Source organism: Massilia alkalitolerans DSM 17462 (genome assembly GCF_000427785.1).
In the GTDB taxonomy this organism is placed as follows: Bacteria; Pseudomonadota; Gammaproteobacteria; order Burkholderiales; family Burkholderiaceae_D; genus Telluria; species Telluria alkalitolerans.
Window position 1 is genome coordinate 57,672 of record NZ_ATYR01000023.1, and the last position, 41,310, is coordinate 98,981.

At 66.1% G+C, this 41,310-nt stretch carries 46 protein-coding genes and 1 pseudogene (1 of these 47 cut by a window edge); 13 read left to right on the forward strand and 34 right to left on the reverse strand.

The features are described from left to right. The 5 genes from infB to YWC_RS0119650 form a co-directional block, all read left to right on the forward strand. Positions 1-1,193, forward strand: the 3' end of a protein-coding gene (gene infB / locus YWC_RS0119630) for a translation initiation factor IF-2 (protein WP_027866919.1). The gene continues 1,663 nt to the left of window position 1, outside the view; the window shows 1,193 of its 2,856 coding nt (coding positions 1,664-2,856); its start codon lies beyond the left edge, outside the window; the stop codon is at positions 1,191-1,193. Between the two features lie 108 nt (positions 1,194-1,301). Further along, positions 1,302-1,709, forward strand: coding sequence for a 30S ribosome-binding factor RbfA (gene rbfA / locus YWC_RS0119635; RefSeq protein WP_027866920.1), 408 nt, complete (start codon positions 1,302-1,304; stop codon positions 1,707-1,709). Next, on the forward strand, positions 1,706-2,623 hold the full coding sequence (gene truB, locus YWC_RS0119640) for a tRNA pseudouridine(55) synthase TruB (protein WP_027866921.1): 918 nt from the start codon (positions 1,706-1,708) through the stop codon (positions 2,621-2,623). Before rbfA ends, truB begins: the two co-directional genes overlap by 4 nt. A 221-nt stretch (positions 2,624-2,844) precedes the next feature. Further along, positions 2,845-4,683 (forward strand): translational GTPase TypA, encoded by a 1,839-nt coding sequence (gene typA, locus YWC_RS0119645; protein ID WP_027866922.1) that lies wholly within the window; start codon positions 2,845-2,847, stop codon positions 4,681-4,683. Positions 4,684-4,964: 281 nt separating this feature from the next. Then, on the forward strand, positions 4,965-5,492 hold the full coding sequence (locus YWC_RS0119650) for a porin family protein (RefSeq protein ID WP_027866923.1): 528 nt from the start codon (positions 4,965-4,967) through the stop codon (positions 5,490-5,492). A 77-nt stretch (positions 5,493-5,569) separates the two neighbouring features. On the opposite strand, the gene YWC_RS0119655 is transcribed toward YWC_RS0119650, so the two are convergent. From YWC_RS0119655 to flgB, 12 genes are all read right to left on the reverse strand, one after another. Continuing rightward, a complete protein-coding gene (locus YWC_RS0119655) occupies positions 5,570-6,583 on the reverse strand; it encodes a hypothetical protein (RefSeq protein ID WP_027866924.1) in 1,014 nt (337 codons plus the stop codon). A gap of 14 nt (positions 6,584-6,597) precedes the next feature. Beyond that, positions 6,598-7,509: a flagellar hook-associated protein FlgL gene (gene flgL / locus YWC_RS0119660; RefSeq protein ID WP_027866925.1), complete on the reverse strand. Its 912-nt coding sequence runs from the start codon at positions 7,507-7,509 to the stop codon at positions 6,598-6,600. Between the two features lie 10 nt (positions 7,510-7,519). After that, positions 7,520-8,917: a flagellar hook-associated protein FlgK gene (gene flgK, locus YWC_RS0119665; RefSeq protein ID WP_027866926.1), complete on the reverse strand. Its 1,398-nt coding sequence runs from the start codon at positions 8,915-8,917 to the stop codon at positions 7,520-7,522. Positions 8,918-9,005: 88 nt separating this feature from the next. After that, positions 9,006-9,347, reverse strand: coding sequence for a rod-binding protein (locus YWC_RS0119670; RefSeq protein WP_027866927.1), 342 nt, complete (start codon positions 9,345-9,347; stop codon positions 9,006-9,008). Next, positions 9,347-10,438 (reverse strand): flagellar basal body P-ring protein FlgI, encoded by a 1,092-nt coding sequence (locus tag YWC_RS0119675; RefSeq protein WP_036215108.1) that lies wholly within the window; start codon positions 10,436-10,438, stop codon positions 9,347-9,349. Before YWC_RS0119675 ends, YWC_RS0119670 begins: the two co-directional genes overlap by 1 nt. 46 nt (positions 10,439-10,484) lie before the next feature. Beyond that, positions 10,485-11,150: a flagellar basal body L-ring protein FlgH gene (gene flgH, locus YWC_RS0119680; RefSeq protein ID WP_027866929.1), complete on the reverse strand. Its 666-nt coding sequence runs from the start codon at positions 11,148-11,150 to the stop codon at positions 10,485-10,487. A gap of 3 nt (positions 11,151-11,153) precedes the next feature. Next, positions 11,154-11,939 carry a flagellar basal-body rod protein FlgG gene (flgG, locus tag YWC_RS0119685; protein WP_027866930.1) on the reverse strand — a complete coding sequence of 262 codons (786 nt, stop codon included), beginning with the start codon at positions 11,937-11,939 and terminating at the stop codon, positions 11,154-11,156. 30 nt (positions 11,940-11,969) lie between these two features. Then, positions 11,970-12,698: a flagellar basal body rod protein FlgF gene (locus YWC_RS0119690; protein WP_027866931.1), complete on the reverse strand. Its 729-nt coding sequence runs from the start codon at positions 12,696-12,698 to the stop codon at positions 11,970-11,972. 3 nt (positions 12,699-12,701) lie between these two features. Then, on the reverse strand, positions 12,702-13,892 hold the full coding sequence (locus YWC_RS0119695) for a flagellar hook protein FlgE (protein ID WP_027866932.1): 1,191 nt from the start codon (positions 13,890-13,892) through the stop codon (positions 12,702-12,704). Between the two features lie 11 nt (positions 13,893-13,903). Next, entirely contained in the window at positions 13,904-14,599 is a 696-nt protein-coding gene (locus YWC_RS0119700) for a flagellar hook capping FlgD N-terminal domain-containing protein (RefSeq protein ID WP_027866933.1), read from the reverse strand. A gap of 5 nt (positions 14,600-14,604) precedes the next feature. Then, positions 14,605-15,009: a flagellar basal body rod protein FlgC gene (gene flgC / locus YWC_RS0119705; RefSeq protein WP_027866934.1), complete on the reverse strand. Its 405-nt coding sequence runs from the start codon at positions 15,007-15,009 to the stop codon at positions 14,605-14,607. A 13-nt stretch (positions 15,010-15,022) separates the two neighbouring features. Further along, on the reverse strand, positions 15,023-15,382 hold the full coding sequence (gene flgB / locus YWC_RS0119710; protein ID WP_027866935.1) for a flagellar basal body rod protein FlgB: 360 nt from the start codon (positions 15,380-15,382) through the stop codon (positions 15,023-15,025). Between the two features lie 207 nt (positions 15,383-15,589). On the opposite strand from flgB, the gene flgA reads away from it, so the two are divergent. Then, complete coding sequence (gene flgA / locus YWC_RS0119715) at positions 15,590-16,171, forward strand: flagellar basal body P-ring formation chaperone FlgA (protein ID WP_229413145.1); 582 nt, start codon at positions 15,590-15,592, stop codon at positions 16,169-16,171. A gap of 14 nt (positions 16,172-16,185) precedes the next feature. Here the strand turns inward: flgA and YWC_RS0119720 are convergent, their stop codons facing one another. Genes YWC_RS0119720 through fliE form a run of 17 tightly spaced genes read right to left on the reverse strand, consistent with a single transcriptional unit; the run spans position 16,186 to position 29,678 of the window. Further along, the gene (locus YWC_RS0119720) at positions 16,186-16,944 is read right to left on the reverse strand and encodes a glycoside hydrolase family 73 protein (RefSeq protein WP_027866937.1); all 759 of its coding nucleotides are present in this window, start codon (positions 16,942-16,944) and stop codon (positions 16,186-16,188) included. Continuing rightward, positions 16,931-17,359, reverse strand: a complete 429-nt coding sequence (flgN, locus tag YWC_RS0119725) for a flagellar export chaperone FlgN (RefSeq protein WP_027866938.1) — start codon at positions 17,357-17,359, stop codon at positions 16,931-16,933. The genes YWC_RS0119720 and flgN overlap by 14 nt, the downstream gene beginning before the upstream one ends. Continuing rightward, positions 17,356-17,643, reverse strand: coding sequence for a flagellar biosynthesis anti-sigma factor FlgM (gene flgM, locus YWC_RS0119730; protein WP_036215116.1), 288 nt, complete (start codon positions 17,641-17,643; stop codon positions 17,356-17,358). Before flgM ends, flgN begins: the two co-directional genes overlap by 4 nt. 43 nt (positions 17,644-17,686) lie before the next feature. Next, positions 17,687-18,634, reverse strand: a complete 948-nt coding sequence (locus tag YWC_RS0119735) for a flagellar motor protein MotB (RefSeq protein ID WP_027866940.1) — start codon at positions 18,632-18,634, stop codon at positions 17,687-17,689. A 2-nt stretch (positions 18,635-18,636) separates the two neighbouring features. Further along, on the reverse strand, positions 18,637-19,548 hold the full coding sequence (motA, locus tag YWC_RS0119740) for a flagellar motor stator protein MotA (protein ID WP_027866941.1): 912 nt from the start codon (positions 19,546-19,548) through the stop codon (positions 18,637-18,639). Between the two features lie 37 nt (positions 19,549-19,585). Further along, on the reverse strand, positions 19,586-20,326 hold the full coding sequence (locus tag YWC_RS0119745; RefSeq protein WP_027866942.1) for a FliA/WhiG family RNA polymerase sigma factor: 741 nt from the start codon (positions 20,324-20,326) through the stop codon (positions 19,586-19,588). A gap of 21 nt (positions 20,327-20,347) precedes the next feature. Then, positions 20,348-20,818, reverse strand: a complete 471-nt coding sequence (locus YWC_RS0119750; RefSeq protein ID WP_027866943.1) for a flagellar basal body-associated FliL family protein — start codon at positions 20,816-20,818, stop codon at positions 20,348-20,350. A 24-nt stretch (positions 20,819-20,842) separates the two neighbouring features. After that, entirely contained in the window at positions 20,843-22,003 is a 1,161-nt protein-coding gene (locus tag YWC_RS31715; RefSeq protein ID WP_051306591.1) for a flagellar hook-length control protein FliK, read from the reverse strand. An 8-nt stretch (positions 22,004-22,011) separates the two neighbouring features. Continuing rightward, entirely contained in the window at positions 22,012-22,329 is a 318-nt protein-coding gene (locus YWC_RS0119760; protein WP_027866944.1) for a hypothetical protein, read from the reverse strand. Next, positions 22,322-22,711: a flagellar export chaperone FliS gene (gene fliS, locus YWC_RS0119765; RefSeq protein ID WP_027866945.1), complete on the reverse strand. Its 390-nt coding sequence runs from the start codon at positions 22,709-22,711 to the stop codon at positions 22,322-22,324. Before fliS ends, YWC_RS0119760 begins: the two co-directional genes overlap by 8 nt. A 14-nt stretch (positions 22,712-22,725) precedes the next feature. Beyond that, entirely contained in the window at positions 22,726-24,087 is a 1,362-nt protein-coding gene (gene fliD, locus YWC_RS0119770; protein WP_027866946.1) for a flagellar filament capping protein FliD, read from the reverse strand. Positions 24,088-24,102: 15 nt separating this feature from the next. After that, positions 24,103-24,549, reverse strand: a complete 447-nt coding sequence (locus tag YWC_RS0119775; RefSeq protein WP_027866947.1) for a flagellar FliJ family protein — start codon at positions 24,547-24,549, stop codon at positions 24,103-24,105. Next, complete coding sequence (gene fliI, locus YWC_RS0119780; RefSeq protein ID WP_027866948.1) at positions 24,546-25,862, reverse strand: flagellar protein export ATPase FliI; 1,317 nt, start codon at positions 25,860-25,862, stop codon at positions 24,546-24,548. Before fliI ends, YWC_RS0119775 begins: the two co-directional genes overlap by 4 nt. Beyond that, the gene (gene fliH, locus YWC_RS30085; protein ID WP_036215119.1) at positions 25,859-26,542 is read right to left on the reverse strand and encodes a flagellar assembly protein FliH; all 684 of its coding nucleotides are present in this window, start codon (positions 26,540-26,542) and stop codon (positions 25,859-25,861) included. Before fliH ends, fliI begins: the two co-directional genes overlap by 4 nt. After that, a complete protein-coding gene (locus YWC_RS0119790; RefSeq protein WP_027866949.1) occupies positions 26,539-27,561 on the reverse strand; it encodes a FliG C-terminal domain-containing protein in 1,023 nt (340 codons plus the stop codon). The genes fliH and YWC_RS0119790 overlap by 4 nt, the downstream gene beginning before the upstream one ends. Then, positions 27,545-29,305 carry a flagellar basal-body MS-ring/collar protein FliF gene (gene fliF / locus YWC_RS0119795; protein ID WP_027866950.1) on the reverse strand — a complete coding sequence of 587 codons (1,761 nt, stop codon included), beginning with the start codon at positions 29,303-29,305 and terminating at the stop codon, positions 27,545-27,547. Before fliF ends, YWC_RS0119790 begins: the two co-directional genes overlap by 17 nt. A 25-nt stretch (positions 29,306-29,330) precedes the next feature. Beyond that, positions 29,331-29,678: a flagellar hook-basal body complex protein FliE gene (gene fliE, locus YWC_RS0119800; RefSeq protein ID WP_027866951.1), complete on the reverse strand. Its 348-nt coding sequence runs from the start codon at positions 29,676-29,678 to the stop codon at positions 29,331-29,333. A 339-nt stretch (positions 29,679-30,017) separates the two neighbouring features. Here fliE and YWC_RS0119805 point away from each other — a divergent pair, with 339 nt between their 5' ends. From YWC_RS0119805 to YWC_RS0119835, 7 genes are read left to right on the forward strand one after another with little or no spacing between them, the layout of a single operon-like run. Then, positions 30,018-30,917, forward strand: coding sequence for a FliM/FliN family flagellar motor switch protein (locus YWC_RS0119805; RefSeq protein ID WP_229413146.1), 900 nt, complete (start codon positions 30,018-30,020; stop codon positions 30,915-30,917). Beyond that, positions 30,918-31,274, forward strand: a complete 357-nt coding sequence (locus YWC_RS0119810) for a FliM/FliN family flagellar motor switch protein (RefSeq protein ID WP_027866953.1) — start codon at positions 30,918-30,920, stop codon at positions 31,272-31,274. Next, complete coding sequence (gene fliP / locus YWC_RS0119815) at positions 31,271-32,056, forward strand: flagellar type III secretion system pore protein FliP (RefSeq protein WP_027866954.1); 786 nt, start codon at positions 31,271-31,273, stop codon at positions 32,054-32,056. The genes YWC_RS0119810 and fliP overlap by 4 nt, the downstream gene beginning before the upstream one ends. A 31-nt stretch (positions 32,057-32,087) precedes the next feature. Then, on the forward strand, positions 32,088-32,357 hold the full coding sequence (gene fliQ, locus YWC_RS0119820; RefSeq protein ID WP_027866955.1) for a flagellar biosynthesis protein FliQ: 270 nt from the start codon (positions 32,088-32,090) through the stop codon (positions 32,355-32,357). Between the two features lie 18 nt (positions 32,358-32,375). Beyond that, complete coding sequence (gene fliR / locus YWC_RS0119825; RefSeq protein ID WP_027866956.1) at positions 32,376-33,161, forward strand: flagellar biosynthetic protein FliR; 786 nt, start codon at positions 32,376-32,378, stop codon at positions 33,159-33,161. Further along, on the forward strand, positions 33,151-34,290 hold the full coding sequence (gene flhB / locus YWC_RS0119830) for a flagellar type III secretion system protein FlhB (RefSeq protein WP_027866957.1): 1,140 nt from the start codon (positions 33,151-33,153) through the stop codon (positions 34,288-34,290). The genes fliR and flhB overlap by 11 nt, the downstream gene beginning before the upstream one ends. Further along, entirely contained in the window at positions 34,287-36,380 is a 2,094-nt protein-coding gene (locus YWC_RS0119835; protein ID WP_027866958.1) for a flagellar biosynthesis protein FlhA, read from the forward strand. The genes flhB and YWC_RS0119835 overlap by 4 nt, the downstream gene beginning before the upstream one ends. 58 nt (positions 36,381-36,438) lie before the next feature. On the opposite strand, the gene YWC_RS0119840 is transcribed toward YWC_RS0119835, so the two are convergent. The 5 genes and pseudogenes from YWC_RS0119840 to YWC_RS34200 all read right to left on the reverse strand — a co-directional run. Beyond that, entirely contained in the window at positions 36,439-37,296 is an 858-nt protein-coding gene (locus YWC_RS0119840; protein WP_027866959.1) for a hypothetical protein, read from the reverse strand. Positions 37,297-37,377: 81 nt separating this feature from the next. Next, on the reverse strand, positions 37,378-38,337 hold the full coding sequence (locus YWC_RS0119845) for a flagellin N-terminal helical domain-containing protein (protein ID WP_027866960.1): 960 nt from the start codon (positions 38,335-38,337) through the stop codon (positions 37,378-37,380). Positions 38,338-38,540: 203 nt separating this feature from the next. Beyond that, positions 38,541-39,416 (reverse strand): flagellin N-terminal helical domain-containing protein, encoded by an 876-nt coding sequence (locus YWC_RS0119850; RefSeq protein ID WP_027866961.1) that lies wholly within the window; start codon positions 39,414-39,416, stop codon positions 38,541-38,543. A gap of 198 nt (positions 39,417-39,614) precedes the next feature. Next, complete coding sequence (locus YWC_RS34195; protein ID WP_371846438.1) at positions 39,615-40,010, reverse strand: flagellin; 396 nt, start codon at positions 40,008-40,010, stop codon at positions 39,615-39,617. A gap of 333 nt (positions 40,011-40,343) precedes the next feature. Beyond that, positions 40,344-40,760, reverse strand: a pseudogene (locus YWC_RS34200) (flagellin N-terminal helical domain-containing protein); the annotation flags it as partial. Positions 40,761-41,310 lie beyond the last annotated feature (550 nt).

Below are 41,310 nucleotides of genomic sequence, written 5' to 3' on the forward strand. Positions count from 1 at the left end.
TGGTGGTGGCGATCAACAAGATCGACAAGCCGGGCGCGAATACCGACCGCGTCACCCAGGAACTGGTGGCCGAAGGCGTGGTGCCGGAAGAATACGGCGGCGATTCGCCGTTCGTCCCGGTGTCCGCAAAGGTCGGTACCGGTATCGACGACCTGCTGGAGCAAGTCCTGCTGCAGGCCGAAGTGCTGGAACTGAAGGCGCCGACCGAAGCACCGGCGCGTGGCCTGGTGGTGGAAGCCCGTCTCGACAAGGGCCGCGGCCCGGTGGCGACCATCCTGGTGCAGTCGGGTACCCTGAAGCGCGGCGACGTCGTGCTGGCGGGTTCCTCGTTCGGCCGCGTCCGTGCGATGCTCGACGAGAATGGCAAGCCGGTGGCAACCGCCGGCCCGTCGATCCCGGTCGAGATCCAGGGCCTGACCGAAGTGCCGAGCGCCGGTGAAGAAGTGATGGTGATGGCCGACGAGCGCAAGGCGCGTGAAATCGCCCTGTTCCGTCAAGGCAAGTTCCGCGACGTCAAACTGGCGAAGCAGCAGGCCGCCAAGCTGGAGAACATGTTCGACCAGATGGCCGAAGGCGAAGTCAAGAACCTGCCGCTCATCGTCAAGACCGACGTGCAGGGTTCGCAGGAAGCGCTGGTCGGTTCGCTGCAGAAGCTGTCGACCTCGGAAGTGCGCGTGCAGATCGTCCATGCGGCGGTCGGCGGCATCACCGAATCCGACGTCAACCTGGCGGTGGCCTCGAAGGCAGTCATCATCGGCTTCAACGCCCGTGCCGACGCCTCCGCACGCAAGCTGGCCGAAGCCAACGGCGTCGACATCCGTTACTACAGCATCATTTACGATGCGATCGACGAGATCAAGACGGCACTGTCGGGCATGCTGGCGCCGGAGAAGCGCGAGACCATCACCGGCCAGGTGGAAATCCGCCAGGTCATCCTGGTGTCGAAGGTCGGCGCGATCGCGGGTTGCCTGGTCACCGATGGCGTGGTCAAGCGTACCTCCTCGGTCCGCCTGCTGCGCAACAACATCGTCGTGTGGACCGGCGAGATCGACTCGCTCAAGCGCTTCAAGGACGACGCGAAGGAAGTCCGTGCCGGTCTCGAGTGCGGCCTGTCGCTGAAGAACATGAACGAAATCCAGGTCGGCGACGTGCTGGAGGTGTTCGAAGTCACGGAAGTGGCGCGTACGCTGTAATTTCGACATTGGGCGTACCATGAGGGCCAGGACGCTTCGCGGCGAATGCCGCGAGGGCCTGGCCCTTGTTTTTTGGCCCGACATTCACAAGAACAAGATAGCAACATCATGGCAAAACACAGCAAAAGCATCCCCCAGCGCGGCCTGCGGGTCGCCGACCAGATCCAGAAAGACCTGTCGGAACTGATCGCCTTCGAACTCAAGGACCCGCGCGTCGGCATGGTCACCATCAGCGAAGTCAAGCTGACTCCCGACTACGCCCACGCCAAGGTCTACTTCACCCTGCTGAAGGACAGCCCGGAAGAGGTGAAGCAGACCCTGGAAGGCTTGTCGAAGGCCGCCGGCTACCTGCGCAACATGCTCGGAAAGCGCCTGCACATCCACACGCTGCCGCAGCTGCACTTCGTGCACGACACCTCGACCACGCGCGGCCTGGCCATGTCGGCCCTGATCGACCAGGCCAACGCGACCCGCGCCGCCGATTTCGGCCAGGACGAAGATTCGGACAGCGAGTGAGCCGCCCGCCGAAAAAGCCGCGCGACCTTGTCGACGGCGTCCTCCTGCTCGACAAGCCGGTCGGCCTGTCCTCGAACGACGCCCTGATGAAGGCCAAGCGCGTCTTCAATGCCAAGAAGGCCGGCCATACCGGCACCCTGGACCCGTTCGCCACCGGACTGCTGCCGCTGTGCTTCGGCGAAGCGACCAAGTTCTCGCAAGACCTGCTGGAAGCGGACAAGACCTATGAGGCGACGGTCCACCTCGGCATCATGACCACCACCGGCGACACCGAAGGGGAGCTCATCGAGCAGCGCGAGGTGGATGTCACGCGCGAGCAGGTCGAAGCCGCGCTGGCGCGCTTTCGCGGTCCCATCTTCCAGGTCCCGCCCATGTATTCCGCGCTCAAGCGCGACGGAAAGGCGCTGTACGAGTACGCGCGCGAGGGCATCACGCTCGAGCGCGAAGCGCGCCCTGTGACCATCCACGCCTTGTCCCTGGTCGAGTATACGGCGCCGCTGCTGAAGATCCTGGTCACTTGCAGCAAGGGCACTTATGTGCGCGTGCTGGGCGAGGACATCGGCGCCGCGCTCGGCTGCGGCGCGCACCTGAACGCGCTGCGCCGGGTGCAGGTGGGCGCGCTCTCGACCGAGCGCATGATCTCGCTGGAAGACCTGCAGGCCCACACCGATCCGCTTTCGCTGCTGGCCCCGGTCGATGCGCTGCTGTCGAGCTTCCCGTCAGTCGAGCTCACGGCGGAGCTGGCGAAGCGCTTCCTGAACGGCCAGCGCCTGGCGCTGGGCAAGGAATCCGTGGTTGTCCCGAGCGAGCTGGGACGGGTGCGGGTGTACCATGAGGGCAAGCTGCTCGGTACCGCGCACCTGCAGGAATATGCGATCCTGGCGCCCGAGCGCCTGATCGCGGCGCAGCAGTAAGCGCCCGCTTACCGTTGCTGGCGCGCTACGGCGCGCCGGCGGCGCCCAAGCGTCATTCTCCTGCAATGGATTGGCGCTAGTATCGACGGTAGTTTTCGTCGAAATTCCCGGTCGCTGCAGCGCAGCAAGCCGTATAGCGTGCTATAGTAGCGGGCTACGGTAAACGGTAATGATCATCGCCGCCTCCGACCATCACGCAACATTCACTGTTGAAAACACACATGTCAGACACCAAACGCGCGATTCGTAATATCGCAATCATCGCCCACGTTGACCACGGCAAGACCACCCTGGTGGACCAGCTGCTGCGCCAATCCGGCACTTTCCGTGAAAACCAGGCGGTGGACACCCGCGTGATGGACTCCGGCGACATCGAAAAAGAACGCGGTATCACGATTCTCTCGAAGAACTGCGCGGTCGAGTACGAAGGCACCCACATCAACATTGTCGACACCCCGGGCCACGCCGACTTCGGCGGCGAGGTCGAGCGCGTGCTGTCGATGGTCGACTCGGTGCTGCTGCTGGTCGATGCCCAGGAAGGCCCGATGCCGCAGACCCGCTTCGTGACCCGCAAGGCGCTGGCCCTGGGCCTCAAGCCGATCGTCGTGGTCAACAAGGTCGACCGTCCGGGCGCACGTCCGGACTGGGCGATCAACCAGACCTTCGAACTGTTCGACAAGCTGGGCGCCACCGACGAGCAGCTGGACTTCCCGATCGTCTACGCCTCGGGCCTGAACGGCTACGCCGGCCTGGACGAGAGCGTGCGCGACGGTGACATGAAGCCGCTGTTCGATGCCATCCTGAAATACGTGCCGGTGCGTGACGACAATCCGGACGGCCCGCTGCAGATGCAGATCACCTCGCTCGACTACTCCTCGTACGTCGGCAAGATCGGCATCGGCCGCATCAACCGCGGCCGCGTCAAGCCGGGCATGGACGTGCTGGTGCTGAACGGCCAGGACGACAAGAACCCGGTCAAGGGCCGCATCAACCAGGTGCTGAACTTCAAGGGCCTGGAGCGCGTGCAGGTGGAAGAAGCTGTCGCCGGCGACATCGTGCTGATCAACGGTATCGAAGACATCGGCATCGGTGTGACCGTGACCGCCGTCGATACCCCGGAAGCGCTGCCGATGCTGACCGTCGACGAGCCGACCCTGACCATGAACTTCATGGTCAACACCTCGCCGCTGGCCGGCCGCGAAGGCAAGTTCGTCACCAGCCGCCAGCTCCGCGACCGTCTCGAGCGCGAGCTGAAGGCGAACGTGGCCCTGCGCGTGCTGCCGACCGACGACGACACCATCTTCGAAGTCTCGGGCCGTGGCGAACTGCACCTGACCATTCTGCTGGAAAATATGCGTCGTGAAGGCTTCGAGCTGGCCGTGTCGCGTCCGCGCGTGGTCTTCAAGGAGATCGACGGCGTCAAGTGCGAGCCGTTCGAGAACCTGACCGTCGACGTGGAAGAAGTGAACCAGGGCGGCGTGATGGAAGAGCTGGGCCGCCGCCGTGGCGACCTGCAGAACATGGAATCGGACGGCAAGGGCCGTGTCCGTCTGGAATACCTGATCCCGGCCCGTGGCCTGATCGGCTTCCAGGGCGAATTCATGACCCTGACCCGCGGTACCGGCCTGATGAGCCACGTGTTCCACGAATACGCACCGGTCGACACCAGCAAGGGCGACCTCGCGGGCCGCCGTAACGGCGTGCTGATCTCGCAGGACGACGGCGCTGCCGTCGCCTACGCGATCTGGAAACTGCAGGACCGCGGCCGCATGTTCGTCGAGCACAACACCCCGGTGTACGAAGGCATGATCATCGGCATCCACTCGCGCGACAACGACCTGGTCGTCAACCCGATCAAGGGCAAGCAGCTGACCAACGTGCGTTCGTCGGGTACCGATGAAGCCGTGCGCCTGGTGCCGCCGATCCAGATGTCGCTGGAATACGCCGTCGAGTTCATCGAAGACGACGAACTGGTCGAGATCACCCCGAAGTCGATCCGCCTGCGCAAGCGCTTCCTGAAGGAACACGAGCGCAAGAAGGCGAGCCGCGAAGGCGCGTAATCGGCCTCCAGGCTGCTCCAAAAAACCCGCTGCTTGCAGCGGGTTTTTTTATTCCTCAGCGGCGGTTCGGTCCGTATTTGCCGTATACGGCCGCGCCTGGCTGACTTGGCAGCATCGTCCGTCATCTGGCGCACATAAGTGCGGATCTGGTCTCAATTTTGCATCTTGTTACAGTTCTTACCAGGTTTGCACTGGGCTCAGCCGGCAGGGTTTGCTATTGTGTCTACAACGCGATTCATTGTGAATTGCGAGCCAGATGAAGATTATTGAAGGGAGTTCGCATGAAGAAGCTGATGATTGCACTGATCGCCACCGCCGCTGTTGCCGGTACCGCCCAGGCCCAAACCAATGCCGGGCGCGGCTATGTCGGTGCCAGCGCCGTGACCGCCAAGAACAGCACCGTCGACGCGAATAAAGCCGACGCCAAGCTGTTCGCCGGTTACCAGTTCGACGAGCGCATGGGTGTCGAGGCCGGCTGGACCAACCACCACAAGACCGACTTCGCCAACGGCGGCGTGCGCGGCAACACCGAAGGCTACGGCACCTATGTCGCCGCCAAATACACCATGCCGGTGAACGAACAGGTGTCCGCCTACGGCAAGCTGGGGATCTCGCACAACGAGCGCAAGCTGAACACCAATGTGGGCAACTTCAAGCAGGACGACACCAGCGGCTACGCCGGCGTTGGCGTGGAGTACAAGCTGAACCAGACCACGGCACTGGTGGCGGAATATGAGCGCTACGGCAAGAGCAAGGACTTTGGCGCCCGTGCCAACGTGTGGAGCGCGGGCCTGAAGTACGGCTTCTAAACGCCTCAACAGCACGCAAGTCGTAAAAAAGCCCTCCGGCGCCTGGCGCCGGAGGGCTTTTTCATGAGCGGGACCGATCAGCGCAGTCCGAGCAGCGCCTGCACCCGTTCGCGGCTCACGCCGACCAGGGCCGAGGTAATCGCCAGCAGCGACTGGTAATCATGGCTGGCCGCGGTGGCCGCGAAATCGCCGCTGATGGCCGCCAGCTCCGCTTCCGGGGTGGCCGGCTGTTCGACACGCGCCATGGCCGCGCTCAATGCGGCGCTGGCCGCTTCCTGCGAACGGCGCACCCGGGCCAGGGCCTGCACCACTTCGCGCAGGCTCTGGCGCAGCGCGTCCGGGTTGCCGACATTCCACTGTTCCGGCGCGAGGCCGGCCGGGTCTTCGGCCACGTCGACACGGCCGCGGCCCGAGATCGCGATCGCATCCTTGATGCCGGCCCACTCGGATTCCGGCGCGCTGAACACCAGCTGCTGCTGCTTGTCCAGCGACACGCGGACTTTTACCGGCGACAGGGTGCGGTCGAGGCGGGCGGCGATCTCTTCCGGCGTCATGCCGGGTTCGATGGTGGCACTCAGCTGCGGGCCGCCGGCGCTGCCCACCGAGAAGGCATAGGTCTGCTGGCCGGCCGACTGCAGCGAGGCGAGGTCGAAGCCGCGGATCCGGAAGCGCGTCATGGCGGGCTGGCCGTCGCTGAAGTCCAGCTGGGCGTCGACGCCGCCGCCGGCCTGCTTGCGGCGTGATTCCAGCGCGGTGGCGAGCTGCTGGGACCTGGCTTCGATCTGGCGCGCCGGGTCGCCGCGGCCGGAGATCTTGGCGCTCAGGTCAGCCTTCAGGGCTTCGAGCTGGGAGGCGACGCGCGCCAGGTAGTCGAGTGCCTGCTGGGCCCGGGCAACGTCGCCCTGCGTGCGCGTATCCCACCTGAGGCCGCGCTGGAGCGGCGCAGCGGCAGGCGGCGGGGTAACGACACGGCTGTCCGGGTCGGCAGGCTTGATCGCGTTGGCGCGTGCCGCCGCGGCGGTCGAGGCCGCGGCGACGGAATTGTTGATCGGCGAGTTGGCCGGGTTGGCCGGACGGAGGGCAGCTTCCATGCTGGGTTATCGTATTACAACATCGAGAACAGGGACAGGGTGCCGATGCGGCTGTAGGCCTTGTAGGTGGCCTGCAGGGCAGTCGAATAGGCGTTGAGCGAGGTAGCCGCTTCGCCGACGTCGAGCGTGCCGATGTCGGTGATCGCCATCTTGTTCGACAGGCTGATGTTGGCGTGGTTGGCGTCCAGCGTCTTCATGATGTTTTGCGCACCGCCCAGGGTAGCCACCTTGCTGCTCAGCAGGTTGAGGGCGCCGTCGAAGCCGTCCAGGGTGCTGCTCAGCGTCGCACGCAGCGCCGGGTCGTTGGCCGACGCGGTCGGCGCCTTCAGGCCGACGATCGCCTGGTCGAGGCGGTTCAGCAGCTGTTCGATGCCTTCCAGGTTCTGGTTGGCCGGCTGGGTGATGCCGTTGCCGACCACGACCTGCTGCGAATTCGTGTTGCCGACGTAGGTGTAGCGCGAACCGAGCGGCGCCGCCGGATCGTAGGCGATCGGCGCGGTCCTGGTCAGGGTGCCCGAAAAATTGTAGTTGCCTTCCTGGTCGATCGAGTTGGCGCCATAGAACAGGCTTTCGCGCAGCGATTCGAGCGGGGACACCATGGCGTTCAGGTCTTGCGGCGCATTGCTGCCGTCGGAAGCCCAGACAAGCAGATCGCGTCCCGGAATGAGCTCGTCCGCCATGTTCTGCAGGATGCCCTCGGTCTTGGTCATGCGAATCTTGATCGAGGCAATATTGTCGCGGTACTGCTGCACCGTCGCTTCTTCGCGCGCCAGGCGTGCCAGGCGTACGCTGTCGACCGGGTCGTCCGACGGCACCATGATGCGCTTGTTGGATGCCAGCTGCTGCGTCAGGTGGGTGATGCGCTCCTGGTTGTTCTGGAGCGACTGGTTCATCGTCGATTGGTACTGGGAAGTAGCGATACGCATGGTGGTTCCTTTAGCCCATCATCGCCAGCGTGGCGTCGAAGAGCTGGTTGGCGATGGCAATGACTTTCATGTTCGCCTGATACATGTTCTGGTATTCGACGAGGTTGACCGCTTCCTCATCCTGGTTCACGCCGCTGGTCGACTGCCAGTCGTCCACCGACTGGGTGCGCACGGTCTGGGTGGTCTTCAGCGCAGCCTTGTTGAGCTGGCTGTCGACGCCGAGCTTGCCGACCAGCTGGGCGTCGGCATCGCTCAGCAGCACGGTGCCGATGCTCGTCACCGAGATCGACTGGCCCTTGATGGCGACCAGTTTCTGCAGGTTGCCGGTATCGCCCGGATTGCCGTCCGCGGAGAAAGCGAGGTCGGCCGCCTCGACGGTGCCGACCACCTTCAGCATGTCGGCGCCGCCGCCCGGAGTGAACACGAACAGGGCTTCGCCCGGTGTGGCCGTCAGCGGCGGGCCGGCGACGCCGTCGGCCTTGTAGCCGAGCACGAGCTGGGCATTGAGCTTGCTGGCGATCTGGTTCGCCATGTCGCCGATGCCGGTTTGCAGCGGCACCAGCTTTTCGGTTTCGTATTTCGCCAGGCCGCCCAGCTGGCCGCCGAGCTTGCCGGCGTCGAGCACATAGGTGGTGCCGGCGAAGCTCAGCGAGAATTCCTGTGGCGAGGTGGCGGTCGGCGCCGCCTTCAGGCTGCCGTGCATGCTGCCCAGCACCAGGGCCTGGCCGGTTTTCAGCGAGATGTCGCGGGTGCCGTCGCCGTTGTCCGAGATTTCCAGCGCCATCTTGCTGGCCAGCTCGTCGATGGCCTGGTCGCGCGCGTCGATCAGGCTGGAAGAGCTCAGGCCGCCGGCCTGCGCTTCGCTGATCTGCTGGTTCAGGCGCGCGATGGTGGCGATCTGGGCGTTGGCCGAATCGACGATCGCGCTGCGCTGGTTGCGCACCGACTGCAGCTGGGCGTTGAAGACGTTGTTCAGGCCATTGAAACGTTCCGCCATCAGGGCGGCCGAGGTCAGCACCTGCTGGCGCAGCGGGGTCGAACCGGGGTCGCCGGCCACCGCGTTGAGCGCGCCGAAGAACTGGTCGATGCCGGCCGACAGGCTGGCGGTCTCGTCGCCCATCACGTTTTCGAGCTGGCTCAGGTAGGGCTGGGTTTGCGAATAGGCGCCGAGGTCGGCGGCGGCGCGCCACATGGCCTGGCTTTTGTAGTTGTCCGAGAAGCGCAGCAGGGAAGACACCTGCACGCCATTGCCCGGCGAGCGCGGGTTGGCGTCCGGGCCGACCGCGCCGAGCAGGGCGGCCTGGCGGGTATAGCCCTTGGTCTGCAGGTTGGCGATATTGTGGCTGCTGGTGGTCAGCGCGACCTGGGCGGCAAGCGCGCCGGACAGGGCATTGTTGATGATGGCCATGGTACGGATTCTTCCTCGAGCGGGGTACACCTGATCAAGGCGACCGTTTATTGCATCTTATTAAGTCCTGCGCGTAAAGCTTTGCGCGTCAGGCCTTGTTGCCGGGTTTGGCGCCGGGGACGAGCTGGCGCAGGATGGCGTCGGCGATGCCGAAGGCGCGGTTGCCGGCCATGTTCCCGGCCAGCAGGTCGTCGGCCATGTCCTGCATGTCCTGGTTGACGCGGTTGTTGAACACGCTGTCCTCGGCGGCCATGGCGCGGGTCGAGGAACGCATTTCCTTCAGCATGTGCGAGATGAAGAAGCGCTCGAACTCGACGGCGGCCTTGGTGGCCTTGGCGACGTACACGGGGTCGGGCTGATCGGATGCTGGAACGACCGGGGCCTCGGCGCCGGTCGACAGCGGAATCGGCTGGTTCTGTTCGATCTTCATCAGATCACCACCAGTTCGCCTTCGATCGCGCCAGCCTGGTCAAGGGCCTGCAGGATCGCCATGATGTCGTCGGGCGAGGCGCCCAGGCTGTTGACCACGTCGATGATGCTCTGCAGCCTGGCGCCGGCCGGCCAGCGGAACATCTGGCCCGAGCCCTGGTCCACCGACAGCTTCGATTCCGGCGTCACCGCGGTCTGGCCGCGCGAGAACGGACCCGGCTGCGAGACGCGCGAGCTTTCCGAAATGATCACCTTGAGCGAACCGTGGGTGACGGCGGCCGCCTTCACGCGCAGGCCGTCGGCGATGACCACGGTGCCGGTGCGCGAGTTGAACACCACCTTCGGGATCTCGACGCCGGCTTCCACCGGCAGGTTGTTCAGCCTGGCCATGAAGGCCACGCGCTCGGTCGGATTGGTGGGCGCGACCACTTCGACGCTGGTACCGTCGGCGGTGGTGGCGATCGGGCCGTATTTGGCGTTGATCGCGTTGACCACGTTGGTGGCGGTCTCGAAGTGCGGCTGGCGCAGGCGCAGCATCACTTGCGGGCGGGTGGCGAAATCGGTGGCGATCTCGCGCTCGATCATGGCGCCGTTCGGGATGCGGCCGGTGGTCGGGGTATTCACCGTTACCGAGGAACCGCTTTTTCCGGTCGCGTTCAAGCCGCCGACCACCAGGTTGCCCTGGGCCAGCGCATAGACTTCGTTGTCGGCCGCGCGCAGCTGGGTGAGCAGCAGGGTGCCGCCGCGCAGGCTCTTGGCGTCGCCCAGCGAGGACACCGTGATGTCGATCGCCTGGCCGCGGCGGTAGCCGGGCGGGAACACGGCCGACACCATGACGGCGGCGACGTTCTTGTTCCTGGCGTCTTCGCCTTCCGGCAGGCGCACGCCGAACTGCTTGAGCATGTTGACCACCGACTGGCTGGCGTACTTGACCTGGGTCGAGTCGCCGCTGCCGTTCAGGCCGACCACCAGGCCGTAGCCGACCAGCGGGTTTTCACGCACGCCTTCGACGCTGACCAGGTTGCGCAGCGCCTGCGCGGCATTGGCGGCGCCGGGCAGGGCGGCGGCGCCGAGTACGGCGGCGCACAACATGATTCGAAAACCACGGGAAGCACTAAAATTTTGAATCATGTCGTCCTCAGAACGGCATCAGGGGGCTGTTGAAGAAACGGGTCAGCCAGCCCGGCTGGTTGGCATCGGCCAGCGCGCCCTTGCCCGAATAGGCGATGCGGGCGTTGGCCACGCGCAGCGAGGACACCTGGTTGTCGTTGTCGATGTCCTGGGCGCGGATGAAGCCTTTCAGGCGCACGAATTCCTCGCCCTGGTTCAGGGTCAGGTTCTTTTCGCCGGCCACGCGCAAGAGGCCGTTCGGCAGCACTTCCTGCACGATCACGGTCAGCGCGCCGGACAGGGCGTTCTGCTGGGTGCTGGTGGCGTTGCCCTGGAATTCACGCTCGGCCGACAGGTCGATCGCGGTCTTGCCGAAGGTCTTGCCCAGCGCCGCGATCGGCGACACGCCGGCCGAGGATTCCTTCGAGAAGCTGGTGCCGGCGCGCTTGCTGGCCTGGGTGGTTTCTTGCAGGATCACCGTGACCGCGTCGCCCACGCGGTAGGCGCGGCTGTCCGAGGTCAGCGACACGGCTTCCCCCGTGAACACGCCGCCCGAGACGCCGCGCGACGCCGTGCGTGCCATCGGCACGAAATCGTCGTCGTCGTTCATGGCCTGGCGCGGCGGCGCGGAGGCGCAGCCGGTCAGCAGACTTGTCAACAGCGTGGCGCACAGCGCCGCGGTAAGGAATTTCATTATTTAGCGTGCAGCCTGTGCCAGGTACTGGAGCATGTTGTCGGCGGCCGACAGCACCTTGGTGTTCATCTCGTAGGTGCGCTGGGCGGCGATCATGTCGACCATCTCTTCGACCACCTGCACGTTCGAGCCTTCCAGCGCGCCCTGTTTCAGCTTGCCGAAAGCGCCGTCGCCCGGACGGCCTTCGTTGGCGGTGCCCGAGGCGCCGGTTTCCTGGAACAGGTTCTCGCCCAGGGCCAGCAGGCCGGCCGGGTTGACGAAGCTGGTCAGGGTCAGCTGGCCCAGTTCCTGCGGGGTAGTGGAGCCGGCCACGGTGGCCGAGACCATGCCGTTCTCGCCGATGGTGATGGCGGTGGCGTTCTGCGGCACGGTGATCTGCGGCACCAGCGGCAGGCCCTGGGCATTGGTCAGCGTGCCGTTGGCATCGACCTGCAGCTGGCCGGCGCGGGTGAAGGCCGGTTCGCCGTTCGGGCGGCGCACCTGCAGGAAGCCGGCGCCGTTGATGGCGACGTCGAGCGGCTGGCTGGTGGTCTGCATGCTGCCGTTGGTGAAGACCTTCTGGGTGCCGACGATGCGGGTGCCGTTACCGAGCTGGACGCCGTTGGAGACGGTGTTGTCCGCGCTCTGGGCGCCCGGCTGGGCGTCGACCTGGTAGAACAGGTCTTCGAACACGACGCGGTCGCGCTTGAAGCCGACAGTGTTGACGTTGGCCAGGTTGTTGGCGATCGCCTGCAGCTTGGCATCCTGTGCCTGCACGCCGGTCTTGCTGATCCACATTGCTGGATTCATGTTTGCTCCTTAAATATGGTGATGGCGTGCTTAAGCGCCAATGAGGCGGTTGCCCACTTCGTTCATGCTGTCGCTGGCCTTGAACAGCTTCATCTGCATCTCGAAGCTGCGGTTCAGGCTCATCACGGCGACCATCTCTTCCACGGCCGACACGTTGCTGCCTTCGAGGGCGCGGCCGCGCACGGTGACGTTCGGGTCCGCTTCGAGCGGTTCGCCCTGGCGCGAGACGATCAGGCCCGCTTCGTTCTTGGTCAGTTCCGCGCCTTCGGCATTCACCAGGCGCAGCTTGTCGACCGCCTGCATCAGGGTGGCGCCCTCGGTCAGCACCGAGATGGTGCCGTCGGTGCCGATCTCGACCGCCTGGTGCGGCGGCAGCACGATCGGGCCGCCTTCGCCCATCAGCGGGTGGCCGTTGACCGACAGGTTGCCCTCGGCGTCGATGTCGATCGCGCCTGCACGGGTGTAGGCTTCGCCCTCGCCGTACTGGACCGCCAGGTAACCGTTGCCGTTGATGGCGACGTCGAGCGGGCGGCCGGTTTCGCGCACCGCGCCGGCGCGGGTCGAGATGGTGTCGGCATCGACCTTCGACAGGTGCATGCTGTCGTAGCCGTAGCCCTGCTGCATCGCCTGGGTCGCGGCCACTTCGAGATTGGCGCGGAAGCCCGCGGTCTCGATGTTGGCCAGGTTGTTGGCGCGCACCTGCTGCGCACGCAGGGTGCGCTCGGCGCCGCTGACGGCAGTGAAGATCAGCTTGTCCATGGATTAGAGTGCCTGCATCAGGGCCTGCATCATCTGGTTCTCGGCGGTGATCACCTTCGAGTTGGCCTGGTAGTTGCGCTGCGAGGTCATCAGGCCGACCAGTTCCGAGGTGATGTCCACGTTCGAGCCTTCCAGGGTGCCCTTGGACAGCTTGCCGGCCAGGCCGATGCCCGGGGTGCTGTACAGCGGCGCGCCGGAGCCGTTGTTGGCGGCCCAGCTGGTGTCGCTGGTCTGGACCAGGCTGCCTTCGTCCGGGAAGGTGGCGATCGCCAGGGTGCCGACGACCTGCTGCTGTTCGTTGCTGTACTTGGCCACGATCGAACCGTCTTCGGCCAGTTCCACGCCCACGAAGGCGCCCGAGGCATAGCCGTCGCTGCGGTTGGTGGTGGTGGTGGCTTCGCCGGCGAACTGGGTGGTGCCGGTGTAGTCGACGGTGAAGCTCAGGGTGCTGGCGCCCGGCGCCGGCACGGTCAGGGGCACGCTCCTGGTGGCCGGCGGCAGGTTGCCCTTGGTATCGAAGGTAAGGGTGGTGAACTCCGTGACCGGCGCGGCGCCGTCGAAGGCGTAGCGGACGGTGACGGTGTTCTCCGGGGCTGCGGCCTTGACGAAATACTGCGATACGGTGTGCTGGTTGCCGAGCGAATCGAACAGCACAGATTGCTTGACCATGTTGTAGCTGGTCGCGTCGGCCGGGTCGAAGGTGGTGGTGGTCGGCACTTTCCAGTCCGACGACAGGTTGCCCACGTAGGCGACGCCGGTGCTGGCCTTGGCCGCGATCTGGCCGGTCGGGATCTTGATGTCGCCCATCATGCCGAGCACGCCGCCCACGCTCGGGCCATAGCCCTGCACGTTGCGGCCGGCGGCGTCGACCAGGTAGCCGTCCTTGTTGGCGTTGAAGATGCCGACGCGGGTGTACTGCATCACGCCCTGGGCGTCGCGGCTGGTGAAGAAGCCGCGGCCCTGGATCGCGGCGTCGAGGCCGCGGCCGGTGGTCTGCAGGCTGCCGTTCTGGCTGATGTTCTGGGTCAGCGAACCGATCTCGACGCCATTCGCCTGCTCGCCGGCGTACACCGACGCGAAGTTGGCGCGGCTGCTCTTGAAGCCGTAGGTGCCGGCGTTGGCGATGTTGTTCGAAACGGCTTCCAGCTGCTCGTTGATGGCCTGGATGCCGGACAGTGCGATGTTGAAGCTCATGGAGTTTCCTTTCAGTGTTCGGTAGAGGCGAGGGCAGCAGTAGCCTTGCCGTTGAAGCCAGTGACGGCCGATGGGTCGATTTCGCCGATGCCGGCGACCTGCAGCAGGATGCCGCCGGTGGCCGACATGCGCACGCTGTCGAGGCGGCCGGTGACTTCGACCGCGGGTTTGGTGCCGTCCGATGCTTCGGCGCTGATGCTGTAGTTACCCGGCGCCAGGCCGAGCTTGGCCGGGTCGATCGAGAAGGGCAGGCTGCCGGCGCCATGCGCGGGCAGGCTGACGCGGGTCTGCTTGCCGTCGACGGCGGTCAGGACCAGGTTGGTCACGCTGCTGGCCCCGCCCAGCTGGACGCTGCCCGAGACCTTGTCGCCGTCCAGGCGCACGCGGCTGGTCTCGACCGAGACTTCGCTGCCGACCTGGGCGCCCATGGCCAGCACCTGCAGGCTTTGCAGCACGCTGGCGCTGGCGCTGGTGGTCTGGGCCAGCTGCTGCAGTGCTTCGGTCTGCGACAGCTGCGAGAGCTGGTTCACGAACTGGCTCGGGTCCGAAGGCGCGAGCGGGTCCTGGTTGCGGATCTGGGCGACCAGCAGCTTGGTGAACATGTCCTTGTTCTCGCTGGTGGTCACGCCGGTTGCGATCTTGTCGCTGGCCGGCGTGGTCGATGCCGGGAAGCCGAAGGAATTGTTGGTGCCGGTGGTGGTGGTCATCCCGCTCAGCCTTCGCCCATCTTCAGCAGGGAAGCCTGCATGCTCTTGATGCGGCCCATCACCTCGACATTGGTCTCGAAGGCGCGCGATGCGGCCATCATGTCGGCCATCTCGGCGACTTCGTTGACGTTGGCGTAGTAGACCATGCCGTCGGCGTCGGCCACCGGATTGTCCGGTTCGTACATCTTGCGCAGCGGCTCGGCCGACTGGACCACGTCCAGCACCTGCACCTGGGCGGCGCCGTCCTCGCCCATGATGGAGGCGAACACCGGCTTGCGCGCGCGATAGCCTTCGGTTTCCGAGCCCGACACGGCATTGGCGTTGGCCAGGTTGCTGGCAATCGTGTTCATGCGCACGGTCTGGGCCGCCATGGCCGAACCGGCGATATTGGAGATGTCCTTGAAACCCATGTTCGGTGTCCTCTTACTGGCCGTTGATGGCTTTGGCCAGGCCCTTCAGCTTCATGTTGATGAAGGTGAGGCTGGTCTGGAAATCGGAAGCGTTCTGCGAGAACGCGGCCTGCTCGACGCCGATCTCGACGGTGTTGCCGTCGGCGCTCGGGTGGTAGGGCACGCGGTACAGCGGACCGTCGGAGGACAGGGTCGGCTCGCCCGCCTCGGCATCGATCTGCTCCTGCAGGGCGGACGCAAAGTCGATGTCGCGCGCGGTGTAACCCGGCGTGCTCTCGTTGGCGATATTGGCCGCGAGCACGCGGGTGCGCTCGGCGCGCACCTGCAGCGCGTCGGCGTGCACGCCGAGGGCTTCCTTGAAATTAATCGTCATGGCGATCCTCTGTCGGTTTTATTTCCGCTTGTTTCGGTAAAATGAAATTTTTACGGCCTCTATTTAACAATGATTGCTTTCCGTACGGCAACCATCGGCATTGTAACCTGTCTTTTGTGCGCCACAATCGACGCCGCGCAACCTATTTCTTTAGCAGTAGAGCAAGAGGCGCGTGGACAAATTGACAAACAACTGCTAAGCAGCGGCTTGTCAGAACCACAAGTCGAGCTCAATGTCGTCAGTGCCCGTCCAGCCCCGCCCTGCAGTGCCCCGGTCGAAATCGAGGCCACCGATACCCGCCAGTACAGCCGCATGCGCTTCGTGGTGCGCTGCCCGGATCCGAAAGGCTGGCGCCACGATTTCATCGTGCGCGCCCGCGTCAGCGCCCAGGTTGCCGTCACCGCCATGCCGCTCAGGGCCGGTGAAGTGCTGGGCATTGACCACGTCACGCTCGAGCGCCGCGACGTCACCCTGATCGGCGACGCCATCGGCGCCCCGGAAGCTGCCATCGGCCAGACCAGCCGCCGCAGCCTGCGCGCCGGCGAAGTGCTGCGCGCCAACCAGCTGGTGGCGCCCCAGGTGGTCAAGCGCGGCGACCAGGTCTTGATGGTGGCGCGCCACGAAGGCATCGAGGTGAGCATGGCGGGCGAGGCGCTGGACGCCGGCGCGCAGGGCGCCGTGGTCCGGGTGCGCAACACGGCCAGCGGCCAGGTGGTGCGCATGCGCGTGGCCGGCGCCGGCACCGTCGAACCGGTCGACATGCCTGCCGGCGTCAGCCGTCGGCCTTAGAGCGCCTAAGGCTCTTAACCGCCGCTCCCTTGCAGTTTGGTGGCCAGGCGTTCCAGCTTGGCCGCATAGGCCGGATCGGTCGCATAGCCGCCGCGCGCCAGGCCCTGGGCAAAGGCGCGCGCGTCGCCGCCGACGCCCAGCGCCCCCTTGTAGCGCGGATTATCGACCAGCATCTGGGCATAGTCGCGGAAGGCCGCGCCCGCATCCGGGTAGGAGCGGAAGCGCTCGCGCGTCCTGATCGCTGCGCCGCCCACGTATTCGGTGGTGGCCGATTCGTTCACGGCGCCCTGCCAGCCGCCGCCGGCCTTGATGCCGAACAGGTTGTGGGTCGACTCGCCCTTGCTGTTCCTTAGCGGACGCTGGCCCCAGCCCGATTCCAGCGCGGCATGGGCCGACACCAGTTCCGGCGCCACGCCCAACTGCTGCGCGGCCTGCTGGGCCCAGGGCGCGATACTTTCCAGGAAGGCCCGCTGTTCCGGCGTGCCGGCGGCATTCGCACCAATCACGCCGTCGGGGCCGTCGACCGCGTCCTCGCCACCCATCAGGCCGGCCGCACGGGCGCGCCAGATGGCGCCTTCGGCATTCAGGCTGGCCGCGCCGACCGCTTCGCCGGCGTCGCCATGCTGGATATAGGCGGCGACTTCTCCCTGTACTTCACTGAACATGCGGCCGAAGCCGGCGCCGCTGCCGCCATCCATGCCCGCGGTCGGTCGGGTGGCGGCGGTCGCCGCGGTCGGCTGCATCGACGGCATCGAGAAATCAGCGTGGCGCATAGGTGTCATCCTCGCCGTGCAGCACGCGCTGCATCACGCTGTACTGTTCCGCCAGCAGGCCGCCGTTGCGGGCGGTGGCCGCCTTGCAGGCCTGTACGGTGCTTTCCAGGTTGGCCCAGGCCGCGGCCAGGGCGCCTTGCGCGGGTTGCGCCAGGCCGGCGATGAAGTCCGCCATGCTCGCGCCTTCGCCCAGCAGGGCGCGCACCAGCGACACGCGCTGCTGGCGCCGCGCTTCCATGGCGTCGAGCAGGGGCGTGAGCTGTTCGGCGAGGAGATTGAGCTCGCTGCTGCGGTGGCGCAGCGCGGCCTCGAACTGGCGTTCCAGCAGGGCCAGCACTTCGGCGCTGTCGCGCACGTCGGCCTGCACGCCGTCGGCAAGCAGCAGGTTGGCCTGCTGGCGAGTCATTCTGCTCATCCGCGGCCTCCGCCGTGGAAGCGCTGGATCAGGCCGGCCAGGCGGCCCGGATCGAAGGGCAGCTCGCCCTTGGCCAGGGCGTCGCGCAGCTCGGCCACGCGGGCGGCGTCGAAATCGGGCATCGCGCGCAGTGCCTCTGCGGCCGGCTGCAGCACCTCGGATTGGAGGGCAGGGGCGGCGGCGCGTGCGCTCGCCGCCGTGGCCGGCGCCTCGGCAGGCGCCGCGACCGTGATGGGCTGGGCGCCGATGTTCACGGTGGAGGTGATCGTGCCGGAGATTTTCATGCGGGGTCCTCGGGTTTTCGATTGTATGCTCATGTGCTGGCCCTCATTTCGGCAACTGGCCGCGCAGCTTTTCCAGGGCTGCCGCGTCGGGCATCTCGATCGACGCTTCCTTCCCCAGCGGGATGGTGGCGCCGGGCTTGCCGAACATGCTGGACACCAGGCGCGATTGCGTGCTGGTCAGGATCAGCAGTTCGATGCGGCGGTTCACGCTCGCCAGCGGCTTCTCGGCGTCGATCGGGCCGCGGTCGGCCATGCCGACCACCTGCAGCACGCTCGCGCTGCGCATGCCGCCGCCAAGCAGCTCGGCCCTGGCCGACAGCGCGCGGTCGGTCGACAGCGCCCAGTTCGAGTAGCCGCCCTTGTCGGGGCCGGCGAAACGCGAGGAGTCGGTGTGGCCGACGATCAGCATCTGGTTTTCCATCTGCGCGAACAGCGGGCCCATCTTGCGCAGGAGCTTGACGAAGCGGCCGGTGGGCAGGGCGCTGCCGCGCATGAACATGCCCTGGTTGTCGGTATCGTGCAGCATCACGCGCAGGCCGTAGGGCGTCACCACGGCGTCGAGGTTGGCGGCGAGGCCGGCTTCCCGGCTCATCTCGCCCAGCGCCTTCGACAGGGCCGCCAGTTCGGACGGCGACTCGTAGGCCACGCGCGGCTGGCTCGGCGCGCCCGGGTCATTGCTGCCCTTGCCGCCGGCGGTCGGCAGCTGGAAGCGCTCGATCATGCTGCCGCTCGGCTCGGCCGCGATGGCCGGCTTGTGGCCCATGCCCTCGAGCATACCGCTGTCGGTGGCGTCGCGCACGATTTTCTTGAGGTTCTGTTGTTCCCGCGAGGCAATCAGCCACAAGACGAGAAAGAGTGCCATCAAGGCCAGGCAGAAGTCGGCAAAGGCGACCTTCCAGGCGCCGCCGTGCTCGTCGTGGGCATGCTTGCCGCCACCGCGCTTGACGATGGTGGCTTCGTGCTTGTCGTTTTTGGAAGAAGGACCGGCCACGATCAACCCGCCATGCGATCGGTGCCGCGGCGCCGCTTGTTCTGCGACTCATCCTCGCCGCCCATGGCATTGATCCACTGTTCGAGCTGGGCAAAGCTGGGCTTGGTGTTCAACTGGATCAGGCGGCGCCCGGCGTCGATTGCCAGCAGGGCCGGCTTGCCGGCCACGTGGGTGCACAGCACCACCTTCACGGTCTCCATGGTCGAGGCTTCCGAATTAACCGACTGCTTCATCAGGTTGGCCATCGGCTCGAGCAGGCCGTAGCAGGCGAAGATGCCGATGAAGGTGCCGACCATGGCCGCGCCGATCTTCTCGGCGATCTCGCCCGAATCGGCGCCGCCCGACACCGAGAACATCGCCATCACGATGCCCAGCACCGCGGCCAGGATGCCGAAGCCCGGCATCGCTTCCGCAATCTTCTGGAGCGACTTGGCCGGTTGGGTCAGTTCTTCATGGATGGCTTCCAGTTCCTGTTCCAGCACGCCTTCCAGTTCGTGGGCGTTGATCTTGCCCATGGCCATCAGGCGGAAGTTGTCGACGATGAAAGCCAGCAGCTTCGGCTCTTCCAGGATGCGCGGATAGCGCTGGAACAGCGGGCTCTCGCTGGGGGCCTCGACGTGGGCGTCGAGCGCCTTCAGGCCGCCGGCGGCGGTCTGTAGCAGTTCGTACATCAGCAGCAGCAGCTGGCGCTGGAATTCCGAATCGTGCTTCTTGCGCGCCGCAACCTTCTTGAGCTGGTGCGCCATCTCGCCCAGCACGTGCTTCGGATTGCCGAGCACCAGCGCGCCGAACGCGGCGCCGCCGATGATCAGGAGTTCGATCGGATGGAAGATCGAAGCGAAGGTGCCGCCCATCAGGGTGAATCCCCCGAACACCGCGCCGAGCACGATTGCTAAACCGAGTAGTTGCTGCATGGCTTGCTGCCTTTCTTGTTACTTAGTGTTTGGTTGGTCAGGCGCGCTGCAGCGCGGCCTTCATCTTGGCCAGGGCGCTCTTGTTGAGCTGGCAGACGCGCGCGTCCGACAGGTCGAGCACGGCGGCGATTTCCTTGTAGCTCAGTTCGAACTCGTAGATCATCTGGATCACGCGCTGTTCTTTTTCGTTCAGGCTGCCCAGCACCTGTTCCAGGCTGCGGCGCACCAGGTAGGCTTCTTCCGGGCTGGGCGCGCTGTGCGCATGGTCGGTCGCTTCCTGCAGCACTTCGTCGAAGCTGAGCATCTCTTCGGCGCAGTCGTCCAGCACGTGCTGGCGGAATTCTTCCAGCGTCACGCCCAGGGAGGCCGCGGCTTCCTTCCCGGTCGGCTCGCGGCCGAGCTTGCGGGTGAGGGCGCGCAGTTCGTCGCGCACGCGGTGGCTGTCCTGGCGCACCGCGCGCGGACGCCAGTCCTGGCGGCGCAGCTCGTCGAGGATGGCGCCGCGCACGCGCAGGCTGGCGTAGCTGCCGAAGCCCCCATCCGGGGTGCCGTAGCGGCGCAGCGCTTCCAGCAGGCCCATCAGGCCGATCTGCTCCATGTCCTCGCGCGAGACCGTGCCCGACACCTGCGAATTGAGCTGGCGTACGATGCGCTTGACCAGCGGCGCGTAGGCCAGCAGGTGGCGCTGCTCCTCGCCAGGCGTCATCCCGGCGTTGGCGGGCGCCTCGCCATACAGCGAAGCGCCATTGGTATCGGCATAGTCGGCTAGATAGGCCACGATGTCCCCGCTGGTCGTGTTTTATTCAATGATCAGCTTGCCGATCATGACTTCGGAAAACGGCTTTTCATGGTTTTCCTTTTCATAATTGGCGTTGAAGGTCTGGTTCAGCAGGGCGGCGTACTGGTCCACTGTCATGGCGTTGGCCTCGGCCAGCGTGTGGGTGGACAGCGAGGACACCACGATGCTGCGCAGCAGCGGCAGGTGTTCCTTGGCCTCCTTCTCCTGCTCGGTGGTGGTGGCCAGCACCAGGTCGACCGACAGGTAGTGGGCCGCCGCCTCGTTCGGGGCGCGGCGCAGCATCACGATCACCTTGTCGAGGGTGACGTATTTGGTCGGCTTCTTTTCCAGTGCTTTCTTCGGGGCTTCGGCCGCGGCGCCCGCTTTGCCGGACTGGGCAGGGGCCAGGTACCACATCGCACCGCCGGCGGCGCCGGCGGCGAGGATGGCGACACCGAAGAAGGCGGCGATCAGTTTGGCTTTGCTGTTCATGGCTCAGTGGGTAATAGGAGATACTTAAGCGCGTCCGGCGAGGGAGAACGCGGTGGTGGATTGGTTGGCTTCGGCCAGGGCCGCGCCGGGGGCGCGCTCGTCCTGGTCCTGGCCCTGCTGGCGGCCGCGGCCCTGCGCATCCGCGCCGAAGCCCGCACCCGGTTGCGCCGCGGCCTGTGCGCGCGGCGCCTGGCTCACGTTGACCGAGACGTCCGTGTACTGGCGCCCGGCCAGGTCGTTGCGCAGGTTGTCGCTCACGGTGTTCAGCTGGCGCAGCACCTCGCTGTGGGTGGCGGTGATGTTCACTTCCAGGCTGCCGCCGGCGTGGCGGATCGAGATCTCGACCCGGCCCAGCATGGGCGGATCGAGGCGGATCACGGCCTGCTCGGCGTTCTTGCCGAGCTGGAGGTTCAGGCGATCGCCCAGCGCTTCCTGCAGGCTCTGGCGCCATGCGGTCGGCGGACCGGACAGGGTCAAGCTGCCGCCCTCGCGCGGCGCGGCGGCCGGGGCGCCCGATGCGGCGACGCCGAAGCCGGTGATGCCGCCGGCGCTGCCGCCGCTTACGGCCTGGCCGTCGGCGCCGGCGGCGTCAATTGCCGGTGCGGCGGCCGCTGGGGCGGCCGCTGGGGCGGTCGGCGCCGCCACAGCCGGCTGGGCCGGCTGCGGCGCGGCGCCGGCGCGCGCCATGACGGCTTCGTGCGCCTGGACCGGCTGCGGGCTGGCGGGCGCCGCGACTGCGAGCGGCAGCGCGGCCACGCCGGCGTTCGCGGCTGCGGCAGCAGGGGCCGGGGCGGCGTCCAGCGGGCGCTCCTGACGCTCCGGCGCGCCGGCCATCAGGCGCATGGCGGCCGGCAGGGCCGCCGGCATCGCCATCATCGACGGCATCAGCGGCGTGCTCATGGCAGCCAGCAGCGGCTGGCCGTCGGCCTCGGTGGCTTCTTCCTGCGCTTCAGGGGCGGGAACGGCCTCGCCCGGCACGGCGGCGGCCAGTTCCGGCTGCGCCATGGCCTCGGGTGCAGCCGGCGCCTCCACCTGCATGAACTGCAGGAAAGCGAGCGGCGCCTGTGCGCCGGACTGCGCGGCGGCCAGCGCCGGGTCGAGCGGCAGGGCGTCGGCCGGGGCCGCGCCGTTGACGGCGGCGCTGTTGGCGGTGTCGGCGGAGACCGGCAGGGAAGCGCTATTCATGGTGATTTTCATCGTTGGGTGCTACCGGTGTCGTTGTCGTCTGCGAGGGCATAGGCCATCCAGCCTTCCTTGTTGGCGAGCATCTCGTCCATGCGTGCCTGCAGCTGGGCGCTGGCGGCGGCGACCGCCAGGGCCGCCGTCGCGTGGGCGCTGCGCAGCTGCTCGAGGGCTGCGCGCTCGGCATCGGTCCAGGGACGGCCGGCAGCCAGCGCCCGCAGCCGCGGGGCGAGCTCGCCGACGGCGCGGCCCAGCAGCGCCCAGTCGGCGCGTGCGCCGGCGTCGAGCAGCACCCGGGCCAGGCCGTCGATGGCGCGCGTCCTATCCATTGCGTTCCTGGACGCCTTTCCAGCCCTGGCGGATCGTGGTCAGGACGCGCACCACTTCATCGACCATGGCCGGGTCCATCTTGATCCCGGCGCCGTGCAGGCGGGTGGCGCAGAATTCGTAGATGTTGGCCAGGTTGGCGACAGTCTCGCCGCCCTGTTCGAAGTCGAGGGAGCTGGACAAGCCGTTGATGATCTCGACGCACTTGTCGATGCTGGCGGCCTTCTGCTCATAGCGCTTGGCCGCGATGTGGGCGCGGGCGCGCGCAAGTTCGTCGAGCAGGCCGTCGGTGAGCAGCAGGACCAGTTCGATCGGCGAGGCGCGCGAGGTCTGGGCATCAAGGTTGACGGCGTGGTAATCGCCGTAGGCTTCTTGGTAGGACATGGAAATGGTCTCGTCTAGTCTTTGTCGCTGCTGAACATGGCGTCGAACATCGAGCTGTTGCTCGACATCTGGCCCTGCAGAGCCTGTAGTTGGGTGAATTGGATCAGGTAGCGCTTGTATGCATCGTCGTACTGCTTGTCGAGCATCGCTTGGCGCAAGACCGTATCTGCCTGTACTTTCGAGACGGCTTCCTGGCGCGTCTTGATCTGGCCCTTGACGGAGCTGGTCCAGCTCGTGAGGTAGGCATCGAGCTTCCCGGCCAGTCCGGTCGGCGTGGTCCCGGTTGCGCTGCCGATCAGGGTATCCAGGCCGGTCGGGTTCGCCGCCAGGGCCTTGCCCAGCCGGGTGGTGTCGACCGACAACGTGCCCTGGCGATTCGCGGTGATGCCGTACGAGGCGAGACTGGCGCTGCCGGTCGGACGCACCAGGCTCACCAGGCGGTCGCGCAGGGCGGCGACGCCGCTGTCGCCGGAAAAGGCGCCGCCGGCCACGCCCTTCGACGGGTCGCCAGGCGCCACCAGCGTGTCGATGGTGCTCTTGAGCTTGTTGTAGGCATCGACGAAAGCCTGCACGTTGGCATTGGTCGCGCTGGTATCGGCGCCGACGGTCAGGGTGACCGGAGCGGTCGTGGTCTTCGCGAACGTCACGCTCACGCCGTCGATGCCGTTGAAGGTATTGGTCGGCTGCGTCACCAGCGTGCCGGTCGCCGAGCCGATACGGATCATGGCATCCTGCGCGGGCACCAGCGACTTGGCCTTGCTGCTGTGGAAGGGCGAGTTCGTGTCGGTGCCGGCGCCGTGCGTGACCGAGATGGCACTGTCGCTGCCCGTGTTCTTTGCCGTCAGCACGAGTTCATATTTGCCGGCGGCGGTGCTGATCACGGAGGCCGTCACCAGCGACTTGTTGTCGGCCGAGGCATTGATGGCCGCGGCGATCTCGCGCGGGCTCAGGGCGCCGCCATCGGTGTTCGCGGCCGTCGTATCGATGTTGATCGAAGTGGCGCCCACCTTCACGACCAGGGAGCCGGACACGCCGCTGGCCTCGTCCAGCGAATACGAGACCTGGTGCGCGGTCGCGAGCTTCTCGACGTAGAACGAATAGGTGCCGGCCGCTGCCGTCGACTTGGCCGTGGCGCTGCCCACGCCCGTGTCGCTGAAGGCCGCGGATTGAGCGAACATGGTCTTGTTCGTGCCGGTCAGGCTGGCCAGCGCGGTCTGGAAGCTGCCGAGCGCCGACCTCAGGCTGCTCAAGCCCTTTTCGGTGGCGCTGGCGCGTCCGGACTTGGCCGTCAGGGCCTGCTGCTGGCTGAAGACGTATTTCTCCGCCAGCGCGGCGGCCGTGCTGGCCGGATCATAGGTTGGGCTGGTGATTGCCATGTTGTTCTCCTTTGTTTAAACGGCCGAGGCCGTCCGGCCCGCCATCCACGACTGGGTGGCGATATCGTCTTCACGCTTGCGCACGACACGTTCCTGCTCGCGCGCATGCAGCACTTGTTCCTGTTCCAGCACCTTGCCCAGCAGTTCGCGCCTGGTCCAGGCATCGGCCAGCTTGCGCTGGGATACCGCCATGTTCGCTTCGTGCAGGGCCAGGTCGGTGCGGTGCAGGTCGGCCATCGCCATCACGTTCTGCTTGTAGGCGCCGCAGTTCAATGCCAGCGCCAGGGGAAGTGCGCCCGTCGCGCCGCTGCCTTCGGTGAGCGCAGCCAGGCGCGCCAGGTTGTTCTGGTAGCGCGTGCGGGTGGCTTCCTGGCTGGCCAGGTCGGCCTGCAGGCGGTCCACGTCGAGCGAGCGCAGTTCCACCAGGGTGCCGAGGCTGGCGATCGTATGGGTGCGCTTCATGCCATCATCGCTTTCAGTTGTTCGACGCATCCACCCATCGGCGCCTCTTCACGCGTGCCCTGGCACAGGAAGGCTTCGATGTGCGGGTGCAGCCGCACCGCCTTGTCGGTCTCCGGATCGGCGCCCGGCACGTAGGCGCCGAGCGGGATCAGGTCGCGCACCCGGGCGTGTTTCGCCAGCGAGGCCTTGAGCTTGCGGGCGGCCAGCTGGTGCTCCTGGCCGACGACCTGCGCCATGCAGCGCGAGATCGACTGGGCGACGTCGATCGCCGGGTAGTGGCCGCGTTCGGCCAGTTCGCGCGTCAGCACGATGTGGCCGTCCAGGATCGCGCGCGCCGAATCGACCACCGGGTCCTGCTGGTCGTCGCCTTCGGCCAGCACGGTGTAGATCGCGCTCATGCTGCCTTTCGGGTTCTCGCCGTTGCCGGCCGATTCGACCAGCTGCGGCAGGTTCGAGAACACCGAGGGCGGATAGCCGCGCGTGGCCGGCGGCTCGCCCAGCGACAGCGCGACTTCGCGCAGCGCCATCGCGTAGCGGGTCAGCGAATCGCACAGCAGCAGCACGTTCTGGCCGCGGTCGCGGAAGTGGGCCGCGATCGAGTGGCACAGTTCGGTGGCCATCACGCGCATCAGCGGCGACTCGTCGGCCGGAGCGACGACCAGGACCGCGCGCTTCAGGCCGTCCGGACCCAGCGACTTCTCGACGAATTCGCGCACCTCGCGGTTACGCTCGCCGATCAGGCCGACCACGATCACGTCGGCCACGGTCTGGCGCGTGATCAGGCCGAGCAGCACCGATTTGCCGACGCCGGAACCGGCCATCAGGCCGACGCGCTGGCCCTTGCCGATGGTGAGCATCGCATTGATCGCACGCACGCCGACGTCCAGCGGTTCGTCCACCGGGGTCTTGCGCAAGGGGTTGACCTTGGGCGGGGTCGTGGACAAGGGCTGGTCGCCGCCGAGTTTACCCAGGCCGTCGATCGGCTCGCCCATGCCATTGACCATGCGGCCCATCCAGGATGGGCCGATCATCAGTTCGCTTTTCTCCTGCACCGGCAGCACGCGCGCGCCGGTCGCCAGGCCGGATGCCTTCTTGAAGGGCATCAGGTAGCTGATCTTTTCCTTGAAGCCGACCACCTGCGCGTCCATCCAGCCGCCGTCGACGGTCTCGATGCGGCAGCGCTGGCCGGTGTGCAGCGGGCAGCCCACCGATTCCAGCAGCAGGCCCTGGGCGCCCACCAGGCGGCCGGTCGGGGTGGCGACCGGCACCGCCCCGAGTTCGACCGCGCGCAGGCGCGCCGCGAGCGCCGTCATCCGGCGTCCTCCTCGTCCAGCAGCTGCTCGCGCACCTGGTCCATCACGGCCGTCAGGCGGCCCTGGCAGCCGGCGTCGACTTCATTGTCGCCGGAGCGCACCCGGCATTCGCCCGGCTCGAGGGCCGGGTCGGGCAGCAGGGTCCACTTCTTGGCGCGCTTCGGGTCGAGCTCGAGCACGCGGCGCAGTTCTTCCGGATTCAGGAACACCTCGACCGCATCGCGCGAAGGCGGCATCACGCTCAGGGCTTCTTCCACCAGGGCGAGCAGCTGCACCGGCTGCAGCGCCAGCTCGGCGCGGATCACCTGGCGCGCGATCTTGCCGACCAGGTCCACGACTTCCTTGCGCTGGGCGGCGCGCATGTCGGTCTTGAGCTTTTTCAGGCCCTTGAGCATGGCGTCGATCGGCTTGGACAGCTCATCGAACTGGGCCAGCGCCATGGCGCGGCCTTCCTCGACGCCGCGCTGCAGGCCTTCGCTTTGTCCGACCGGGAAGCCGTCGGCGCGGCCCTGGTCCAGGCCGGCCTCGTAGCCTTCGCGCTGGCCCTGGCGGTAGCCGTCGGAGAGCGCGGCCTGCCATTCCTCGGCCGAGCCGATGCCGTCGCCCGCAGCCGTGCCCTTGGGCAGGGCGCTGGTCAGCTGGTACAGGGGCGGGAAGTGATAGGGCCGGAATTGCTTCATTCGGCTGTCGCCTCGGCAAACAGTGCGATGTCGATCTCGCCGGCGTCGGCCAGGTCCTTGACGGTGGCCATGATCTCGCGGCGGGTCTGTTCGATGCGCGACATCGGCACCGGGCCGGAACGGCGCATCAGGTCTTCGAAGCTCTGGGCCTGGCGCTTCGGCATCGCGCCCAGGATCGCATCGCGCAGTTGCGGCTCGGCGCCCTTGAGCGCGATCGCCCACTGCTCGAGCGGCACTTCGTCGAGCAGGCGGGTGATGACCTGTTCGGTCTGGCGCGACAGGATGAAGAAGTCGTACATCGACATCTCGATCTGCGACACGACCTCCGGATCGTGGGCGCGCAGCAGCTCCACCATGCCGGCGCGGTTGTCCTGCAGGCGATTGAGGATCTCGGCGACCTGGCGCACGCCTTCCACGCTGGCGCTTTGCGTATCCAGCGCGGCGAGGCAGCGGTTCACCAGTTCTTCCAGTTCGTGCAGCACGTCGCGCTCGATCTCATCCAGGCGGGCCATGTTCAGCAGCACCATCTCGCGCCCGTCGGCCGGCAGCGCTTCCAGGATCTGGGAAGCCAGCGCGGGGGGCAGGAAGGCCAGGAACACGGCCTGCATCTGCACGTGCTCGGTCGAGATGAACTCGGCCAGCCACTTCGGCGAGGCGTACTGCAGGCGCGCCATCATCGGGCGGATCTCGTCGCCGTAGATGGTGTTCAGGACGCTGTTGGCGATGTCGCTGCCGAGCGCCAGGTCGAGCGAGCGCTTCAGGTAGCTGCGCGAGGCGGCGTGCAGGCCGCTCTGCTCGCGGTAGTCGTCGAAGAAGTTCTGGACCGCGGTCTTGACCGAGTCGACCTTGATGCCGCTCATGCGCGACATCACCTGGGTCAGCTCCAGCAGTTCTTCGCGCTCGAGGCAGCGCAGCACCGCGGCGGCGCCTTCTTCGCCGATCGAGAGCAGCACGATGGCGGCCTGCTCGACCGGGGTCAGGACGGCTTCGCCGGCATCAAGGTTATTCAGTTCGGCCATGTTTTTTCTGTACCCATTGTTTGACGACTTCGGCAACGCGCTCAGGCTCCTTGCCGGCGAGGACCTTCAGATGGTCGACCATCACGTCGACGGCCGAGCCGGCCGGCGGGAGGTCGTAGTTTTCGAGCAGCGGGACCACCGGCATCTTGCCCGGGGTGGTGGCGTCGGCGAGGGCGGCCGCACCGGCCAGGGCCGGGGTGCCCAGGGCGGCAGGCGAGCCTGCCGGCAGGGCGGCGATGGCGCCGTCGGCGGTCGCCGCAGCGCCACCCGGCGCACCCGGCAGGGCCGGCGCGGCAGGCATCAGCGGCGGCTGCGGCGCCAGGCGCGCGGTCGCGGCGCGCAGCAGCGGGCGGGCCAGCAGGAGGTAGGCGAGCAGTGCGCCCAGCGCATACAGGCCGTAATTGGTCATGTCGACCACGTTGTCGCGTTCCTGCCACCATTCCTGGGCGACTGGCGCGGCCGGGAAAGTCAGGCTGGAGACGGTCAGCACGTCGCCGCGCGCCGCGTCGATGCCGAGGCCGCCCTTCAGGATCTTCTCGATGTTCGCCAGCTCGGCCGGGGTATAGCCGACTTTCGGGTTGGCGGCGCTGGCATTGTTCAGCACCACCGCGACCGACAGTTTCTTCAGGCGGCCGCGCGAGCGCTTGATCTGGGTGATCGCGCGGTCATAGGCGTACTGGCGGGTGGTGGCGTTCTTGCGCGCGCTGCCGTCGTCCGGCTTGGCCACAGTGGCGTCCGGTGCCTGGCCATCGGCCGCAGCGGCCGGGTCGGCCACCGGCGGACGGTTCGACAGGGTGCCCGGCACGCCCAGCGCCATGCGGTTGCGCTCCATCTCTTCGCGCATCGCTTCGCTGGTGACCTTCGGGGCTTCGCCGTACTTTTCCTGGGTCTCTTCGATCTTGTCGTTGTCGACGTCGGCGGTGACGCTCATCTTGAAGTTGTTCGCGCCCAGCACCGGCGCCAGCAGTTCGTTGACGTTGCTGCGCACCTCGTCGGTGTAGCGCTTGGCCGCGCTGTTCTCGCCCTGGCCCTGGGCCTGGCCGTCGTAGCCGTCGGTCAGGTCGACGCGCGAGGACAGGTAGTTGCCGGCCTGGTCGACCAGCGACACGCGCGCCGGGTTCAGGTTGGCGACGCTGCTCGACACCATGTTGACGATGGCGGCGATCTGCTCGTTCGACAGCGAGCGGCCCGGCTTGACCGCGACCACGACCGAGGCCGAGGATTGGTCGCCGGCGCCGGCCACGAAGGAGCTCGACTTGGCGATCGCCAGGTGCACGCGCGCCGAGGCGATCGCGTCCATGGTCAGGATGCTCTGCGCCAGTTCGCCCTCGAGGCCGCGGCGGAAGCGCACGTCCTGCACGAACTGCGACACGCCGAGCGGGTCGTTGCGGTCCATCAGCTCGAGGCCGGCCGGCAGCTGGGCGGTCACGCCCTTGGCGGCCAGCAGCATGCGCACCTTGCCCAGTTCGCCGGACGGCACCATCACCTGGCCGCTCTCCGGGTGGATGCGGTAGGGGATGGCTTCGGCTTCGAGCACGCTCATCATGTCGCTCGCGGCGACCTTTTCGCGTGCGCCGAACACCGGCTTGTAGTTGGACTGGTCCTGCCACAGGAACAGCATGACCGCGGCCGTGATGGCCACGGCCAGGCCGAGCAGCAGGCTGAGGTTGTTGCGCAGCGCCGGCGGCATGTCGGGCAGCGTCGGCTTCTTGCCGCCAAAGGCGGCCTTGAGGGTCGAAATCACGAGAGTCTCTGGAATAGGGGAGAGGTCAGACCGGCAGCTTGATCAGTTCGTCCACGGCGCCCATGACTTTGTTGCGAACTTGCATGAGCATCGAGAAAGACAGGCTGGCCTGCTGGCTGGCCAGCATGGCGCCGACCAGGTCGTCGCTCTTGCCGGCGTCGACGGCGGCCATGCGTTCGCCGGCGGCGCGGTCTTCCGCGTCCACGCTGGCGATTGCATCCTTCATGGATTGCGTAAAGGAAAATGCGCCTTGCGAATTGTTAAATGTGGTGCCGGTTGACATGTCGGCGGCCGGAACGACGGCCAGACGCTTGGCTTCGTTTGTCAGGGCGGCAAGGTCAGCTTTGATCAGACCGACAAGTTCAGTTCCCATTCTCAATCCAGTACGAAAAAAGAGGTGTTGCGCGTGTTGTGCGAAGGCGACAAAGTGTGTCTTGTTTTGTCGTCAGAAAACCCGTCGAAGGGCATGTTTTGTTAAATCAGTGTCTACGAACGGCCGTTTTATTCTTGACCCTTTTGTTGGGGCTTTCCTCTGTCAATGCAGGGAAAGAGGCCGTTTGTTGCAATGCGATGGGAGAGATATTACCGTAGGGCAAGTGGGAAATCAAAGGCGAATGTCAAAGTCTTTGGCGTACATCTCCATGTATAATAGTTTCCCTGCGGAATGAAAAAAAGATATTCGCCGTTTCCTAGTGACCAATAAACAATGCCGATGAATCCACTCGACCGATCGCGCAAGGACGGGGCCGACCGTTCCGGAAAGTACCAGGGTAGTTACCAGGTACTCGATCCCAGCCTGCTGGGACGCCCGGTGCACCTGCTGCCGAAGTTCGCGCGCCGTTTCGCCGACGCCCTGGCCACGACGATGGCCGGACCCGGCGGGCGCCGCTACTGGGGCAGCTGGCGGCTGGCGAACCTGGCCTTCGAGCGTGCTCCCGACCAGGACGGCCTGCGCTGGCTGGCGGTGGCCGGTCCCCTGGGAACCGCCGCGGTCGCCTTCGAGCGCAGCTTGCTGCTGGATTTGCTGGAAGGCCGCTACGGCCGCAAGAACGCGGCGCCGAGCGCGCCGCGCGACCCCAGCCTGGAGCGCGTGACCGCGACCGAGGAGCGCCTGGCAGCGACCCTCACCGCGCAGCTGGCCGAACAGCTGCATGCGCGCGTGGCCGAAGGCCTGGCGGCGGTCGGCGTGGACGTGCCGGGCGCCGATGCCGCGGTGGTGGAAGTGCCGAGCCCCGCGAGCGCGCCGGGCAAGGCCGGCTGGGTCATCCGCGTCACCCTGGCGCAGGGCGAGCAGCAGAGCCACTGCTGGATCGGCCTGGACCAGGAACTGATGGCCCATGTGCTGCAGGGCCTGAAGGAAGAGCGCAGCAGCGTGCGCACCGCGCGCGCCGGCAACGACGGCCTGTCCTCCGGCCTGTTCGTGAAGCTCGAAGGGCGCCTGGTCAGCAAGGAAACCACATTGGGCGCGCTGTTCGAACTGAAGGTGGGCGACGTCATTCCGGTGTCGGTCGGACGCGCCGACGTGCTGCTGGACGAATCGCGCCTGTTCACGGCCGCCGTGGCCGAGCACAAAGGAAAACTCTGTTTAACCTCTTTTGAAGATGCCGAGTAAATGGACATGAACCTGAACGATCAACTCACTGGTGACGTGATCATCGACGACCTGGAGGGCGTCGAAGCCGCCACCGCCGTCGCGGGCAAGAACGCGGCGCGCCAGCTGCCGCAGATGATGCGCCGGATCCCGGTGACCCTGACGCTGGAAGTGGGCTCGGCCCGCATCTCGCTGCAGGAGCTGATGGCGATCGGCCCGTCCTCGGTGGTGCCGCTCGACGCCCTGGCCGGCGAGCCGCTGGTCATCAAGGTCAACGGCGCGCCGATCGGCCGCGCCGAAGTCGTCGTCGCCGGCGAGCAGTACGGCCTGAAGGTCATCGACCTCGACGGCCTGAACCTGGACGCCCTGACGTCATGACGTTGGCAGTCCGCGGCGCATCCAGGCGCCGCGCCGCGCTGGCGCTGGCCGGCGCGCTGGCCTTGCCGCTGCTGCTGGTCGCGCTGCCTGCCGACGCCCAGCAGCAGGGGCCGAGCATCCTGCCCGGGGTGATCCCCGGCTCGACCCAGGGGATGACGGTCAAGTCGCAGATCCTGGTCCTGATGACCCTGCTCGGGCTGCTGCCCGTGATGGTCATGATGATGACCAGCTTCACCCGTTTCGTGATCGTGCTGTCGCTGCTGCGCCAGGCCCTCGGCCTGCAGCAGGGCCTGCCGAACCGGATCATCACCGGCATCGCGCTGATCCTGACCTTGCTGGTGATGCGTCCGGTCGGCGAAGCCGTGTGGAAGGACGCCTTCCTGCCCTATGACCGCGACCAGATCGGCCTGGAGCAGGCCTTGAGAATCGCCGAGGTGCCGGTGACGCGCTTCATGCTGGCCCAGACCAGCAAGACCGCGCTGACCCAGGTCGCGCACCTGGCGGGCGAACCGGCCAACCTGGCGCCCGAGCAGCGCAGCTTCACCGTCAAGCTGGCGGCCTTCGTGCTGTCCGAGCTCAAGACCGCCTTCCAGATCGGGGCGATGCTGTTCATCCCCTTCCTGATCATCGACCTGGTGGTGTCCTCGGTGCTGATGGCGATGGGCATGATGATGCTGTCTCCCCTGGTGATCTCGCTGCCCTTCAAGCTGCTGCTGTTCGTGCTGGTGGATGGCTGGACCCTGACCGTGAACACGCTGGTCGGCAGTATCCATGGTTATTAGCTATAAGCGACCGAACGAGAGACATAATTAAATGAGTCCTGATATCGCAGTCGACCTGGTGGCCGAGGCCCTGCAGGTCGTGATGCTGCTGGTGCTGGTGCTGGTGGTGCCGGGCCTGGTGATGGGCCTGATCGTGGCGCTGTTCCAGGCCGCGACCCAGATCAACGAGCAGACCCTGAGCTTCCTGCCACGCCTGCTGGTGACGCTGGCGGCGGTGATCCTGGCCGGCCACTGGATGACCTCGACGCTGATGGATTACTGCGTCTCGGTGTTCCAGCGCGCGGCCACGCTCGCGTCCTGACGGGAACTAGAACAAACGATGGAGCTGGTCGGCTTCCTGCTGCCGCTGATGAATGCCCTGTGGTGGCCGTTCGCCCGCATCATGGCCATGATGGCGACCGCCCCGGTGCTGGGCGAGGGCGCGGTGTCGGTGCCGGTGCGCGCGCTGCTGGCCGTGGCCCTGTCCTTCATGATGCTGCCGGTGACGACCCAGAGCGCGGGCGCGCTGCCGGATCCGTTCTCGCTGGCCGGGGTGGTGACGATGTTCGAGCAGGCCGTGATCGGCGGCGTGATCGGGCTGGCGATGCAGTTCGCGATGGCCGTCATCGGGATGCTGGGCTTCCTGGCCTCGAGCCAGATCGGCTTCTCGATGGCCCAGATGAATGACCCGATGAACGGCCAGGCCTCGGACGTGGTGTCGGGCCTGTTGTCGCTGCTGGCGATCCTGGTGTTCTTCGGGATCGACGGCCACCTGGTGCTGATGGGCGTGGTGGGCCAGAGCTTCAAGGCCTGGCCCGTCGGCGCCGGCTACGGGCCGCTGTTGCTGGAGGCGGTGGCGCTCAATCTGGCCTGGGTGTTTTCGGCGGCGATGCTGCTGGCGCTGCCGATCGTGTTTTCGACCATGGTGGTGCAGATCGGTTTCGGTTTCCTGAACCGGGTTTCGCCGAGCCTGAACCTGTTCTCGCTGGGCTTTTCGCTGGTGACGATCTTTGGCCTCCTGATGCTGGTGCAGGTGGTGCGTTTCATCCCCGAGCACTACGTCGCGATGACCAACCAGATCCTGGAGATGCTGCAGGAGCAGATGAAGGTGGCGCATGGCCGATAACGGTACCGGTGGCGACAAGACCGAAAAGCCCTCAGCGCAGAAACTGAAGAAGGCGCGCGAGGAGGGCCAGGTCGTCCGCTCGAAGGACCTGGCGACCGCGGTCGGCATCCTGGTGAGCCTGAAGCTGTTCGCCATGCTGCTGCCGGGCTACATGGAGTCCTTTCGCGCGCTGTTCCGGCTGGTCTTCGTGCCGCTGGGCGAAGCCGGGGCGATCGAAAACGCGATGTCGGTGGTGTTCACCAGCGCCCTGATGCTGCTGCTGAAGATGGTGCTGCCGCTGCTGGCTATTCCCGCCGCGATCATCGTCGCCGGCGTGATCCCGGGCGGCCTGGTCGCCTCGAGCAAGAACATGGCGCCCAAGTTCAGCCGCCTGAGCCCCATCACGAACATCGGCAACCTGTTCTCGCAAAAGCACTGGATCGGTTTTGCGACCTCGACCGCCAAGGCGATCGTGCTGGGTTTCGTGCTGTGGCACGTGAGCACCTCCGGCACCAAGGCCTACGTCGAGCTGCAGCGCATGCCGCTGTCGGACGCGCTGCTCGGCGGCGCCGACCTGATGCTGGGCGGCCTGATGGCGCTGGTGGCGGTGTTCGTGGTGTTCGCGCTGATCGACGTGCCGGTGCAGGCCTTCCTGTTCACCAAAAACCAGCGCATGAGCAAGCAGGAACTGAAGGAAGAACACAAGAGCAACGAGGGCAAGCCCGAGGTGAAGCAGCGCATCCGCCAGCTGCAGCACCAGCTGGCCCAGCGCAGCGTGCGCAAGAGCGTGCCGACGGCCGACGTGGTGATCGTCAACCCGGAGCACTACGCGGTGGCCCTGAAGTACGACACCAACCGCGCCGAGGCGCCTTTCGTGGTGGCCAAGGGCGTGGACGAAATGGCGCTGTACATCAAGCGCATCGCACGCGAGCACGACATCGAAACCCTGTCGCTGCCGCCGCTGGCGCGCGCGATCTACAACACCAGCCAGGTGCAGCAGCAGATCCCTGCGCAGCTGTACGGGGCGGTGTCGCAGGTATTGAACTACGTCCTACAACTGAATGCGTTCCGTGCAGGCCGGCGCCAGGCGCCCCCACGGTTCCCCAACGAGGTGGTGGTCCCATCTCATTTGAGTGAGGTTTCTGCATGAATTCCATTAACGCCTTCGTCTCGGAGCTGAAGCGCCAGAAGTTCGCCGGCCCGATCTTCCTGATCGCGCTGCTGGCGATGATCATGCTGCCGCTGCCGCCGGTGCTGCTGGACGTGCTGTTCACGTTCAACATCGTGCTGGCGCTGATCGTGATCCTGGTGTCGGTGACGGCCAAGCGTCCGCTCGACTTCTCGGTGTTCCCGACCGTGATCCTGGGCACCACCCTGTTGCGCCTGGCGCTGAACGTGGCTTCCACCCGCGTGGTGCTGCTCAACGGCCACACCGGCCCGCATGCGGCCGGTAACGTGATCGAGGCCTTCGCCAACGTCGTCATCGGCGGTAACTTCGTGGTCGGCCTGGTGGTGTTCGTGATCCTGATGATCATCAACTTCATCGTCGTCACCAAGGGCGCCGAACGCATCTCGGAAGTGTCGGCGCGCTTCACGCTGGACGCGCTGCCCGGCAAGCAGATGGCGATCGACGCCGACCTGAACGCGGGCCTGATCAACCAGGAGAAGGCTACCCAGCGGCGCAAGGACGTGGCGGCCGAAGCCGACTTCTACGGCGCCATGGACGGCGCCTCGAAATTCGTGCGCGGCGACGCCATCGCCTCGATCCTGATCCTGATCATCAACCTGGTGGGCGGTATCGCCATCGGCGCCCTGATGCACGACCTGCCGCTGGGCGAGGCCGCCAAGGTGTACGCGCTGCTCACCATCGGTGACGGCCTGGTGGCCCAGATCCCGGCGCTGCTGCTGTCGGCGGCGGCGGCGATCCTGGTGACCCGCATCGGCGAATCCGGCGACCTCGAGAAGCAGGTGAGCGGCCAGATGCTGGCCCAGCCGGCGGTGTTGTTCTCGGTGGCGGGCGTGATGATCGTGCTTGGCCTGGTGCCGGGCATGCCGATGTTCACCTTCTTCACCTTCGCGGCGGTGGTCGGCTACGTCGGCTGGAAGCTGACCAGGCGCGTGCAGGCGCCGGACAATGCCGGCGTGGCCGCGATCGAAGCCGCGCTGCGCGACGAGCGCGCGCCGGAACTCGACTGGCAGGCGCTGCCGGTGGTGCAGCCGGTGACGGTGGCGGTGGGCTACAAGCTGGTCGGCATGATCGACAAGGCCCAGGGCGAGCCGCTCACCAAGCGCATCAAGGGTCTGCGCCAGAGCCTCTCGGAGCAGATGGGCATGGTGTTACCAAGCATCGGCGTGCGCGACGACCTGGCGTTGCGCCCGTCGCAGTATGCGATCAGCCTGTCGGGCATCGTGGTGGCCGAAGCGGAGGTGATGCCCGAGCACCTGATGGCGATCCCGTCGCCCAACGTGTACGGCGAGATCGACGGCATCCCCGGCATCGAGCCGGCCTACGGCATGGCGATCACCTGGATCACGCCCGAGCAGAAGGCCGATGCGCTGGGTCTGGGCTACCAGGTGGTCGAGGTGGCGAGCGCGATCGCCACCCATACCTCGAAAGTGGTGCGCGAATACCTGCACGAGCTGTTCCGCCACGAGGACGTGCCGGCGATCCTGGAGCGCCTGCAGGCGCTGTCGCCGAAGCTGGCGGGATCGCTGGAAAAGGCGCTCACCCACACCCAGCTGCTGCGCGTGTTCCGCGTGCTGCTCGCCGAAGGCGTGTCATTGAAGGACATCGTGGTGATCGCCACCACGCTGCTGGACAGTTCGGAGAGCACCAAGGACCCGATCCTGCTGGCGGCCGAGGTGCGCTGCGCGCTGCGGCGCCAGATCGTGTCCGGCCTGTTCGGCAAGAAGAAGGACATGCCGGCGTTTAACCTGTCGGCCGAACTGGAAAACATGCTGCTCGGCTCCCTGAACCAGGCGCGCCAGAACAATGGCGGCAAGGTCGCGCTGGACAACTACCCGATCGACCCGCAGTTGCTGTCCCAGCTGCAGATCAACATGCCGGTGGCGCGCGAGCAGATGAAGCAGCAGCACACGCCGCCGCTGCTGCTGGTGCTGCCGCAGGTGCGCCCGCTGCTGGCGCGCTACGCCAAGCTGTTCGCGCCGGGGCTGCACGTGCTGTCGTATAACGAGATTCCCGAGAACCGGGACGTGTCGATCGTCGGTACCGTCGGATGATCCGCCGCGGCATCGGTGAAATATTATTTCACCAATGGCGTGCAACTGAAATAATATTTCAGCCCTCGCGCGCCTGCGTCTCCGCCGCGTCAAGGCGCGGCAACACCAGGGCCAGTTCGGCCACCGCGCGGAACACGGGCAACGTCAGCACCTGCACCACATCGCTCGAGGCCATCCGTGCGTGCACTAGCGCCAGCGGCAGGCTGTCGCGGTAGCGCCAGCGCTGCACCTGCAGACCGGCGCGCGCGATCGCGTCTTCCAGTTCCGGCTGCAGCTTGCGCAGCCGCGCCAACGCCGCCGCATCGGGGGCGCACAGTTCCAGCGCCAGCCCGCCGGGGATCGCCTCCACCTGCAGCACGACCGCGGTGCCGTCGGCCAGTTCCAGTTCGAGCCGCAGCGCGGCCCGGCTGCGCTTGCGCCGGCCGGACGCGCCGTCGGGCTGTTCCTGCAGCACCCCCAGGTGCTGGTCCTTGGCGCCGCCCGCATGCACCGTGAAGCGCCAGGCGTCCTGCAGCAGCAGCGGATGGTCCGCCTGGCGCAGCACGCGTCCCTCCTGGCTGGCCGCCAGCAGCGCCGGCGGCAGCTGGCCCGCCTGGTTGCGCAATTCGCGATCGGTCATCTGCTTGCCGTACTGGCGCACCATGGCCTGCCAGGACGTGGCCAGGGTACGACCGTCGGCGGCCTGGAAATGCATCTGGCGCGCCAGGAAGACCTGGTCGGGGCGCATGGCAAGGCCCTCGGGCCCCGGCTCGCCCTGCGCGGCAGGGGCGGGCGCGAGCAGCTGGGACATCGGCAGGGGCGGCTCGCCGCCGTCGAAAGGCGCCAGCGCGACGGGCGCCGCCGCCGCCACCGCGCCGACACTGAGCGGCGTTGCCTGGGGAGGGAGCAGGGGAACGATGGAAGGGATGGTGCTCATGGCGGTTCACCTATGAAAAAAGGCCAGCCGTTCGCGGGCTGGCCTTCGATACTACCGGATCGGGTGCCCGGGAAGCGAGTATTACTGCAGCAGCGACATGACCATCGAGGACATGCTGTTCGACTGCTTCAGCATGGCGGTGCCGGCTTGCATCAGCATCTGGTTCGAGGTCATCGTTGCGCTTTCGGTCGCAAAGTCGACGTCCATGATGCGGCCGGTGGCATTCTTGGTGTTGGTGCTGATGTTGGCCAGGTTGTTGTGCACATGTTCGAGGCGGTTGGCGGCGGCGCCCAGCGAGGAGCGGACGGTGCTGACGCTTTCGATCGCGGTCTTGAGTTTGTCGATCGTCGCGTTCGCGTTCACGGCGCCGGTCTTGGCGCCACCCAAGTCACCAGCGAGGGTGTCGGTGAGTTCCTTACCGGCAACGCCAGTGGTGCCAGCGACCGCCCAGGTCGAGGCTGCGCCGGCGGCGTCGACGTTCAGTACGCCGCCGTTGAAGCCGGCAGCTGCGGTATAGATGTTCTTGTGCATGGCGTTCAGCTGGGTGCTCACATCCAGCGACATCTTTTCCCCGCCGCTGGCGCCGATTTGAAAATCGACCGCCGACTTCAGTTTGCCGGTGCTGTTGTTCAGCACTGCGGTACCGCCGAAGGTGGTGTTCTTGACGATATTGGTCAGCTCGTCGGTCAGCGAGGTGTACTCGGCCTGCATCGCGGTGCGGTCGCTGTCCGAGGACGAGCCATCGGCGGCCTGGGTTGCCAGGTCCTTCATGCGGGTCAGAATGTTGGTGACCTCGTCAAGCGCGCCTTCGGCGGTCTGCAGCATCGAGATCGAATTCTGGGTGTTGCGCATGGCCACGCTCATGCCGCTGGTCTGGGCTTTCAGGCGGGTGGCGATCTGCAGGCCGGCGGCGTCGTCCATGGCCGAGTTGATGCGGAAGCCGGTCGACAGGCGGGTCATCGAGGTCGACAGCGTGCTCTGGGTACGCGACAGCGAATTCTGGGCCGAGAGGGCGGCGTTGTTGGTGTGAAGGCTCAGCATGTGAACTCCTGGTTGTTCGAGGTAAATAAGGGCGCAGCCCTGTTGGCATCACGTTTTCCGCGCGATCTTCAATACAAGGCGACCCTGATCGGCGCGGTATTAAGTGTTGAGCAGAAATTTTCCCTAGTGCACGTAAAAGACAGGAGCCAGCCCGCAGGCTGGCTCCTCTACAGTGCCGCGAGGCGCTGTGTCTGCGATGAGGATTACTGCAGCAGCGACATAACCATCGAGGACATGCTGTTCGACTGCTTCAGCATGGCGGTGCCTGCCTGCATCAGCATCTGGTTCGAGGTCATCGTCGCACTTTCGGTGGCGAAGTCGACATCCATGATGCGGCCGGTGGCGTTCTTGGTATTGGTGCTGATGTTGGCCAGGTTGTTGTGCACGTGGTCAAGGCGGTTGGCGGCGGCGCCCAGCGACGAGCGCAGGGAGCTGACCGACTCGATCGCGGTCTTGAGCGTGTCGATGGTGGCGTTGGCGTTGGCAGTCAGTTCGGTGCCGGCTGCGGCGGCCGGGGTGACGCCTTCGCCGTCGTATTGCAGCGCGGCCAGTCCGATGTCGGTGTGCACCTTGGTAAGCGCAGTGCCGAACTTGCCGACCATCGTTTCTGCCTGGGAGGCGCCGATCTGGAAGGTGACGTCGGTAGCCAGCTTGCCGCCGGTTTTCTTCAGCAGGCCGGTGCCGCCGAAGCTGGTGTTACCCATGATGTTGCCGAGCTCATCGCTCAGCGAGGTGAACTCCGACTGCATCGCGGTGCGGTCGGCAGTCGACGAGGAACCGTCGGCGGCCTGGGTCGCCAGGTCTTTCATGCGGGTCAGGATGTTGGTAACTTCGTCGAGCGCGCCTTCGGCGGTTTGCAGCATCGAGATCGAATTCTGGGTATTGCGCATGGCAACCGACATGCCGCTGGTCTGGGCTTTGAGACGGGTGGCGATCTGCAGGCCGGCGGCGTCGTCCATGGCCGAGTTGATGCGGAAGCCGGTCGACAGGCGGGTCATCGAGGTCGACAGCGTGCTTTGGGTGCGCGACAGCGAATTCTGGGCCGAGAGGGCGGCGTTGTTGGTGTGAAGGCTCAGCATGTGAACTCCTTGTTATACGTAAAGGTTGGTCGCGCAGCCTGGTTGGATACATGTTTTCCACGCGCTCACCAGTACAAGGCGACCCGGACAGTTTGATAATTAAGTGCCGTGTGGAAATTTTTAGGCTTGAGCGTAAACGACAAAGCCAGCCCGAAGGCTGGCTCATTCCAATGCGCCGCATGGCGCGTCGAACGATGATTACTGCAGCAGCGACATGACCATCGAAGACATGCTGTTCGACTGTTTGAGCATGGCGGTGCCTGCCTGCATCAGCATCTGATTCGAGGTCATCGTCGCGCTTTCGGTGGCGAAATCGACGTCCATGATGCGACCGGTGGCGTTCTTGGTATTGGTGCTGATGTTGGCCAGGTTGTTGTGCACGTGCTCGAGGCGATTGGCCGCCGCGCCCATGCCGGAGCGGACCGTGCTGACTGCTTCCACGGCGGCCTGCAGCTTGTCGATCATTGCCGATGCGGAGTCGGTCAATTCGGTGCCGGTGCCGGAAATGGCGGCGCCGAAAGCGTTGTAGTTCACGCTGACGTCGCGCAGCTTGGTGTGCAGGGCGGTGACGTCGGTCGTCAGGGCGAGCGACATTTTTTCGCCAGCCGAGGCCCCGATCTGGAAATCGATGCTGCCCGACAGGGCGCCATCGGTCTTGCCGATCGAATTGGTGACCGCCGTCGCGTAGGCGGCAGTCACGTCCTTCTTGTTGTCCGCCAGCGTCTTGGCCTTCAGCGCCGCGTCGTAGGTTGCCTTGGCGGCATCGAGCGCGAGCTTGTTCGCATCATTCGGCGTGGTGTTGTAGGTACCTTGTGCCGTGCCGAGGGCGGTCTGTGCGTTTCCAAAGTTGGTATTCGGCGTTGCAGTGGCGGCCAATGCGGTGGCGGCCACGCCATCGGCGGCCGTTTTGTCCGCGGCGATCGCATTCTTGGTCAGCAGCTTGGCGCCGCCAAAGGTGGTATTGCCGATGATATTGCTCAGTTCGCTCGCCAGCGAATCGTATTCCGACTGCATCGCATCCTTGTCGGCAGCGCTGGAGGAGCCGTCGGCGGACTGGGTTGCCAGGTCCTTCATGCGCACCAGGATGTTGGTGACTTCGTCCAGCGCGCCTTCGGCGGTCTGCAGCATCGAGATCGAATTCTGGGTGTTGCGCATGGCCACGGCCATGCCGCTGGTCTGGGCCTTCAGGCGAGTGGCGATCTGCAGGCCGGCGGCGTCGTCCATGGCCGAGTTGATGCGAAAGCCCGTCGACAGGCGGGTCATCGAGGTCGACAGCGTGGACTGGGTGCGCGACAGCGAATTTTGTGCCGACAGGGCGGCGTTATTGGTGTGGAGGCTCAGCATGGTATTTTCCGGATATTTACGTGTCTCGTGTCGCGCCCTTGCGCTTACAAGTACAAGACGACCCTCAGGCGCGTTCCATTAAGAAAGACACGAAATTTATTTCAATATAGAAATGGCCAGTACGAAACTGGCCATTGTCATTGTGCGCCCAGCATGGGCGCACTCTTGCGGGTGCAAGTCCCGCCGTAAGCTGACCACAGCGAGCGAAGTGAAGCGCAACTGCGTAAGGGCGACCGAGCGTGGGGAGGAAGCGTGGAGCGAAACTGCGAGCCGATGGACAAGAACCGGATACAAGGCGCTACCGAGCAGGGCGAGCGGGCAATGATCCGCGAAGCTCTCGTGGTCAAGGNGAAGTGGCGTAAATCCGGCGGTTGTGCAGGGAAGGAGTGCGTTCTTACCTTGGGGAGATCTCGCCTCATGCCTGAAAGGGCGACGTGGCGACACGGAGCGAGAAGTCAGCAGAGGCCATAGTAGCTGAGTTTTTTTTTCAGCGAAGGGCCGAACGAGTAGGAGTGTCGAACAACTTGTCGATGAATCGTGTACGGCATCA

What these genes read in the sequence shown, in the direction of transcription:
- flhB (WP_027866957.1), top strand. Translation starts at nt 33,151, where the DNA reads ATGGCCGATAACGGTACCGGTGGCGACAAGACCGAAAAGCCCTCAGCG.
- fliH (WP_036215119.1), bottom strand. Translation starts at nt 26,542, where the DNA reads ATGAAGCAATTCCGGCCCTATCACTTCCCGCCCCTGTACCAGCTGACC.
- motA (WP_027866941.1), bottom strand. Translation starts at nt 19,548, where the DNA reads ATGCAGCAACTACTCGGTTTAGCAATCGTGCTCGGCGCGGTGTTCGGG.
- YWC_RS0119790 (WP_027866949.1), bottom strand. Translation starts at nt 27,561, where the DNA reads ATGGCCGAACTGAATAACCTTGATGCCGGCGAAGCCGTCCTGACCCCG.
- flgN (WP_027866938.1), bottom strand. Translation starts at nt 17,359, where the DNA reads ATGAGCAGAATGACTCGCCAGCAGGCCAACCTGCTGCTTGCCGACGGC.
- YWC_RS0119810 (WP_027866953.1), top strand. Translation starts at nt 30,918, where the DNA reads ATGGACATGAACCTGAACGATCAACTCACTGGTGACGTGATCATCGAC.
- YWC_RS0119690 (WP_027866931.1), bottom strand. Translation starts at nt 12,698, where the DNA reads ATGGACAAGCTGATCTTCACTGCCGTCAGCGGCGCCGAGCGCACCCTG.
- YWC_RS0119760 (WP_027866944.1), bottom strand. Translation starts at nt 22,329, where the DNA reads ATGGATAGGACGCGCGCCATCGACGGCCTGGCCCGGGTGCTGCTCGAC.
- YWC_RS0119775 (WP_027866947.1), bottom strand. Translation starts at nt 24,549, where the DNA reads ATGAAGCGCACCCATACGATCGCCAGCCTCGGCACCCTGGTGGAACTG.
- flgL (WP_027866925.1), bottom strand. Translation starts at nt 7,509, where the DNA reads ATGCGTATCGCTACTTCCCAGTACCAATCGACGATGAACCAGTCGCTC.
- YWC_RS0119695 (WP_027866932.1), bottom strand. Translation starts at nt 13,892, where the DNA reads ATGAGCTTCAACATCGCACTGTCCGGCATCCAGGCCATCAACGAGCAG.
- typA (WP_027866922.1), top strand. Translation starts at nt 2,845, where the DNA reads ATGTCAGACACCAAACGCGCGATTCGTAATATCGCAATCATCGCCCAC.
- fliS (WP_027866945.1), bottom strand. Translation starts at nt 22,711, where the DNA reads ATGTCCTACCAAGAAGCCTACGGCGATTACCACGCCGTCAACCTTGAT.
- YWC_RS0119750 (WP_027866943.1), bottom strand. Translation starts at nt 20,818, where the DNA reads ATGAACAGCAAAGCCAAACTGATCGCCGCCTTCTTCGGTGTCGCCATC.
- YWC_RS31715 (WP_051306591.1), bottom strand. Translation starts at nt 22,003, where the DNA reads ATGAATAGCGCTTCCCTGCCGGTCTCCGCCGACACCGCCAACAGCGCC.
- fliQ (WP_027866955.1), top strand. Translation starts at nt 32,088, where the DNA reads ATGAGTCCTGATATCGCAGTCGACCTGGTGGCCGAGGCCCTGCAGGTC.
- YWC_RS0119850 (WP_027866961.1), bottom strand. Translation starts at nt 39,416, where the DNA reads ATGCTGAGCCTTCACACCAACAACGCCGCCCTCTCGGCCCAGAATTCG.
- fliD (WP_027866946.1), bottom strand. Translation starts at nt 24,087, where the DNA reads ATGGCAATCACCAGCCCAACCTATGATCCGGCCAGCACGGCCGCCGCG.
- YWC_RS0119650 (WP_027866923.1), top strand. Translation starts at nt 4,965, where the DNA reads ATGAAGAAGCTGATGATTGCACTGATCGCCACCGCCGCTGTTGCCGGT.
- flgB (WP_027866935.1), bottom strand. Translation starts at nt 15,382, where the DNA reads ATGACGATTAATTTCAAGGAAGCCCTCGGCGTGCACGCCGACGCGCTG.
- flgC (WP_027866934.1), bottom strand. Translation starts at nt 15,009, where the DNA reads ATGGGTTTCAAGGACATCTCCAATATCGCCGGTTCGGCCATGGCGGCC.
- YWC_RS0119840 (WP_027866959.1), bottom strand. Translation starts at nt 37,296, where the DNA reads ATGAGCACCATCCCTTCCATCGTTCCCCTGCTCCCTCCCCAGGCAACG.
- YWC_RS0119720 (WP_027866937.1), bottom strand. Translation starts at nt 16,944, where the DNA reads ATGCGCCACGCTGATTTCTCGATGCCGTCGATGCAGCCGACCGCGGCG.
- YWC_RS0119670 (WP_027866927.1), bottom strand. Translation starts at nt 9,347, where the DNA reads ATGAAGATCGAACAGAACCAGCCGATTCCGCTGTCGACCGGCGCCGAG.
- YWC_RS34195 (WP_371846438.1), bottom strand. Translation starts at nt 40,010, where the DNA reads ATGTCGCTCGCCCTGACGACCGACGTCACCGCCCTGCACACCAAGCTG.
- fliR (WP_027866956.1), top strand. Translation starts at nt 32,376, where the DNA reads ATGGAGCTGGTCGGCTTCCTGCTGCCGCTGATGAATGCCCTGTGGTGG.
- flgM (WP_036215116.1), bottom strand. Translation starts at nt 17,643, where the DNA reads ATGAAAATCTCCGGCACGATCACCTCCACCGTGAACATCGGCGCCCAG.
- YWC_RS0119655 (WP_027866924.1), bottom strand. Translation starts at nt 6,583, where the DNA reads ATGGAAGCTGCCCTCCGTCCGGCCAACCCGGCCAACTCGCCGATCAAC.
- flgH (WP_027866929.1), bottom strand. Translation starts at nt 11,150, where the DNA reads ATGAAATTCCTTACCGCGGCGCTGTGCGCCACGCTGTTGACAAGTCTG.
- flgK (WP_027866926.1), bottom strand. Translation starts at nt 8,917, where the DNA reads ATGGCCATCATCAACAATGCCCTGTCCGGCGCGCTTGCCGCCCAGGTC.
- flgG (WP_027866930.1), bottom strand. Translation starts at nt 11,939, where the DNA reads ATGAATCCAGCAATGTGGATCAGCAAGACCGGCGTGCAGGCACAGGAT.
- fliE (WP_027866951.1), bottom strand. Translation starts at nt 29,678, where the DNA reads ATGGGAACTGAACTTGTCGGTCTGATCAAAGCTGACCTTGCCGCCCTG.
- YWC_RS0119835 (WP_027866958.1), top strand. Translation starts at nt 34,287, where the DNA reads ATGAATTCCATTAACGCCTTCGTCTCGGAGCTGAAGCGCCAGAAGTTC.
- rbfA (WP_027866920.1), top strand. Translation starts at nt 1,302, where the DNA reads ATGGCAAAACACAGCAAAAGCATCCCCCAGCGCGGCCTGCGGGTCGCC.
- YWC_RS0119845 (WP_027866960.1), bottom strand. Translation starts at nt 38,337, where the DNA reads ATGCTGAGCCTTCACACCAACAACGCCGCCCTCTCGGCCCAGAATTCG.
- YWC_RS0119700 (WP_027866933.1), bottom strand. Translation starts at nt 14,599, where the DNA reads ATGACCACCACCACCGGCACCAACAATTCCTTCGGCTTCCCGGCATCG.
- YWC_RS0119675 (WP_036215108.1), bottom strand. Translation starts at nt 10,438, where the DNA reads ATGTTGTGCGCCGCCGTACTCGGCGCCGCCGCCCTGCCCGGCGCCGCC.
- YWC_RS0119805 (WP_229413146.1), top strand. Translation starts at nt 30,018, where the DNA reads ATGAATCCACTCGACCGATCGCGCAAGGACGGGGCCGACCGTTCCGGA.
- fliP (WP_027866954.1), top strand. Translation starts at nt 31,271, where the DNA reads ATGACGTTGGCAGTCCGCGGCGCATCCAGGCGCCGCGCCGCGCTGGCG.
- fliI (WP_027866948.1), bottom strand. Translation starts at nt 25,862, where the DNA reads ATGACGGCGCTCGCGGCGCGCCTGCGCGCGGTCGAACTCGGGGCGGTG.